This is a genomic window from Ilyobacter polytropus DSM 2926, from assembly GCF_000165505.1.
Classification (GTDB): domain Bacteria; phylum Fusobacteriota; class Fusobacteriia; order Fusobacteriales; family Fusobacteriaceae; genus Ilyobacter; species Ilyobacter polytropus.
Map to the genome: position 1 here is coordinate 230686 of NC_014632.1, position 57671 is coordinate 288356.

Below are 57671 nucleotides of genomic sequence, written 5' to 3' on the forward strand. Positions count from 1 at the left end.
ATAAGAAGTCCAATTATATATATTGGAATGTTTGGGGGATGTGTAATTTCCTGTATGGGTTTTTACAGTATCTGCCTAGAGGCAGAGGCAGCTGTGAGAAATAATAATCCATTTAAAGTAACAGTTACAGGATATCTAAAAAGATATTTGATATACGGTATTTATTTGGGTCTACTTATAAAATTTTTAGGTATTCCCACTTTTTTAGGCGGGGCTATAGGTCTACTGAACATAAAGTTTAACATTGCACTTATGGCTATTTTAACCGTTATAAAAAAAATACAAAGCAGGTTAAAAAAATTAAAATAATTTTAAAGAAAGGGGGTCAACGGAGAGTTATGAAAAAATTTGGACCTGTAATACTTGCAGCAATAATAGCAGTTTTTACCTTTGCCATGAAGATGCTTGGAATTGTTCAGTTTGAAACTCCACCACTGGTAGAAGGGCCAAAGATAATGTTTTATGTGCCACTTCCACAGTCGATGCATGATTTTCCTTTTGCTTTAAAAATGGCAGAAGGCAGTTATGGATTTCCTGTAACAATAACAATAATCAGTACATGGTGTGTTATGTTATTCCTTATATTAATTTTTAGATGGGCATCGCAAAATCTAGAAATTATGCCAGGAAAAAAGCAGGCATTTTTTGAAACTGTATATGCATTCTTTGATGCATTGATAGGACAAATGTTAGGTGCTTGGAAGAAAAAATATTTCACTTATATCTCTACATTATTTTTATTTATACTTATTTCAAATATTGTTTCATTTTTTCCAATTCCAGGATTTTCTTTTGAAGGCGGTCTCTTAAAAATTGCACCTGCACTAAGGACACCAACTGCAGATCTTAACACAACAGTGGGTCTGGCTTTAATAACCACCTATAGTTTTATGGCTGCTTCATTTAGAGTATCAGGATTTTTTGGATTTTTTAAAGGTTTGTTTGAACCTATGCCGCTCATGTTTCCCATTAACCTGGCTGGGGAATTTGCAAAGCCGACAAATATTTCAATCAGACTTTTTGGAAATATGTTTGCAGGAATGGTAATACTGGGACTACTTTATAAAGCAGCTCCAGCTTTGATACCGGCACCTATGCATCTATATTTCGACTTATTTAGTGGTATTGTACAGAGTTTCGTATTTATAATGTTAACAATGGTATATATTCAAGGTTCCATTGGAGACGCGGAGTATGTTGATTAAATTTTTTTATTAGAAATATATTTTTTAAGGAGGGAATTATAATATGGATATGTTATTAGCTAAAACTGTAGTATTAGCAGCATCTGCTGTAGGTGCTGGAACAGCAATGATCGCAGGTATAGGACCAGGGGTAGGGCAAGGATATGCAGCAGGTAAAGCTGTAGAATCTGTAGCTAGACAACCAGAAGCAAAAGGAGACATCATCTCTACAATGGTACTAGGACAAGCGGTAGCGGAATCTACAGGTATCTATTCACTTGTTATTGCTTTGATCCTACTTTATGCTAACCCATTTGTCGGACTATTAGGATAATTTTAGGAAGGTCGCTATCCTGAAAGGGATGCTGCCAAATTTTGACGAGAAAGCTTTGCGATTTATGCATAGAAATCGTTCCACAGAAAGGAGGTAGACGACTTGGCAACACAAAATATGCCTGCTGTGTCTATTGACATTAATATGTTTTGGCAGATCATAAACTTTTTGATTTTAATGTTTTTCTTTAAAAAATATTTTCAAAAGCCGATCTCCAAGATGTTAGATGCTAGGAAAGAAAAGATAGCTAACGAGTTGAAACAGGCTGAAACAGATAGAAAAATGGCAGCTGAGGCCAATGAGGAAACCCAAGGGATCCTGAAAGCGGCTAAGGCAGAAGCTAATGAAATTCTTTTGAGGGCTGAAAAGAAAGCTGATGAAAGAAAAGAGACTATTTTAAAAGAAGCCAATGCTCAAAGAGAAAAGACTATAAAGTCTGCTGAATTAGAAGTCGAAAAAATGAAAAAACAGGCTAGAAAAGAACTTCAATCAGAAGTTACTGCTTTAGCGGTTAGTCTTGCTGAAAAGATGATTAACGAAAGACTTGATTCTAAATTGGGAGAAAACCTACTCAATGACTTTATTGAAGAGGTAGGCGAAGACAGATGATAGAAGCGCAAGTAGGGAAAAGATATGCAGAAGCTATTTATGAAATGTCGGAATCTAATAAAAAAGTAAAAGAACTTTACGAGGAACTAAACCTTGTGATGGAGCTTTATAAAGGGGATAAGGAGTTTAAAAACCTTGTGGACCATCCTCTTATTAAAGTAGAAGAAAAAAAAGAATTCATAGGTAAAATCTTTTCTAAATTTGAGGATTTTAGTCTAAATGTTCTTTTCTATCTTGTAGAAAAGAAAAGACTGTCTTACATAAAATCAATTGTTGCAGAATACCTGAAAATCTATTATACAAAAAACCAGATAGTAGACGTAGAAGCTATTTTTGCAATTGAACCTAGTGAAGAACAGAAAACTAAGCTTATCAAAAAACTGGAAAAGAAAACAGAGAAAAAAGTTAACTTGGTAGTTAGCATAGATAAATCCATTATTGCCGGTGGAATCATAAAAATCGGTGATGAAATAATTGACGGAAGCGTTAGAAGACAGCTTGATACAGTTGCTAACAACTAGTATCTTGCCAGTTCGAAAGGTAGGAGGTGTAACCGCTTGAAGATCAGACCGGAAGAGATCAGCAGCATAATAAAGACTGAGATCGAAAATTATAAAAAATCTTTAGATATTAAAACTTCAGGTTCTGTCGTAGAAGTAGGAGACGGAATCGCAAGAATATACGGTCTTAGTAATGCAAAAGCCGGAGAACTATTAGAATTCCCTAATGGAATAAGAGGGATGGTATTAAATCTTGAGGAAAACAATGTAGGTGCCGTATTACTAGGAGACCCTACAGGGGTAAAAGAGGGAGACGAGGTAAGAGCCACTGGAGAAGTAGCAGCGGTTCCAGCAGGAGAAGGTCTCTTAGGAAGAGTAGTCAACGCTCTAGGAGAGCCAATTGACGGTAAAGGTGACATAAAAACAGAAAGAATGATGACACTAGAAAGAAAGGCTCATGGAATAATCGCCAGAAAGCCGGTACATGAACCACTTCAAACTGGTATCAAGTCAATAGACGGAATGGTACCAATCGGAAGAGGTCAAAGAGAACTTATCATCGGGGATAGACAGACTGGTAAAACAGCTGTAGCACTTGATGCAATCATAAACCAAAAAGGTACAGGGGTAAAATGTATCTATGTAGCTATAGGTCAGAGAAGATCAACAGTAGCTCAGATAGTAAAAAAACTTGAAAATGCAGGAGCGATGGAATACACAATCGTAGTAGCAGCAACTGCTTCAGAACCAGCTCCACTTCAATACATGGCACCTTACTGCGGTGTATCTATGGGAGAGTACTTCATGGATAAGGGAGAGCACGTATTAATAGTATATGATGACCTTTCTAAACATGCGGTTGCATACAGAGAGATGTCACTTCTACTGAAGAGACCTCCAGGAAGAGAAGCATATCCAGGAGACGTATTCTATCTTCACTCAAGACTTCTTGAGAGAGCGGCAAAACTATCTGATGATCTAGGTGCAGGTTCAATAACGGCACTTCCTATAATTGAAACACAGGCGGGAGACGTATCTGCTTTTATCCCTACCAATGTAATTTCAATTACAGACGGTCAGATATTCCTAGATTCTGAACTATTTAACTCTGGATTCAGACCGGCAATAAATGCAGGTATATCAGTATCAAGAGTTGGAGGATCAGCACAGATAAAGGCTATGAAACAAGTTGCTGCCAAAGTAAAACTAGAATTAGCACAGTACAGTGAACTTTTGACATTTGCACAATTTGGATCAGACCTAGACAAGGCTACAAAAGCTCAGCTTGAAAGAGGGCACAGAATTATGGAGGTCCTAAAGCAGGATCAATATAAGCCTTACAGAGTAGAAGAGCAAGTGGTTTCATTCTTTATGGTTTTAAATGGGTATGTTGATGACACTCCTATTGAAGAAGTAAGAAGATTTGAAGAAGAATTAATAACACATCTGAAAGACAATACAGAAGTACTAAAAGAAATACTAGAGAAAAAAGCTCTTAGTGATGAAATAGAAGCTAAATTAAGAAAAGCCATTGAAGATTTCAAAAAAAACTTTAGTTAAAGAGAGGTGAGACCATGGCTGGAGGAAAAGAATTAAAAGGTAGAATTAAAAGTGTTCAGTCTACTCACCAGATCACAAAGGCTATGGAGATAGTTTCTTCAACAAAGTTTAAAAGATTCTCTGCACTGGTAAATCAGTCAAAGCCATACTCTGAAAGTATGGATAATGTACTGAAAAATATCGCTGCAGGGATAAAATCTGAAAGGCATCCGCTTTTCGACGGAAAAAAGGATGTAAAAAAAATAGGGGTTATCGTGATGACTTCTGACAGAGGACTTTGTGGAGGCTTCAACAATGCCACCTTAAAAAAGATGGAAATTCTTATTGCCGAAAATCCAGACAAGGAAGTTTCAATTATCGGAGTGGGTAAAAAAGCCAGAGATTATTGTAATAAAAGAAATTACGATCTTAAAGCTGAGTATATCCAGCTGATTCCTGAAACTATGTTTGTAAAGGCTAAAGAGATAAGTGAAAATATTGTAGAATATTTTTATGAAGATATCTTTGATGAGGTATACATGATCTACAATGAATTCATATCTGCAATGCAGACTGAGCTAATTGTAAAAAAAGTGTTACCTATCGAGAGAGTAGAGGTTCAAGAGAATACTACGTATATTTTTGAGCCATCGGTAGAGGGTATATTATCAAGCCTGCTTCCAAAATATCTGAATATAAGAATATATCAGGCTATTTTGGAAAATACGGCAAGTGAGCATTCGGCTAGAAAGAATGCTATGAAAAATGCGACTGACAATGCTGAGGAAATGATAGCTGATCTGAACCTTCAATATAACAGGGAAAGACAGGCTGCAGTTACTCAGGAGATATCTGAAATTGTCAGTGGAGCATCTGCTCTCTAAATAAATTGAGCAGAATTTTTCAAAACCTTATTGAAGAGGAGGCAGTTTTAGTGGAGAACAAGGGAATTCTTACCCAAATAATTGGTCCAGTTGTAGACGTATCTTTCGATAGCGAATTGCCTAAGATTTACAATTCACTTAGAATTGATCGTGGAAACGGAGAAGTCCTAATAGCTGAAGTACAGCAACACTTAGGAAACAGTGTTGTAAGAGCTATTTGTATGGATGGATCTGAAGGTCTACAAAGAGGAATGGAAGTAATAGATACAGGTGCTCCAATAACAGTACCAGTAGGTAAGGCAGTACTAGGAAGAATACTAAACGTACTAGGAGAACCAATAGATCAAGCAGGAGAAGTGAAAGCAGAAGAATATTCGTCTATTCACAGGGAAGCTCCTGCATTTGAAGATCAAGGAACAGAAGTAGAGATATTCGAAACAGGAATCAAGGTAATCGATCTTCTGGCTCCGTATGTAAAAGGTGGAAAAATCGGTCTGTTTGGTGGAGCAGGAGTTGGTAAGACAGTTCTTATAATGGAGCTTATCAATAACATCGCCAAGGGGCACGGGGGATTATCAGTATTTGCAGGTGTAGGTGAAAGAACCAGAGAGGGTAGAGACCTTTTTGATGAGATGACTGAGTCTGGAGTACTGAGCAAAACTTCTCTTGTTTACGGACAGATGAATGAGCCGCCTGGAGCAAGACTAAGAGTGGCACTTACTGGTCTTACAATGGCTGAGAACTTTAGAGATAAAGAGGGACAGGACGTTCTTCTGTTCATAGATAATATCTTTAGATTTACTCAAGCAGGATCAGAAGTTTCGGCACTTCTAGGAAGAATGCCATCAGCGGTTGGATACCAGCCGACACTGGCAACAGACATGGGTGCTCTTCAAGAGAGAATAACATCTACAAAAACTGGATCGATTACGTCAGTACAAGCTGTATATGTACCAGCAGATGACCTTACTGACCCGGCTCCAGCGACTACATTTACTCATCTAGACGCTACGACAGTACTGTCTAGAAGAATAGCATCACTTGGAATCTATCCAGCAGTTGACCCTCTAGATTCTACATCTACAGCTCTTCAGCCTGGGATCACAGGTCATGAGCATTATACAGCAGCTAGAGAGGTACAGTCTGTACTTCAAAGATATAAAGAACTTCAGGATATCATCGCCATACTAGGTATGGACGAGTTATCTGACGAGGATAAAATAGCAGTAAACAGAGCAAGAAAAATCGAAAGATTCTTTTCACAGCCGTTCCACGTAGCAGAGCAGTTTACAGGAATGGAAGGAAAATATGTAACTGTAAAGGAAACCATAAGAGGATTTAAAGAGATCCTTGAAGGTAAGCATGATGACCTTCCTGAACAAGCTTTCCTTTATGTGGGGACAATTGACGAGGCTATAGCAAAAGCGAGGGAATTAATGAAGGGAGATGCATAATCATGGCTACCTTTAAGTTAGAAGTGATTACTCCAATTAAAAAGATTCTTGAAAAAGAAGTTGAAATGATTATCTTAAGAACCACTGAGGGGGATATGGGAGTTTTGGCAAACCATGCTCCCTTCGTGGCGGAACTTGCTATCGGAGAGATGAAAATAAAATCTTCAGATGAAGAAGTGGCATACTTTGTATCTGGAGGTTTCATAGACATATCGAGAGAGCGGACCACAATTCTTGCTGATGAAGCTCTAGATGCAAGAGAGATAGATGTGGCAAGAGCAAAAAAAGATGCTGAGGTTGCTCAGGCTAAGCTGACGAAGCTCAAAGAGGACAGAGATATTGCTGCAACTCAAAAAGCGCTTCAGGATGCACTTACTAAGGTAAGAATAGCTGAACAATATCGTTGACTAAAAAGGCTGTGCTTCAAGCACAGCCTTTTTCTATGGAGAGATGAAAATTACATCAGCTTGGGGATAAATTCTCTTTCCAGTGGAAACCTCTACTGAAATTCTATTGTCTAGAGATTTTTCCCTGAAATAAGTTATGATTTTTTCTTTTCTAGAGTTCATAAGTTCATTGACTTGGGATTCTAAATCTTTAGAATCCTTTGAGGACATAAGAATAATATCTTTTATGCTCTTTAGTCTAAGAAGCTCTGTCTCTCTGAAGAAGTCTGTATAGAGGATAAATTTGACATTTAATTCCTCCCTTTCTTTTAGCATCTTTGATATTTTTTCTAACTTTTGAATTTCAGTCAGAGCTAAATTATCTGAAAGAAAGATAAAGTTTATCTTTGATATTTCTTCAGACTCTATTGTTTTTGTAATAATATTTAGTGGAGATGTAACTGTTTTTATCAATATACTCTTTAAACTTTGTATAAAAATATCTCTAAGCTTAAATTGTGGATTATTTAAGTCTCCTGAAATAGGTATCTTTAAATTAAAGTTTCCACTTTTATCAGAAAGTATTCCCACAGCTGTTTTCAAGGGGATGGAGGTGTTGTTTCCAGTTGATTGTCCTAAAGATATATTTTTGAAGGTTATGTCATTCGTTCCATTGAGTTTACCCTTTTCTATTTTGTAGCTTGCTTTCCAATCTGTTTTTCCAGAGTTTAGGTAATTTGGGAAATACAGTTCTAAAATATTCTTGTAGGGTGTGAGATCTAAGTTATTTAGGGTAAATTCTCCGTTAATATCCATTGTTTTGGGTGAAAATTCCCAGTCTTTTCTCAGAGAATATGAACCTTTTGCAGAAAGTGTTCCACCGGTTTTGATAACAGAATCAAGTATAATATCTGTTTTCTTATTTTTAGAAGTTGAAAAATCATTTAATTTCAGCAGTAGTTTATCAATAGGATAAGAACTACTTTTGGTCAAAAGATCGAGATACCCATCAGAGATATTTAATTTTTTTATATCTATTCTCATCTTTGATTTTTCTGATTTTTTAGTTTTTTCAATATTTTCTGTTTTCTTATTAATAACTACGTCAGGGTTTGAAATTATAAGCTCATCGGCATTAAATTCATCTTTATTCAGTCGGTTTAAAATTAAACTGATATTATTTCCTGAAAAAGATAAGTATTTATTTTTTCCGAAGATTCCTTTGAACTCATCGAGATTAAATTTACCTTTTGTAATATTGTATTTTTTATCTTTAATTTGAATAAGAAAGGATGATATTATTTTTTTTGTTGAAAATTCATCTGTGGATTCACTGGCATAAAGGTTCAAATTATCAATAGACAAAGAGTTCTGTGAAGAGAGACTGCCTTTACTGTATGATATGTCTGAATCTAATGTTGCAACACCTTCAATTTTATAGGGAATCTCTTTTAAAAATGGCTCTAGATCCTCTATACCCAGTGAATCTAGGCTTACCTTTCCCCTATACCCTATATCTTTAACATCTTCAGTGAACTCTAAATCCTTATCTAACAGAATATCTCCTTTTATAGCCAAAGAAGTTTTATCATTTAATTTTCCAGCTAAGTTTACCTTTCCCTCTCCTTTTTTAGTAGATAAATTTTCAAATAAACCTTTGATCTCAGTCAGTGAAAAATTATCTGAAAGAATTTGGGAGTTTTGTATATCGAAGTTTGCGACTTTGATCCAGGGTATTTTATTTTTTTCTTTTTCTAAAATTTCTTTATTTTCTGTTTCTTTTGGTTTCGTGGTAAGGTCTAACTTTGCATTTTTCAGATTTATAGAATCTAAAATAAAAGATTCTTTTGATAATTCCTTTGAAAGAAAGGAAAAATCCCCCTCAAATAGATTTTTTTCTTTATCTGACTTGAAGAACATGTTTTTTATCTCTCCAGGGCCTGAAACATCCAATTTTTTATTCTCTATATGATAATGGATTTTATTTGACATTTCAATCTGATCCATGGAAAAACTAGATTCCTTATCATTAAATCCCTCTAAACTTTTCATAGATATATCTGCAGCGGCAGAAATATTAGGATACTTGAAAAGAAAGTCCCCACCTATTGAAAAATCTTTGGAACTCATTTTATAGGGAAGATTTTTAATATATTTAAGGAAATCAAGGTCACCTCCGTTGGCATTTAATTTTCCTTCAATAGTTATGAGCTGAAGTAAATCTTTTGGATTTTTTAATGTTTCTTTCAGCCTTAAAGTGGAATCTGTAGAAATGGATGTTTTTTCATCTAGGCTAAAGTATAACTGGATATCCGACTCACTATTTTTTTCATTTGAGATATTTTTTCCGCTGAGTCCGATCTTTGTTAACGAAGAATTGGAGGTCAAAATAACTGAGTCTGATAGATTGATTTCTCTGATTTTAAAGTCCGGGATTTCAAAAGATTTGTTGGATTTTGTTTTTTTATCTTCTGGAGATTGCTTATAGTCTGCCACAAAATTGTCCAAATTTATTTTGTCTATATTTATACTTAATTTTGGAAAAGAGATTTCGTTTATATTTATATCTCCTGATTTAAAAGAAATGCTTTGAGTCTTATTTTTTATGTTGAAATTTTCTGAATAAACGTCACCTTTCAAAAGATAAACTTTATTTTTAAAATTCCCACTGAAAGGAATTTCTGCCTTTATGTTACCTGTGAGAGAGTCATAACCCTTTATCTTCTTTATTATAAAAGAATTTTCGTCTAAAGTAATGTTTTCAGCATTAAAAACTCCTTTGAAATCTCCTGTGGAGGTGTCCGCCTCTAAAGAAAGAGCTATAGAATCTTTTTTTGAAAGTTCCAGTCCAGATGAAAAATTTACTGTATTATTTTCATACTGGAATTTTGGAGATTTGAATTTCACCATACTGTCACCTTTTATAGTTCTGTCTGAATAATATAAGGTGTATCTGTCTACAAGTATATTTCCTACACCTATTTTCTTGAAAAACATATCGTTTTCTTTTGATTCTATATTTTTACCGGAACTCATTTTTTTTAATATATCATCAAAGTTTTTACCCTTATCAGAAACTTCATATCTGAAAGTGGGGTTTATAAGAGAGATTTCCTTGAAATATAGGGTTTTTACTATGAATTTTGTAGGATCTATATTTATATTGAATGAATCAAAAGAGAGAAATATATCTTTTTCATCGGCTTCCATAATTTGGAAATCCTCTAAATATATGGTTGCCGTGAGATGATTATATTTAAATTTTCCTGAATTTATTTTTCGTCCAAGGGTTTCTTCGAGTTTTTTAATAGCTGTATTTTTTATGTAAACAGGGAATTTCACAAGAAAAAAGAAAAGCATGAGTGTCAAAACCACACTGGTAATTATTATTTTTTTATTTGGTTTCATAATTATACCTCCGAAAAGATTACTTACTATTATTATACAATAGTGAGATTAGCTCTCCTGTATTAGATGGACTTAAATAATATTAAGTTTATATTTTTAAAAATTATTGAATTTCTCCAAAGTTCTGTTACTTTTCCTTGATGAAAAGTACCCCAAGGGCATTTCCTCCCTCTGGTCAGGGCATAACCAAAAATCAAGGCCTGTGAAAAATAAGCTAAATGCCTTCGGAAATCTAAGTAAAGTAATGATACTCAGAAATTAAGTTTCTGAGAACCATAAAATATACTCGTATAACTCGTTATTTTTTGGCTACTCGCTTCGCTCAGACAGTTGATTTTTTCTAGAGATTTCTCTCAGTCATTCTTAACGCTTATTTTATCAATGGCCAAAAAAATTTCAAAAGATTTAAAGAAAATCATTTAAGATTTTGAATTTCCCCTTTAAAAAATGCCGTTAAGAAATCATCTTGTGAAATCCACTTTCATTGAAATAAGGAGGTTTACCGACTATATTTCAATAGAAAGTTAGTTCAGAAGGGATTTGACTTAGAAAATAATGAGTGGAACGAATATATTTTCTAGTTCTTGTAAAATTTATTTTTACAAGTTTCATTAATTTTAATTGGGTGCCTTTTCTTTGGTTACTTTCTTTGGGCAAGCAAAGAAAGTAACACAGGTTTTCAGATAAATTCAATAATTTATTTTAGACAGGAACTTGAGTAAAAAATGTGTGGGTGCTATAATGAGTATATAATTATCTTATGAGGAGGTATCTTATATGACAAAAGAGGAATTTTTAAAATCTATAAATATCACAGAAGAGACTCTGAGAGCAGAGGGAAAAGAGGTTGTGAAGTTTGATGACGGTGACCCAGAATGCCTAGGGTGGGAAGTGAGATACGTAGATAAGGAAAATATAGAGGTTATATTAGGATGTAAATGTAGTGACACAGGGAGTATTCATACTAAGATGTAAAAGAATCTGGATTTTTCCAGATTTTTTTATTGGTTACTTTTAGATGGGAAATTGTTTTTAATATATATATAAACTAGTAAACTATTGTAATTATTACAATAGTTATCGGTTACATCTTGTTATTGTTGCAATAATAAAATATAATTAAGTGTCTTAAAAAATTTTAATTTAATCGTGATTAATGAATATTTTTAATTATAGAGGGGTGTTCTTTTGAAAAAAGTAATTGTTATTTTGATTGTGGTCCTATCAGGACTTTTTTTATGTAAGGAGATAAGCAATAGAAATACTATAAGTATAGGGGTGATTACCACACTTTCTGGAGAGGAATCTAGCTTGGGAATATCAGTGTTAAATGGTATAGCAATGGCTGCAGAAGAGTTTAACAAAGACAAAAAGTTTTATGAAAAGAAAGTTATTTTGACAATAAAAGATGATAAAAATGACTTTGAAGAATCAAAAAAATCTGCGGAAGAACTCATAGATGCAGGGGTTGTAGCTATACTGGGACCTGCCTTATCTGAGGCTGGGATAGCAGTAAGTGAAGTGGGGAATAAAAGAGAAAAGCTCATAATAAGTCCTACAGTGGCAACCAAAAAACTTTCTGGTAAGGACGACTATTTTATAAGAGTGACGCCTTCTGTAGATAGAAATGCAGTATCTCTTGCAGAGGTATCTAGAGATTATATGGGTATGAAAAAAATATTACTTATTTATAATGAGAAGAATTTGGCTTATACAGAATCTTTTAAAGATAAGTATATAGAAAAATTCACAGAAAATTCTAATTACGAGAATTTTGTTTATATAAAAAAGTCTTCAGAAAAAATAGCTTCCTATTTTACCAAGATAAAAGATGAGATCGACGGAGTGGTAATAATAGCAAGTCCAATAGATACAGCAGAAATAACACAGAAGATAAAGAAAATAAAAAGAGATATAAAAATATTGGCTTCAGACTGGGCATATCATCAGAATTTTATAACCTATGGTGGGAAGTACGCAGAAGGGGTATATATCGCTGTTAATTATGATGATGCTTATTTTAAAAAAGAGAAAGGATATTTAGATGAAAGATTCAAAAATTTTAAGAAAAACTACATAAATAAGTTTAAAGAAGATCCCAATAACGGATCTCTTAATGGGTATGAAAGCTTTAATATTTTGGTTTATGCAATAAGAAGAAATAAAGGGAACAGCGAGAATCTAAAAAGAGAAGTGTTATCCACTGAATCAGAAAAATATTTTTTACAGCCTGGAAAATTTGATAAATATGGTGACTGTGAAAGAGATACCTTTGTATTTCAGGTAAAAAATAAAAAGTTCAAAAGGTGGAATTTTAGAAAAACTGAAATATCTGGGAAAATTTAAAATCTGAAACTAAGGATGGATTAAAATGAAGAAAAAAAGTTTAAAGGAGTTTTTATTTAAAAAAATAATTATCATGGTGATTCTTCCCATGTTTATATTAAGCTGTGCATCTATATTGATATCTGTGAACAGCATAAGAAAGAGAATAGAAAGAAAAAATATAGCAGTAATAAATATGGTAAATCATTTTGTGGATCATTATGAAGAGCTAATTATGCAGGTGGGGGAAGTTTTTTATGAAAAGCATGTAGTTGAATCTGAAAAAAATAACTATCTCAATACTTTGGTAAAGACTCATCATATTTTAGGTAAAATTGAGATTTTGAATTTAAAAGGGGTTATAAAGTATTCCTCTCAAGGTTCTGAAAAAATTGGATATGACATGTCTAACTTTGAATTCGTAGAAAAGGCTATAGAAAATGATGAATACCACTGGTCAGAGGTGATGCAGTCTTCATCAGATGGAACTCAAGAAATTATGCTTGCCAAAAGACTCGGGGAAAATATTCTTGTGGGATACGTAAATATTGAAAATCTTAATATCATTTTGAAAGAAAGTCTTAAAAATACAGGAAGTAAAATGGTTGTATTGGACAACATCGGAAATATAATTTTTTACGATATAGATGGAATGGATTCTGAGAGAAAAAGTGAAATCAAATACAAATATATATCGGCATTGGAAAATAATAATTCAAAAAACGAAAATTTTATAAAGGGAAGAGACACCATAATAGAAAACTATGGTAGAATTGGAAAAACAGGGTGGGATATACTATTAGTAGAAGATGTAAGCAAAGGTTTTATCTTTTTATGGGATTTTTATAGACAGATAGTTTTTGGTATCGGGCTGTTTACCTTGATTATAATTTATATTTCTTATTCTGGACTTGATAAACTTTTGAAAGATATGAATAAATTGAAACTTATCTCCGAAAAGGTATCTGCCGGAGAGTTGCCTGAGACATTGAATTATGAAATATCAGAAACAGAGGATTTGGCAGGCAAGTTCAGACTCATGGGAAAAGTGGTTTTAGAAAGAGAGAAAAATATAAAGGAAAAAGCTGCCTTTCTCCAAAATCTACTAGATACGATACCTAGCCCCGTTTTTTATAAGGATAAAAATCACGTTTACTTGGGTTGTAATAAGGCCTTTGCAGAGTACATAGGAGTAAAAAAAGGGGAACTTCCAGGTAAAGGTGTATATGATGTATCCCCGAAAGATAAGGCGGATATATACAAAGAGGCAGACGATAAACTCCTAGAATCTGGAGAGGAACAGGTTTATCATTCAAAGCTAATGGACAAAGATGGTAAAATAAAGGATGTGAAGTTTTATAAGTCTGTATTCAGAGATCTAAATGGACAAAAAAATGGAATTATAGGAGTCATACTAGATATAACGAATCTAAAGGAAGCTATAAGAACTGCAGAGAAGAAAGAAAGGATGATAGAGATTCTTTTAGATACTGTTCCTCTTCCTATCTATTACCAGGACAAGGACGGGAAATATATAAACTGCAACAAGGCATTTGAAGAGCTTGTGGGAATGAAAAAAGATAAAATTAAAGGTAACTTACAAGAGAGTGTTTGGGGAGAAAAGCTGGCAGGTTGTTCTGCCAAAAGAGATATGGATCTTCTCAAGAATAAAAAACATCTGAAGAGTGAAAACAATATAATAGATAAAAATAGCGAAGCCAGGATTGTAGTATTTGATAAGACTCTTTTTTATACTGAGGAAGGGGAGATCGGAGGAATAATAGGTGCAATATCAGATATTACAGATATAAGGCACATGCAAGAAGAACTAAAAGTTTTATCGATAAAAGACAGTCTGACAGGGATATACAACAGGCGTGGATTTGAAGAGATGTCTGAAAGGATTTTCAAGGAATCTTTAAGAAATAAAAAAAATGTTTCAATTATTATGCTGGATATAGATAAGTTTAAATTGTACAATGACCATTATGGTCATCAGGCTGGAGATGAGTGTCTGAAAAAGATAGCTGAAAAACTTGAGAAATCCTGTAAAAGACCTTCGGATATTGTAGGTCGTTATGGGGGAGAGGAGTTTATAATTTTTCTTCCGGATACGACTTTAGAGGGGGCTAGAACTGTGGCAGAAAAAATAAGGAAAAATATAGAAAATATGGAAATAGAGCATGTAAAGTCAAGACACGGAGGTGTAGTTACAGTCAGCCTAGGGATATCAGCCACTGTACCAAATAATGAATATGAAATGGAAAAACTAATCGGTAAGGCAGATAAAATGCTTTACCAGGCAAAAGAGCTAGGAAGAAACAGAGTTGAGGGATAGTAAAAAATCTAGAATCCAGAGTGGATTATTTTTATCCAGTCTTTAAAAAATAATCTGGAAATTATAAAAAAATTAAAAGACAGAGGTAAAATATAGATAAATTTAGGAGGAAGCAGATGATCATCGGTCTGACTGGAGGGATAGCCTCTGGAAAAAGTACAGTATCTAAAATATTGAGTAAGATGGGAATAATAGTTGTAGATGCTGATATAGTAGCTAGGGAAGTAATGGAGTCAAAAGAAGTGATAAAGAGAATTTCAGATGAGTTCGGGGAAAATATATTAGATAAAAAAGGTAAATTGGACAGATCAAAGCTGAGAGAGGTTGTTTTTTCATCTAAAAAAAGTGTGGGGAAACTAAATTCTATAGTTCATCCCACTGTGATAGAAAGATTTGAAAATGAGAGAAAAAAATCTATTATAACAGGGGAGATGCTTGTTTTTGACATACCTCTTCTTTTTGAAGCAAAGATGGAAGATCTGTGTGATAAAGTAATAGTGGTCTATGTGGACATCGAAACTCAAATAAAAAGAGTGATGGAAAGAGACGGAAGTAAAAGAGAAACTGCCATAAATATAATAAAAAACCAGATGCCTTTGTCTGAAAAATTAGAAAGAGCAGATATAAAAATAAAAAATGACGGAACAATTGAAGAGCTTGAGAAAAAGATAAAAGATGTTTTTTCAAAAGTTTAAAAGATATATTATGAAATATATTAAAAAAAACCTAAGAAAATATTTATAAAAATCAAGGTTAATTGTAATACAGAAATAGAATAATATTTAGTTAAGTATAGGTTACCAAAGTTTTGCAAAATCAAATCCCCTGTGATATAATTAGGGATAATGTTATGTTTCGATACAGAGGAGAGAGAAGTTATGAACATAGTGGCTCCAGCAGGAAATATGGAGAGATTTTACGCCGCTGTAAAGGCAGGGGCCGATGAAATATATATGGGTATCAAGGGGTTTGGAGCCAGGAGAAATGCTGAAAACTTTACTCTAAGTGAATATATGGAAGCCCTTGATTATGCTCATGAAAGAGGGGTAAGGATTTTTCTTACCTTGAATACTGTGATGAGAGATAAGGAGATTGAAGCCCTTTATGAAAATATAAAGGTTTTATATGAGCAAGGGTTAGACGCAGTTATAGTACAGGATTTAGGACTATTTAGATTTATTAAGGATAATTTTCCAGATATTTGTATACACGGAAGTACTCAAATGACTGTGGCTAATCATATAGAGGCAAATTATCTAAAAAAAATAGGGTTTTCAAGAGTTGTTTTATCAAGAGAGCTCTCTTTCAAAGAGATAAAGTCAGTAAAGGAAAATACTGAGATAGAGCTTGAAATATTTGTTTCAGGTGCTCTTTGTATATCTTATTCTGGAAACTGTTATCTGAGCAGCTTTATAGGTGGTCGAAGCGGAAACAGAGGACTTTGTGCCCAGCCTTGCAGAAAGGAATATACAAATTCTCAAGGAGAAAAAGGGTATTTCCTGAGTCCTAAGGATCAGCTTATGGGACAGGAAGAGATAAAAAAATTGAAAGAGATAGGAATAGAATCCATTAAATTAGAAGGAAGAATGAAGAGTCCCCATTATGTTTTTGAAACTGTGAGCTACTATAGAGGACTAATAAAAGAGATAGGTGTAACTGAAAGAACCTCCCATCTATTTAACAGAGGATATTCAAAGGGATATTTTTACGATGAAAAAAATAAGATAATAAATTCAAAATTTTCCTCTGATTTCGGAAAGTTTATAGGGAGTATAGAGGGGAAAGAGTTAAAAATAGCTGAAGATCTAATGCTTGGAGACGGGATTTCCTATGTATCAAAAGACTACGAGAAACTGGGCGGAGAGAATGTCAGTAAAATAAAAATAAAGGGTAAAACAGAAAATCAAAAGTCTGCACAAGCTAGAGACAGAGTTTTGTTAGATAAAGTCCCTAGAGAAGCCAAGTATGTATATAAAAATTATTCTAAAAGTCTTAATGATGAGATATCAAGAGGGATAAAACAAAATAAAAAAACAATAGACATAGACGGTGTGTTTTACGGTAAAATAGGGGAAAGAGCCACATTAGAGCTAATATGTAAAAATAATAAGGGAGAAAATATTTCAGTTATAGAAAATTCAGAAATATTTTTGGAAGAAGCTTCAAAAAGAGTAATAAGTTCTGAATATATAAAAATAAAACTCAGCGAGACCGGAGAAACTACTTTTTCTATAAATAATCTAAAGGTGAATTTTGACGGAAAGGCATTTATTCCACTTAGTCTCATAAAAAAAATGAGACGAAATGCTACAGAAGTTCTCAGAGAAAAACTAATATTAAGCCACCGTAGACAAGCTAAAAAAGATATAAAAAAAATAGATTACAGCAGATCAAATAATAAAAATATGAAATTTTCAGTAATTGTCTCAAACTCCTCTCAAAGAGATACAGCTGTGAGGTACGGGATAGAAAAAATATATGAAAAAGGTCTGGATGTGGCAAAAGAATCACAGCTAGGAAGAATCGATTTAGAAAGCAAGTTGGCATGGAATTTATATCAGCTTCTTGAAAATAAAAATAATGCCGTAACTGTCAATTGGAATCTAAATATAACCAATACTTATGCTTTAGAGGAAATAAGTAAGATACCAGGTGCAGACACTGTGATAATATCACCTGAACTGAATCTAGACAGAATAAAAGAGATAGGTGAAACAGGGATTAGAAAAGGACTCATGATATACGGTAAATTAAAGGGAATGTTTATAGAGGTACCGATTTTTCAGGAAAATAAAGTTACAATTACAAATGATCAGGGAGATCAATTTGATGTAATTAAAAATTCTATAGGGAACAGTGAATTGTACCTTGAAACCCCTATGAATCTTATACCAAATTTAGAGAAACTTCTAGATGCCGGAATAGATGAACTGGTACTTTTATTTACTGATGAGTCAGAAGAAGAAACAGAAAAGATTTTGAACTCACTAAAAACTAAAACAGGAGAGTACAACCCTTATAATTTTCAAAAAGGGGTTTACTAAGGAGTGGAATAGATGAAGAAAAAAACAGTAAAAAATCTGGCTACATGCTTTGGACTTGGAGATCTTCCAAAGGCTCCTGGAACCTTTGGAACCTTAGGAGGGATACCGATATTTATAGGGCTCACCTTTATCAGAAGGTTTTTTCCAAACAATATGGTATACAATTCCTTTTATTTTATGTTTCTTATAACTCTTTTTGCAGTGGCTGTATATGTGTCAGACATATGTGAAAGGGAGATATATAGAGAGAAGGACCCTCAAAATGTTGTAATAGACGAGGTGTTAGGATTTCTGACGACACTATTTCTTGTCAATCCAGTAGGCGTGGTACAGAATATAGGGGCAATATTTTTAGGGTTTGTCATATTTAGAATACTTGATATAACAAAGATAGGGCCTATATATAAATCACAGATGTTTGGACACGGTGTAGGTGTGGTCTTAGACGACTTTTTGGCGGGAATAATCGGAAACTTTATCATGGTGTGTATCTGGAGTTTTTTCTTTTAATAAAGGTGGAGTAATGGCATGAAAGCATTTATTATTTTGGTAGGAACAGAACTTCTAAGTGGTATGACAGTGGATACAAATAGTTTATTTATGGCAGAGGAACTGAATAAATACGGTATTGAAATATCTTCTAAAATAACTGTTGGGGATAATATAAAAGAGATAATAAAGGCCATAGAATTTGGCAAAAGTCAAAGTGACCTCATAATAATGTCAGGTGGACTAGGCCCTACAATGGATGATTTGACCAAGGAGGCCATCGCCAAATATCTTGGAAAAGAACTGGTGGTAGACCCAGAAGAATACAGAGAGCTTAAAAAAAAGTTTGATAAACTGGGAATAGAGTTTCTAGACAACAATGTAAAAGAAGTGGAAAAACCAGAGGGAGCAGTAAGTTTTGGAAACGGCGCCGGAATGGCTCCAGGAATATATATAGACAGGATAGCGGCTTTTCCAGGAATACCAAGAGAGCTATATAATCTGTTTCCGAAATTCATGGATTACTACGCAAAAGAAAATAAGCTAGAGGATGAGATTTATATAAAGGATATTCTAGTCTGGGGAATCCCGGAATCACATCTAGAAAAAAGAATAAAGAACTTCTTTGATGAAAAAGATATTTTTTATGAGTTCCTGGCCAAGGACTACGGAATAGTTGTCAGGCTTCAGGGGAAAGAAAGTTCAAAAAATCTAGTAGAAAAAATAGTAGAAAAAATATATAATGAAATAGGTCATTATGTAATAGGTGAGGATGGAAAAAGAGTTCAAGACAGTGTAGTGTCTCATCTAAAAACACTAGGTTATAATATTTCTCTGGCAGAATCTTGTACTGGAGGTCAGATAGCTTCGATGCTTGTGGAAGTTTCTGGAGTTTCCAAGGTGTTTTTTGAAGGGATAGTATGCTACAGCAATGATTCTAAGATCAATAGGCTAAAAGTAAGTCCGGAAACACTAAAAGTTTACGGCGCTGTAAGCGAGGAGACAGCCAGAGAGATGCTGGCGGGATTAAAAGGAGATGTGGCCATAGCCACTACGGGAATAGCAGGACCCCAAGGTGGAACCAAGGAGAAGCCGGTGGGAACTGTTTATATAGGGGTCCGTATTTTGGATGAATACTATATAAAAAAATATGAATTTAAGGGTGATAGAAAAAGAATAAGAAGATATTCGTCTATGACTGCTTTGTTTAAATTACTTAAAATGCTTGAAAAGAGGGTGGAATACTAATGTCGTTAGGAGAAAGAATAAAGAAGAATAGAAATGAAAAAGGATTATCACTAAGAGATTTAGCAGGTAGGGTAGATTTGTCTGCAAGTTTTTTGTCTCAGATAGAGCAGGGGAAAGCTTCTCCATCTATAGAGAATCTAAAAAAAATAGCTAACTGCCTTGATGTAAGGGTCAGCTACCTTATAGAAGATGATGAAGTTAAGAAAAATACTGATATAATCAGAAAAGGTGAAAGACACTTTATAGAAAGTATAGACTCTAATACGAAGATCTCACTTTTAACATCATCAGATATAGAAAAAAATATGGAGCCTATTCTTTATGAGATTTATCCAGGGGGAGAAAGTGGAAGAGATTATTATACTCATCCAGGTGAAGAGTTCATCTTTATTTTAGAAGGAACTTTGGAAATATATATAAATGATATGGTTCATTCACTAAATGAAGGAGATAGTCTTTATTTTAAATCTAGCCAAAAACATAGATTTGTAAATAATGGAGATAAAGTGGCTAGGGCTCTATGGGTGGTAACACCTCCGAGTTTTTAGTTATAGACTGAACAGACAAGGAGAAAAAATGCGTGAAAAAGCGAGAAAAGTAAAAATTATAGTCCTCGATGTAGATGGAACCCTTACAGATGGCAAGTTATATACAGACAATAACGGGGTAGAAACCAAGGCCTTTAATGCAAAGGATGGAATGGCCATAGCTCAGGGAATAAAATACGGAATGAAGTTTGCTATTGTAACAGGTAAAAACTCACAGATAGTAAAAGCAAGAGCCCAGGAACTAGGGATAGAAGAGGTATATCAAAAGGTATCCAATAAAATAAAGGTTTTAGATGAAATACTGGAAAAATATAAACTTACCTATGAGGAAACGGCCTATATGGGAGATGACATAAATGATATTCCGGCAATAATGAGAGTTGGAATGTCAGGTGCACCGTTTGATTCTTCTAATGATATACTTCAAATGGTTGACTTTAAGTCCTCTTCTAAGGGAGGAAAGGGTGCTGTAAGAGAGTTTGTCGAGTATATTCTGAGAGAGAAAGGAATCTGGAATAAGGTTCTAGAGGACTATAGAAATAAAAGATAAAGAGGCTGTGGAGGAGATACTATGAAAATTGAAGTAAAAGTTCTTAACGTACAGAGGCTGACAAAACTATTTATTGCATCTAGCAGATGGCTGTCAAAATATGCCGATGTATTGAATGACCTCAATGTGTATCCTGTACCAGATGGTGATACAGGAACCAATATGTCAATGACCCTCCAATCTGTAGAAAACGAACTTGTAAAACTGAATCACGAACCGGATATGGAAGAGTTTTGTGAAATCGTGTCAGAGGCGATACTTTTGGGAGCAAGAGGAAATTCAGGTACTATTTTATCTCAAATAATACAGGGATTTTTATCTGGGATATCCCATACAGAAAATGTAACTGTAGATGATGCAGTGGTGGCCTTTAAAAAGGCAAAAGAAAAGGCGTATCAATCGGTGACTGAACCAGTAGAAGGGACTATACTTACAGTAATAAGAGTAGTCTCTGAAGAAGCTGAAAAGTACCAGGGCCCTAAAGATGATTTTATACTTTTTCTAGCTCATCTTAAAAATGTTGCAGGTAAGGCTGTTGAAGAGACCCCGAATCTACTTCCAAAACTAAAAGAAGCCGGTGTGGTAGATGCTGGTGGTAAAGGGATGTTTTATATTTTAGAGGGGTTTGAAAAATCGGTAACAGACCCGGAAATGCTAAAAGATTTAGAAAGGATAGTGCAATCTCAGTCTAACAGACGTGAAAGGTTAGAACACAGTGTAACTTCTCTTGAAAAAATCAATTTCAAATACTGTACGGAGTTTATTATAGAATCTGGAGATTTTGATCTGGAGAAGTATAAATCTGATATTATAAATTTAGGAGACTCTGTAATATGTGCTCAGACTTCTAAAAAAACAAAGACTCATATACATACCAATAACCCTGGTAAAGTAATAGAAATAGCAGGGAGTTTAGGGGATCTTAATCATATAAAAATTGAAAACATGAAGATACAGCACAGAAATGTACTAACAAAGGATGCAAGATATCAATCAGAAAAATCAATGAAATCAAAGACAGTGTTTAAAAATGAGAATAGTCGTCCAATTGCTTATTTTGCAGTGGCAGATAATCTTCAGATGGGAGAACTCTTTATAAACAGCGGAGCTTCTGCCGTTTTGATAGGAGGACAGACCCAAAATCCAAGTGTTTCAGATTTGGAGAAGACGCTAGATCATATAAAGGCTGAGAAAATAATAATACTTCCAAACAACAAAAATATAATTTCAGCGGCTAAAATAGTTGCTGAAAGATCTATAAAGGAGATTACTGTTATAGAAACAAAATCCATGTTAGAGGGACACTATATTCTGAAAAATAAGATGGAGACTCTGAACTATCTTGTAAAAGGTGTGAAGAGAAATATATCAGTTGAGATCACAAAAGCTGTCAGAGAGACTAAATCTGAGGATATGATGATAAAAAAAGGTGATCATATAGCCCTTGTAAATGGAAAAATCATGAAAAAATCTGATAAAATAGAAACTCTTATAGAGGATGTATACGGATCATATATTTCTGAGGATACTTTGAGTGTTTTTGCAGTAATGGGAAAAGAATCCACAGAAGAAGGTAACAAGGTATTAAAGCCTGGTTTGGATGTAAGGTATTCAGACTATCCTGGAATGCAGGATAATTATTCCTATTATATCTATATAGAAAACAGAGACCCTGAACTTCCAGAGATAGCAGTTGTTACTGATTCAACCTCAGACCTAAGTGAGGAATTTGTTGCAGATATGAATATAGATATAATTCCTCTCAAGCTTAAATTTGAAAGTGATAAATATTATAAAGACGGTATAGATATTTCTAAGGAGGACTTTTGGAGAACAGTATTAAGTAAAAATGTGATTCCAAAAACCTCACAGCCATCCCCAGGAGAGTTTAAAGATCTTTATGAAAGACTATTTAATAAGGGATATAAAAAAATTATCTCTATTCATATTTCAAGTAAGTTAAGCGGTACCCAACAGGCTGCTAAGGTAGCTAGAGGAATGCTTGGCAGGGAAAAAGATGTAGCTATTGTAGACTCTAAATCTGTTACTTTAGGTCTAGGACACCTCGCCTTAGAATCAGCAAGACTTGTAAAAGAGGGACATAGTTTTAATGAAATCTTGGAATGGATAGATGAGGCTCAAAATAAAATAAAGGTATATTTTGTTGTAAAAGAACTTTCTTTCTTAGAAAAAGGTGGCAGAATAGGAAAAGCTTCATCTGTAATAGGAGACGTTTTCCAGATAAAACCGGTTCTGACAATTGAAAACGGAGAGGTTTGCACGGAGAAAAAGCCTATTGGAGAGATAGGAGCCATGAGGTATATGGAAAAAATAATAAAGAATGAATCTAAAAACGGATCAATAATTTTATACACAGGTTGGGGAGGAACTCAGGATGAACTTGATAGTGCTGATCAACTGAGGTCTATAGGAGACAAACAGAAGAAAGCTGACTATAGGGGAAGATTTGAAATTGGTGCCGCTATAGGCTCTCACAGTGGACCTGTTTATGGTATGGTTATTTTTCCAAAAATAAGATAGAAAAAAGCCGGATATTTTTTCCGGCTTTTTTTAAAAGTTGAGATGATAAGTTTAATCAAACATCGATATAAATAAGGCCATTTTTTAAAACTCATTATTCCTTGACAATATCATATATTAGTAGTATAAATAAGTTTGTCATAAAAAATAGTAGTTTTTTTTAAAAAAACTGTTAAATTTAATTTAACACACATACAATGTTTTATCTTTTATATAAATTGACTTGAGGCTAGGAAAATATTAAATAAAGAGTATACTTAGATAGAAGATAACAAACTCTTGCGAGAAATTAATAATAAATTAGGGGGTAAATTTTATGAAGCTTTCCAGTTATTTAGATCCAAAACTTATTTTTACAGACCTAGAGGTAGAAACAAAGGAAGAGGCTATAAAGTTATTGATAGAAAAATCTGCACAAGAGGATAAAAAAATAGCCTCGATGAAAAAAGATATAATAAAAAGTGTTTTAGAAAGAGAAAATGAAATCTCAACTGCCATGGGTCAGGGGATAGCTATACCTCATGCTAGAATTGAAGGTTTGGATGATTTTATAATTATAATAGGTCTCCTTAAAAATCCAATTAAATGTCAAGTTGCTGCACTTCATAAAGAAGATGATGTGAAAATGGTAATACTTTTAGTTTCTGAAGTTCTTAGAAATAAAAGAATGTTAAAAGTAATGTCTGGAATCATGAAGATAGCAGTAAAACACCCGAAGGTTTTAGAAGAGATAAAAAGTAGTTCTAATTCAAATATATTATTTGACTTTATAAAAAATGCCGAAGTTGAAATTGATGGAAAAATAGTAGCAGAAGATGTACAGAGTCCAGAGTTAATGCCTGTACATCCAAACGATACTCTAGACAAAGTGGCCAAAAGACTTATAATAGAGGACAGAACTGGACTTCCAGTGGTTAAAGATGGATATTTTTTAGGAGAGATAACAGAAAGAGAACTTATAGAGTTTGGAATGCCAAAATATACATCTGTTATGCAGGATTTAAACTTCCTTACTGTAGGAGAGCCCTTTGAGGAATATCTAGTAAATGAAAAAATAGCTACAATAGAGGAATTATATAGAAAAATAGACGTCATCACGGTAGACAAAAAAACTCCGATTATGGAGATATGTTTTTTAATGGTAAACAAAGGAAAAACAAGAATTTACGTTGTGGAAAATGGCAAATATTATGGAATGATCCAAAGATCAGACATAATTAAGAAAGTTCTTCACATTTAATGGAGGTATTTAATGTTACAACTGATTGTCGGGTTACTTATTTTTATATTTGTGTTTTTTTTGATAATCACAGAGAAAGTTCCAAGTGTTTTAGCAACAATGGGTGGCGGATTAGCAATGGCTCTTGTGGGCCTTTTAAATGAAGAGCAAGCTCTAGAAGCTGTAGCTTCAAGACTTGAGATAATATTTTTATTGATAGGTATGATGATAGTAGTTCATCTTATATCTGAAACAGGTGTATTTCAGTGGTTTGCAATCAGGGTCGCTCAGATTGTAAGGGGAGAACCCTTTGCCCTTATAGTGTTGCTGTCTGTAGTAACTGCTATATGTTCGGCATTTTTAGATAATGTGACTACAATATTATTGATGGCTCCCGTGTCTATACTTCTAGCGGAACAGCTGAAACAGAAACCCTTTCCATTTATCATGACGGAAATAATGGCTGCTAATATAGGGGGATCTGCCACACTGATAGGAGATCCAACTCAACTAATCATAGGAAATGAGGGAAAGCTTGGGTTCAATGATTTTATAATAAACACCGCTCCGGTATCTATACTAGCTTTTATTTCCCTTATGGTTACAGTTTACATTCTGTACGGAAGAAAGATGATAGTCTCCAGAGATTTGAAAGCTAGAATAATGGATTTAGACGCCTCTAGATCACTTAGAAACATGAGTCTTTTAAAGCAATCGGGAACGATATTTGTGCTTATAATTACCGGTTTCATAATGAATAATTTTATAGATAAGGGTCTGGCTATTATTGCCTTAAGTGGTGCAACAGCACTTATTATTCTTGCTAAGAAAAAACCTGAAGATATATTTAAACATGTAGAATGGGATACACTGTTTTTCTTTATAGGTCTGTTTATTATGATAAAAGGTGTAGAAGAAACTCACCTGATAGATCTGCTAGGGGAAAAAATAGTAAATATTACAGAGGGCAATTTTAATTTTGCGGTAATGCTTATAACCTGGGTTTCTGCATTATTCACATCTGTCATTGGAAATGTAGCCAATGCAGCCACTGTGTCAAAGATAATCCACGTAATGACTCCTTCATTCCAGTCCTTAGGAGATGTAAAGGTATTTTGGTGGGGACTTTCACTGGGATCGTGTCTAGGTGGAAATGCAACAATTCTAGCCTCAGCAACTAATGTGGTTGCCGTAGCTGCAGCAGCAAAGGCGGGATGTAAAATATCTTTTGTAGAATTCGTAAAATTTGGAGCTATAATATCTATTCAAACTCTGGTTATCGCCAGTGCTTATATTTGGCTCAGATATTTATAAAAAGATGGGAATCTATAGATTCCCATCTTTTTATATGACGTGATAGAATATTATGTGTTGTACTAAACCTTTTGAAATTACGTGTAATAGATAAAAAATTCTCTTTATGATATAATTTTATCAAATAAAGGGAGGTATTTAAATGAGAGTTTTTAGGTTTGGTGAGATAGATTCTACCAATAGTTTTTTGAAAAGAGAAAACAAGCTTGAAAATTATGACCTGGCAATGGCTAAAAATCAGACTGAAGGAAGAGGAAGAAGAGGAAACTCTTGGGTCTCAAAGGAAGGAGCCGCACTTTTTAGTTTTGTGCTGAAAGAAAATTCTAAACTTCCTATGGAGGAGTACAGAAAACTTCCTTTGGTGGTAGGAGTTGCTGTTCTTCGGGCACTAAAAAAATTTCAAAGTTTGGATTATAAGTTTAAGTGGACAAATGACATATATGTAAATGAGAAAAAAATATCTGGAATTTTAGTTGAAAAAATAAATGAAAATTTTATAATTGGAATAGGAATAAATGTTAACAATGAAGATTTCGGAGATCTAAAAAATTCTGCAACTTCCCTGAAAATTGAAAGCAATAAAGAATTTAATATAGAAGAGCTAATATTAACAGTTGTAGAGGAGTTTAAAAATTGTTTTGAAGAATTTTTAAATGGAGGCTGGGAACTTATATTAAAGGAGATAAACGAAAAAAATTACTTACTTGATAAACCTGTAACAATAAAGATAATAGATAAGATAACAAGAGGTATAGGGGGAAAAGTTCTAGATGACGGGACTCTAGAAGTAGACGTAGAGGGAATTAAAAAGAGCTTTGATATTGGTGAGGTGCATATTTCTTTTAAGGACAAGGCGGTAAAATGAAAAGCAAAGAGTATAGAGGGAGGTAAGAGTTGAAAAAAAAGGTAGTGGTAGGAATGAGCGGAGGGGTTGATTCTTCTGTGGCGGCATACCTTTTGAAGGAAGAGGGATACGAGGTTATAGGGGTAACATTAAAGCACTTAAGTGATGAAGATTCTGAAAATACCAATACAAAAACCTGTTGTTCACTAGACGATATATATGATGCAAAGATGGCATGTTTTAAGCTAGGGATACCTCATTATGTTGTAGATGCAGTAGAACCCTTTAAGAAGGACGTAATCGATTACTTTATAGGGGAATACTCTAAAGGTATAACTCCTTCTCCCTGTGTAGTCTGCGATGAGAAGATTAAGATAAAAAAGTTGGCAGAAACAGCAGATAAGCTGGGAGCAGATTATATATCTACAGGGCACTACTGTGATGTGAGTTATAGTCAGGAGTTGGGGTCGCATCTCTTGAAACTATCTAAAAATTCTGCTAAAGATCAGACTTATATGCTTTATAGGATCGGAGAAAATATACTGAAAAGAATGCTCTTTCCTTTGAAAAATTTTGAGAAAAAAAAGGTTAGAGGGATAGCAAAAGAAGCGGGAATATCGGTTCATGATAAAAAGGACAGCCAGGGAATCTGTTTTGCACCTGAAGGATATAAAGAACTTCTTAAAAGAATCCTTGGAGAGAAGATTAAACCTGGAAATTTCATCACAAGAGACGGTCATATCTTAGGGCAACACGAGGGGTATCAGCTATACACCATAGGTCAACGAAGAGGGCTAGGAATAAATCTTTCCAAAGTTTATTTTATAACTGGCATAGATTCAGATAAAAACGAGATAATCTTAGGTGATTTTGAAGAGCTTATGAAAAAAGAGGTAGAGTTGACTGACACTGTTTTCCTAGCAGATATTGAAAAACTTGAAAAAATAAAATTATTTGGAAGACCAAGATTTTCTAGTATAGGACTTCCTGGAAGATTGAAAAAAATAGATAATAGAATATTTTTCATTTATGACGAGGAAAACGCAAAAAATTCTCCAGGACAGCATATGGTAATATACTATAAAGACCTTGTTGTAGGTGGAGGAAAAATAATTTTTTAAAAAAATGGATCCAGAATATTATTCTGGATCCATTTAAATTATGATTTTTTATAATAGTTGATAAGGCATCCTTCTATGATAGTTTCTCTTTCTTCATCAGTGAGGTCAGTGAGTGTCAGATCAAATTCCTTGATTTCATCCCCTATAACATAGGCCTTGATAGTGTCCTTTTTCTCGGCTATAGAGTTTTTTATATCTCTGATTAAGATAAAGTCCTCATTTTCAAATGGAACCTCTCCCTCTATAGTAAAAGGAACCATCCCCCAGTTAATAAGGTTTGAACGATACCGCTTGGTAGCGTACTCCTTGGAGATATTGGCCCATCCTCCCAATACCTTTTGGCAGGAAGCCGCCTGTTCACGGGCTGAACCGTCTCCAGGTTTATTTGCATAAATTGTACTTCCGATTCCAGTAGCTTTTGGGTCTATATTTTCCAGTCCAGGAATGGTTTTGATTTTATCAAAAACTTTTTTCAAGTTTATATCTAAGGCTACAGGATCCTTTCCATCTTCTCTTTCTTTTTCAAATATCTGAACGGCCTTTGATTTTTCAACGTACTCAGGAACCCTACGGGACAAAGTAAACTCAGCCAATTTCAGAGGATTGGAACGGAATGACGAGGCCTCTCCAGAAGGAATAAGCTCATCTGTAGTTGTCACAGGATCTTTTATAAAGGCGGTTACCTTTAGCAAAAGATTATCTGTGAGTTTTGGCATTGCAGGCCAGTCCACTATGTTTGGACCAAAAGTCAGTTCTGAGTCCAATGGGTGTTCGTATCCATAATAAACCCTGTTTTTATACACAGTGCTGTCAAATTTATATTCAGGTTTTGTATACTCTATATCTAAGTCTGTTGCAGGAGTAAGGATCCCTCCATTTATGGCAGTTGCTGCTATTGATCTTGCATCCATAAGAGCAACAGATGAGATCTGTCCCTCTCCAGGTTTAGAACCTTCCCTGCTTGGAAAGTTCCTAGTGGTATGACGCAGACTCAATTGATTGTTGGCAGGAGTGTCTCCGGCTCCAAAACATGGGCCGCAAAATGCTGTACGAACTATGGCACCTGCAGCCATAAATTTTGCTGTAGAACCATTTTTTACAAGGCTTAGTGCTGTAGGTTGACTAGAAGGATAAACACTCAGTGAAAAATCATGACTGCTTACTGCTTTGTTGTCTAAAATGTCGGCAACATCCATAAGATTATCATATGTACCTCCTGCACATCCGGCAATGATTCCCTGTTCTGCATGAAGCTTCCCATCAATAATCTTACTTTTCAGATCTATTTTTAGTCCCTGCTCTGCAGCTTCTTTTTCCACCTTTGTGAGAATCTCCTCTAGATTGGCATTGAGCTCTTTTATAGTATAGACATTACTCGGATGGAATGGCAGAGCGATCATAGACTCTACCTCTGATAGATCAACTTGAATCATTCTATCGTAATAGGCTATATTACCGGGCTTAAGCTCTTTGTAGTCTTTAATACGTGAGTGAGTATCTAGATAGTTTTTCACCTTGTCATCTGTAACCCATATAGATGAGAGGCAAGTGGTCTCAGTGGTCATAACGTCTATACCATTTCTAAACTCTACATCTAGATCAGAAATTCCATCACCAACAAATTCCATAACTCTATTTTTGACATATCCATTTTTAAATACAGCTCCGATTATAGCTAGAGCTATATCCTGAGGTCCTATTCCTTTTTTCGGCTTTCCTGTTAGGTATACACCTACAACCTCTGGGCAATTGATATCGTAGGTTTTATTTAAAAGCTGCTTTGCCAGCTCACCTCCACCTTCCCCTATAGCCATAGTTCCAAGGGCTCCGTATCTGGTGTGAGAGTCAGATCCTAAGATCATTTTTCCGCAGCCAGCCATCTCCTCCCTCATATACTGGTGAATAACAGCTTGGTGTGCAGGGACATAGATACCTCCGTATTTTTTTGCAGCGGAAAGTCCAAACATATGGTCATCTTCATTTATGGTACCCCCTACAGCACAAAGACTGTTGTGACAGTTTGTTAGAACATAGGGAATTGGAAATTTTTTAAGACCGCTGGCTCTCGCTGTCTGAATAATACCCACATAGGTTATGTCATGGGAGGCCATACAGTCAAATTTTATATTGAGTTTTTCCATATTATCAGATTTATTGTGAGATTTAAGTATGGAATAGGCTATGGTATTTTTTCTTGCCTCCTCTGGAGTAGTTCCTAAGTTTTTTCCAGAATCAGCAGGGATTATTTCCTTTCCATTTACAAGGTATACTCCAGCCTCACTAAGTTTTATCATTAAAATCCTCCTTAGATATATTTCTCTTTATCAAAAAAATCAGATGTTTCCATCTATAAATAGCGCTGTCAGATATGACAGGCTTATTTAACGATTCTAGAAGAAAATGATTTTATGTGATTTATTTTATCAATGATAGCCTGGGTAATTTCTGTAGTAGTGGCATTTCCTCCCATATCCCTTGTAAGGTGTTTTCCGTCTTCCATTACTTCGATGATAGCTCTAAATACTAACTCAGCTCTGTCAAAATCTCCTAGGAATTTCATCATATGAACTGCACATAAGAGAACAGCAATTGGGTTAGCAAGGTCTTTTCCTGCGATATCAGGAGCACTTCCGTGAACTGCCTCAAAAATAGCGATATCATTACCAATATTTGCACCTGGGACAAGACCTAGTCCTCCTACAAGACCTGCAGCAAGATCAGATAAAAGGTCTCCGTAAAGGTTTGGAGCTACAATGACCTCAAATTGAGAAGGGTTCATAACCATCTGCATACACATATTGTCAACGATAACTTCTGAAAGCTCTATGTTAGGGTAATCTTTTGCCACCTCTCTCACACAGTCTAAGAAGAGACCGTCTGCAAGCTTTAGGATATTTGCCTTGTGGACAGCGGCAACCTTTGTTTTTCCCTGCTGAACAGCGTACTCAAAGGCTGACTTTGCAATTCTCATAGATCCTTTTCTTGTAACTACCTTTTTTGCCACAGCAGTATCTTCATCTTGCATCTCCTCTATACCGATGTAAAGACCCTCGGTATTTTCCCTGAAAATAACAAGGTCGACATTTTCATATTTGGATTTAACTCCTGGTATATTTTTAACTTCTCTTATATTTGAGTATAGATCATATTTTTTTCTAAGCTGGACATTTATGCTTCTAAAACCCTTTCCTATAGGAGTAGCGATAGGTCCTTTGAGGGCAATTTTATTTCTTTCTATACTTTGAAATACCTCATCTGGTACAAGAACTCCAGTTTTTTCAAATACTTCTGAACCGGCGTTGACTACCTCCCACTCTACTTTAAAACCGGCGGCTTCCAATATTTTTACCGTACTTCCTGTAACTTCAGGTCCGATTCCATCTCCAGGGATAAGTGTAATTTTATGCATAACATCTCTCCTTTCTAACATAGTTAGATTTATTATTGATTTTTTTGTTGTTAAAATAGTTTTTACTAAACACTGCTTTTAAATTATACAAAAGATAAGAAGAAAAACCTTTTCATAAACCACATTAATTAAAGTTTGCAAATACATTAACCTCGTATATGATAACATCGGACACTGTATACAGCAAGTTTATTTTTTATATCAAAACAATATATTTGATATATGATGATTATATTGAGGTCTAGTTTTTATAAGAAATTAAATTTATAGTTGATTAGTTCTGGCATAGATGTATAATTAACTTAGGATGCTAGTTAATTCAAGTAAAGTTAAATTATTGAGTTTCTCCAAAGTTCCGTTACTTTTCCTTGATGAAAAGTAACCAAAAATCAAGGCCTGTGAAAAATAAGCTAAATGCCTTCGGAAATCTAAGTAAAAATCAAAACTCGCTTTGCTCAAACAGTTGATTTTTTCTAGAGATTTCTCTCAGCCATTCTTAACGCTTATTTTATCAATGGCCAAAAACTTAAAAAACCTTTTGTGTGCATAAACCTTGGTAAACAATTGCGCTTGCTTTTTAAGTGAGAACATATGGTTTTAAATTTTTTTGAATTTCAAGTCGCAGGGCTTATACAGGAAAGAGCCCGCACTTAGCCGTCCTACAGAATAAGTTCCGCAGGGAACCGAGGACTGTAGCTTACAAAGGCGATAAAAGAAATATATACTTCCTAGACATTTGAAAATTCTTGATTTTCTTTGGTTACTTTCTTTTATCAAGAAAAGAAAGTAACACAGGTTTTCAGATAAAGTCAGTAATTTATTAATAAGTTAGTAATTTAGATTAATTATAAAAGAGATTGAGAGGAGAAAACATGATACTTAATAAAATAATGAAAGAGCTAGATGCTCAGGGAATATTGATCACTAATATGATAAATGTGAGGTATTTTACCGGATTTACAGGTACTACAGGAGTTGCTCTTATTTTGGGAGATAAAAGATATTTTTTAACAGATTTCAGATATGAAGAGCAGGGAAAAAAAGAGGTAGTTCCTAAGGGCTTTCAGCTTGTGAGAGAGGATAAAGATCCTGTTGGAAAGGCTGGGGAGCTCATAAAAGAATCTAAAATAAAGAAGCTGGCTATAGAGGACGGAAGTGTGACCCTGTCACAATATAGAAGTTTTGAAAAAAACTTTGGTAATCTTGAATACACAGGTATAGAGGATAAATTTCTAAAGGCTAGAATGGTAAAGACAGAGGAAGAGATAAAACTCATAAAGGAAGCTACCAAAATAGCAGACAAGGCCTTTGAAAATATAAAAAGTCTTATAAAAGAAGGAATATCTGAAGAGAGACTGGCCACAGAGCTAGAGTATGAGATGAAAAAACTAGGGGCAGAAGGGCCTTCCTTTGATACAATAATAGCTTCTAACTATAGATCTGCAATGCCTCACGGTGTTGCCAGTGAAAAAAAACTTCAGAAAGAAGGCTTTGTTAAGTTTGATTTCGGATGTTTTTATAAGGGGTATGTATCTGATATGACAAGAACAGTGTATCTTGGGATAAATCCTACAGAAAGACATTATGAAATATATAATACGGTTAAAGAAGCTCAGAAGAAGGCTATAGATGCAGTGAAGGCCGGAATTACAACTAGAGAGTTAGACAAGATAGCTAGAGACTACATAACTGAAAAAGGGTACGGAGACTGTTTTGGCCATGGACTAGGTCACGGGATTGGGTTAGAGATTCATGAATATCCGTATTTATCTTATAAGGCAGAGGACTTGGTACTTGAGGAGAATATGGTAGTCACTATAGAACCTGGGATATATATAGAGGGCTTCGGAGGAGTCAGGATAGAAGATGATGTAGTTGTAAAAAAAGACGGGTGTGAAGTTTTGAATAAAACAACTAAAGAGTTTGTAAAACTTTAGAATATTGAAATTTTGAATTTCAGTAAAGAATTCTGATCTGATATTTAACAGGGAATTATAATTCCAGTGATATTCTTAAAAATTAATTTTGTATTTTTTTAAATATGAGCCTGGGTTTTTTCTTTTGATTTTATTTAAATTGACAAAATATTCTCTATAAATTACAATAACTTGTTGTAATTTATAAAAAAAGTTTGTTTTTAAAGAGAGGAGAGACCCATGATCATACAGAAAAATAAGCCTATGAGAGAGCGTGTATATGAAATTTTGAAAAAAATGATAATAGACGGGGAGATATCTCCTGAAGAAAAAATAGTTGAAACAGAATATGCTGAAAAATTTCAGATAAGCAGGACTCCCTTGAGGGAAGCTATAAGGATGTTAGAATTAGAAGGATATGTAGAGGCACACAGTAGGGGCGGTGTGATAGTAAAAAACTGCACCAAGGAAGATGTAGAGGAGATATACAAGATCAGAATAGCTCTAGAAGGGATAATTCTAGAGGAGGTTATAAAAAAATCCTCTCAGTCAGATATAAAAAAATTGGAAAAGATAATAAAAGAAACAAAAGAAATTATGGTTGAAAATAAAAATAATGGTGATATATTTAAACTCTTTTCTAAATTTAATAATACTCTTTATAGTATTGCAAAGATGTCAAGAGTAGAGGATCTTATAAAGAATATGAATCTTTATTTAAAAAGGTTCAGAAAAATGGCAGTTGAAGATTTTGAAAGAAAAAAACAGGCTTCTGATGACCATGTTGAGCTTGTAAATGCAATAAAAGAAAAAGATATAAATAAGGCTTTGGAAATAAATAAAATCCATCTAGAGAGATCGAAAAACTTTATAATTTCTGAAATTTAAATTCAAAACCAAGCCAGGATAGTTGGTGACAATTTTTTCTGATCTAATTCTTGTTTAGATAACTATAAAAACAAATATAATAGGAAGCAGTGATTTGTATAAGAGTTACTGCTTCTTATTTTTTATTATGTGCTTTTCTCTGATATGATTATTTATGGGAAGATACGAAATTTTGAATTTATTTTTGGAGAGCAAAAATAATATATTTATGTTATAATTTCCTTGTGAGCAGATAAACTTTTTAGGAGGCATAAATGAATATAAGAGACTTTATTGATAGAGAAATAACCAAAGAGGAGGCTTTAGAACTTTGTAAAATAAAGGGTTCAAAGATGATGGAGCTTTTTTCTGTTGCAAATGAGGTAAGAGAAAAATATTGTGGAAATACACTTCATACATGTACCATATCCAACGCAAAGTCCGGTGAATGTGAAGAAGATTGTAAGTTTTGTGCCCAGTCGGCTCACTATAAAACCAGTCTCTCAACTTATGATTTAAAAGAAAAAGATACCTTAATGTCTGAATACAAAAGAGCAGAAAAACTGGGAAGTACTAAGTTTGGTGTTGTTACAAGTGGAAGAAGTATAAAAAAAGGATCAGAAGAATATGATAATATAAAAGATTTTGTAAAGGATGCCAAGAAAGAAGATATAACTACCAATATCTGCTGTTCTATAGGACTTTTAGATGAAGAGGAATTAAAGGAGCTAAAAGATATCGGTGTGACTAGATTTCACAGCAATATGCAGACCTCTATAAATGCATACAACAAAATAGTGGCCACTACTCACAAGATAGATGACAGGCTGGCTACGATAAAAGCGGCCAAGAAAATAGGGATGGAAGTGTGCAGCGGAGGAATAATAGGTATGGGGGAAACCTGGGAGGACAGGATAGACATGGCCTTTACTCTAAAGGACCTCAATGTAGATGGTATACCTGTGAATATACTGAACCCTATAGAGGGGACACCTTTAGGAGACAGAGAACACCTTTCTATGGATGAAATAATTAAAACAATAGCTATTTACAGGATAATATTTAAGGATAAGGTAATAAAAATAGGAGCTGGAAGAGAGGGAATCTTAAAGGATTTCATGGGGATGGCTTTTATGAGTGGAGCCAACGGAATGCTAGTAGGAGGATATCTTACAGTTAAGGGCAGAACCTCTGAGGAAGATTTTGTATTTATGGAAAATGTGAAGAAAATGTGGGAGAGGGATTAATAAATGGCTATTATTGATAAAAAAAGGGTGAATCAAAATTTTTCAAGAGGAGCTAAAACCTACGACAATTATGCACAAGTACAGAAGCATATGGCAGATAAATTGGAAATTTTTGTACATGGGTCTAAAAAACAATATAATATATTAGAAGTGGGTTGTGGTACAGGTATCTTTTCCCAAAAAATACTGAAAAGATTTCCCAATTCAAAAATAGATCTTTTGGATATTTCCCCTGCTATGGTAGAAACGGCAAAAGAAAAGCTTGGTGATTCTCCAAATCTTAATTTTATAGTTGAAGATGTCGAAAATTATAATCCTGAAAAAAAGTATGATTTAATTTTTTCCAATGCTACATTTCAGTGGATAGACGATCAAATGAGACTTTTTAACCATCTGTATTCTTTACTAGATTATGGAGGTAAAATAGCATTTTCAACATTCGGTAATAAAACATATTTTGAGTTAAGAGAAAGTTTGAGCACCTTAGACCCAGAATTAAAATATTCTCAAAAATTTGTAAAGCTTGATGAAATGACTGAAATAACAAATAAGAATTTTAGAATTCTTGCTGCTGATGAAGATTTTTTTATAGAAAAATTTGAAAATGTAATGGCTTTTTTAAAAGCAATAAAGGGAATAGGATCAAACAGTGCCCTTTCCAATAAACGTAACTTTACAAGAGAAAAATTTAAGGCTCTTGATAAGATATATAGGGATAAATTCGGAGACAAGAACATTATAAATGTTACCAATCACCTGTTATATATGGTTTTAGAAAAGGTAAAAATGCGTGATGAAAATCTAAAGTAAGGATAATCAAAAGTTTAAATTATGGATAAAATAAAAGGACCCAAGATCGTAGCGATTCTGGGTCCTTATTTTATATTAGCTTTCACCTTTTTTTTGTAAAATAATATCAATAGGTGAACCTTCAAATCCAAAGGCATCTCTAAATTTATTTTCAAGATATCTCAGGTAAGAGAAGTGTATAAGGTCTGGGTAATTACAGAATAAAACAAATCTCGGAGGAGCAGTTGAGATCTGAGTAGCATAGTTTATTTTAACCAGTCTACCTTTTCTTGTAGGTGGAGCATTAAGAATAAGTGCCTCTTTAAGAACAGTATTCAAAATACCTGTTGAGATTCTCTTTGTATATTCGTCGTAAACAGTGTCTGCAAGATCCAATAATTTAAGTGTTCTTTGTCCTGTAAGTGCAGAGACAAATTCCACAGGAGCATAATTAAGGAAAGGCAGTTCTGAAAGAATAAGCGCCTTCATATCTTTCATTGTATTGGTTTCTTTTTTTAAAGCATCCCACTTGTTCATTACCACAATTATAGGTTTTTTCTCATCATATGCGATACCTGCTATTTTTTTGTCCTGCTCTGTGATTCCCTCTTGAGCATCTAACATAAGCATACATACATCTGATCTTTTTATCGTTTTAATAGCTCTCAAAACGGAATAATATTCAAGGCTTTCTTCAACCTTTGATTTTCTCCTGATACCTGCAGTGTCAATAAGAATGTATTTATTATAGTTGTATTCAAAAGTTGTATCAATTGCATCTCTGGTAGTTCCAGCGATGTCACTTACGATTGCTCTTTCTTTTCCAGATAATCTATTTACCAGGGATGATTTTCCTGCGTTTGGTTTTCCTATTATGGCAAGTTTGAGACCTTCTTCTTCCTCTTCAGGTAACTCTAACTGATTTATATTTTGTACTATTGTATCTAACATATCACCAAGATTCAGTTTATGTTCTGCCGAGATCGGTAATAGGAATTCAAATCCAAGGGACCAGAAGTCATAGACATCATCACTTTGTCTTTGAAAGTTATCCACCTTATTTACACATAAGATCACAGGTTTATTTTTCTTTCTCAGAATATAGGCTACCTCTTCATCTAAAGCCGTAACTCCTGCCTTACCATCTACAACAAAAAGAATAACATCAGCTTCATTTATAGCTACTTCAGCCTGTTGTTTTATCTTTGTCATCATAAAATCTTTGTTTCTAGGCTCTAGACCTCCTGTATCAACTATTACGAATTCAGTTCCTAGCCAGTCGGTTTCTCTGTAAAGTCTATCTCTTGTAACGCCAGGTTGGTCATCTACGATTGCTATTCTGTCTCCCACCAGTTTATTAAAAAGTGTTGATTTTCCTACATTTGGTCTTCCTACTATTGCAACTATTGGTTTCAAAATATTCCCTCCTTAATTATCTTACATAGGGGATTGTAAAATTGGTCTGTAAAATTAATCATTATTATTTAACGATTTTTCCATCTGTTATTTTTATTTTTTTTAGTTTTATTTTCAGAAAAGGTTGATCTTCTGAAAGATTTTTTATGACTTTCCTTTGAAACTAGGATGTCTTTTTGTTTTTGTTTTTTACCAGTGTCTTTCTCTACAAAAAGTTTTTTACCAGTATAGGGATCCATCTCGGTGTAGTACATGAGAGTAGAGTATGTAGAGGGTGTAGGAGTGAAAATCTGTACCTGTTCTGGATTTGTGTTTAGTTCTCTACTGGCAAATTTCTTCAAATTTTCCATATCTTTTTCATTACATCCTGGATGAGCCGCTATGAGGTAGTAAGTTAGGAACTGTTTCATTCCCAAACTATTATTTATAGAATAAAATTTTTCTTTAAATTCTTTAAGGATACTTTTTTCCTGTTTACCCATTAGAGAAAGGATTTTATCCTCTGTATGTTCAGGAGCAATCTTAAGTTGTCCTGAGACATGATTTTTTATAAGATCTTTAAGATAAAGATTACCGCATTTTTCATCACTTAAGATAAGATCATACCTGAGACCTGAGGCGATAAAGACTTTCTTTACTCCGTCCAATCTCTCTAACTTTTTCAAGAGTGAAACCTGCTTAGAGTGGTCTGGTTTTAAAACAGGGCATGTTTTAGGATACATACATTTTTTATCTTTACATGCACCAGATTTAAGTTTTTTTTCACATTCTATTCCATACATATTTGCAGTAGGACCACCTACATCAGAGATATAACCTTTAAATTTAGGTGAAGATAATATTGTGTTAGCTTCAGAAATTATTGATTCTTCACTTCTGCATGTAACGGTACGACCCTGGTGAACAGCTATAGCACAGAAGTTACACTCTCCATAGCAGCCTCTATGAGTTGTTATGGAGTTCCTTATGGTTTCAAGGGCTTTAACTTCACCTAAGGATCTGTAATAAGGATGCACTTCCCTTTCAAAATCCATTCCGTAAATACTATCCATCTCTTCTGAGGAGAAAGGCATAGATGGAGGATTTTGTACAAAGTATCTTGTGTCCTGCTTTTGAAATATACCCTTTGCAGTCAAAGGGTCACAGTTCAGATAAAAAGTTTCAAAAGCCTTGATAAAGAGTTTTTTATCCCCTATACATTCTTCAAATGAAGGCAACTCGAGGTACCCTTTTCTAGGTTCTTTTGAGATATAAGCTATCCCTCTTATATTCTCCCAGGGCTCTCCTCTTTTCATGGCCAGAGCCAGTTCAAGCATTGATTTTTCTCCCATACCGTATGAGAGTATATCAGCTTTGGCATTAAATAAAATAGATTTCCTGAGTTTATCAGACCAGAAGTCATAATGCACTATCCTACGAAGGCTAGCCTCTATACCGCCTAAAACAACCGGCACTTTATTATTCTTAAAGTATCTTTTTATCAGATTTGTATATACGATACTGGCCCTGTCAGGCCTTTTATTATTTATTCCTCCAGGTGTAAAGTCATCACTTTTTCTTCTTTTTTTGGTGGCAGTGTAGTTTGCTACCATAGAATCTACACATCCTGCAGATACTCCCCAAAAAAGTTCCGGAGGACCTAATCTTGTGATATCATCAGGAGACGATATGTCAGGCTGGGCTATAACCCCCACCTTGAATCCATATCTCAAAAGCCATTTACCTATAACCGCAGTGCCGTTATAAGATGAATCTATATATGTGTCTCCAGAGACTAAAATTATATCTAGGGAATCCCACCCTAGTTTATCCATCTCTTCTTTTGTTGTAACCAAAAACATAATATCACCTTATTTTTCGAAATTCTACATATTATATCATAAATACTAAAAAAAATGAAGACAGCAAAAGTCAGGAAGAGGTGTTCAAATAAAAAACCAGCCTAAGCTGGTTTTTTATTTTATGAGAAGAGTGATCTTTTAATCAACTTTTATCTCGGCAATTATGTCTGCAGCAGATTCCTGACTTTCTTGTTTTGGGAGTCTAATAAAAAGTACACCGTCATTGTAGCAGCTAGAAATAGAATTTTGATCTACATCTGAAGGGAGATTAAAACTTCTTTCCAAGGCAGAATGACCAAATTCCTGAGAATAGTAATTTTTTTCTTTGTTTTCCGTATCATCTATTTCAGCTAAAACAACAAGTCTGTTAGATTCAATTGTAACTTTGAAAAACTCTTTTTTCAAACCAGGAGCTGCGACTTCGATCTCATAAGCATCAGCCTTATCTAAGATATTTGAAGCTGGTACCTTACCACCGTGTTTGAATAACGGATCATCCTCTTCCATAAAATCATCCATAAAATCACTGCTCAAAATACCTCTTTTTTTCTCTGTCATAAAATCCCTCCTTTACTATACTTACTTACCTAAAATGTACCGAATAATTTTCAGTATCCTTTTGAAACAGAAAATAAAAATTTTAATTATAAATTGTTATTTTAATCTAGTATATACCTTTTTTTTCAAGGGAAAGATTCATTTGTTATAGCTTCAAGCTATAGGTGGAGGTCTTAAATACAGACATTATTTTGAAAGAATTTTATATTATTTTGTAAAAAAAAAATATAAAAAAACCGGGAAATTTCCCGGTTTTAAAGACTTATATAGACTGACTGGCAGCCATTAGGAAAGGGACTAGCTGTTTCTTTCTTGAAACAACGCCCTCTAACCAAGCAGAATTATTTTCAAGTTCTGTATTGAATCCGTTTTCTACAAGAGATGCCCACTGACCAAGTGCGATCACCTGTGAACCGGCATTTATAATATCTGTGATGGCTAGTATAAATGCATCATAACCTTTTTCTGATATCATCTTGTCCATTACACTTTCAAGCTCTTTCTGCTTATTTAGTGTACCTTTGACATCTACTGTATTTACCTGAGCAACGGCTACAGACAGTCCGGACATTCTAAATTCTTTCATATCCATGGTTATTATTTCCATAGGACTTTTATCTCCAAGAGAAGTCCCTGCTATCAGCATCTCCATTCCGTATTTTTCATAATCAAAGCCTAAAAATTCAGCAAGTTCTTTAGCGGCCTTTATATCCTTTTCAGTACACGTAGGAGATTTGAAAAGAAGTGTGTCTGAAAGTATGGCACTGAGCATAACCCCTGCAACCTCTTTAGAAGGAGATAAACCTGCTTCTTTGTAGAGGTTAAAGATAATGGTAGAAGAACATCCTACGGTCTCAGCTCTGATTTGAAGAGGTTCGTTTGTTTCAAAATTTCCAAATTTATGGTGATCTACAACCTCTAATATTTTAGCATCATCAATTCCGTCAACAGACTGACTTTTCTCATTGTGGTCTACAAGTATTACTTTTTTTCTTGTAAAATTAATCAGGTTTTTTGATCTGATTGTACCGTAAATTTTTCCTTCTTTGTCAACTACTGGGAAGTTTGTCTGATCGGCTTCTTTCATAATATCTTTTATCTCGTGGAGAAAATCCTCCTCTTTAAATTGATAAAACTTTTTAGAGTGCGACATGATAGAAGATATAGATACTGACTGAGTTATTAGTCTGAAAGTTTTAAACAAACCTTTTTCTACCTTCATAACCGGGGTCTTTGTGCTAGTAGGTTTAGGGATTTCGTCACCTTCGTTAACACATAAAATTACAAGTCCGGCTCCTGCATCAATGGCATTTTCAACTGCATTTTCAACAAGAGTAGTAGTTACAACGATGTCTCCTTGTTTTACAGAGTCCATCTCAGAAGCAGCTTTGAGACTTCCCTGTATTATACCGGTAGGGTATTCTCCGCTTATTATCTCTCCTTTGAGCATAGATTTTAAATTCTTGTAAAGGGTGGAATAATTGTTGAAAAGTTTTGTATGATCCATTTCAAGATAGGTATTAGCAATGTCAGATACATGTATCATTCCTACAAGTCTTCTTTCCTCGTCAACAACAGGAAGGCTTGAGAAGTTTTCTTTTATCATGAGGTCTAGTGCAGATTTTAAAGAGTCATCTACATAGATTACCTCTTTTTCTAAATGTGTAAGATCTGAAATTTGAGGTCTTACAGTATTTATAAGCTCAGGGGCCACGAGATTAAAGTGATTTAAGACAAATTCAGTCTCTCTGCTGAGTTGTCCAAGCCTTACGGCTTTAGATTGTTGACCAAGTTTATTTTTAAGTTCGGCGTAAGCAATGGCCGAACATATAGAATCGGTGTCGGGATTTTTATGTCCTAAAACTAAAACAGAATCCATTTTTTAAAGTCCTCCTTTGATTTTTAACATTCTGTATGAGATTTTATCATTAAATGATGAAATCAACAAGTCGAAATATGTATAATTTTAGAACTTTCAAAGTTATGAAAAATCAAATTCTTATTTAATAAAAAATAAAAAGTCCCTTTTAGATAAAAATCTACAGGGACCAGAAAAAGAGTAAAATAAATTAAAATAAAAGATTTGTATTTTGAATTTTAAGTTAGTAATTCAGAGTCTTTTAAAAAAGACTCTGAGTCCCAAAAGAAAAAGGAGAAACTTTGCGAGAGATTCTTTTTTTCTTTCTTATATAATATCCTGTTTACTTTATAATTAAAATGACAGGTGTCGTAAAAATGGATTCTTTTGTAGAAATTTTATAATAATATCTTTATCCATATTTTTTTAGTGACAATTAAAATTACAATATGTGTATTTCAAAATTTCTTTTAAAAATAAAGCCTCAAAAGGACAGTGATAGCTAAAAAAAATACGTCTAATGCCATGGCAACAGACGTATTTAAAAAATTTTATATTATTAATTATTCTCTCTGGTTTAAGAATCAAATTTCACTTATGCAGAGTAGATTACCTCAGGAATTCTAGAACTTTGCGAGAGTTTGAAATCATAGGGAGGTTTCTGTTTAAAAAAATTATTTAAATTATATAATAGTTTGGTTAAACATATCTGCATAAAAAGAAATTTAAATTTTAAAATTTAATTAAAATGTTGCTTTAAGCCCTGCTACAACTTGAAATTCGTTATCACTATACCAGTCGCCGCCTTCTTTGTAGTTAACTGAAAGAACTTCATAAGAAGTATAAACCCATGCAGTAACACCATCATCTAATTTTGTAGAATATCCAATTCTTGGTCCGATGTGTGAATCCATCCATTCTTCAGCTTTGTCTCCAGCCTCTCCATCGAAATAGTATTCAATCCCAGCATATACTCCAGAATCATGAGTATATACAGTAGTGAAAGCTTCAGCCTCTAACTCAGCAGATGTAGACTCGTTACTTCCGCTTCCTCCTGAAGTGTTATGATATAAATATAACCATGTTCCGGTATAGTCAAAGAAAGCTACCTTACCAGTATCGAGTAGGATATCTAACTCATAGTCGTCTCCATGTACTTTTCCTGTTTTGTTTCCATCGTCATCATATTGGTTTGCATTTCCATCGTTGTAGTACATAGCACCCCAAAAAGTAAGTTTTGTGTTGTCTGTAAGAGCTGTACTAGCTTCAAACCAAGGTGAATATTGTGACTTTGTTACATCATCGCTACCATTTGTATCATAGTAGTAGTCAATCCCTGTAGAAAGGTCCCAGTCTCCTGATTTTCCCAGGTCATAAGAGAATCCGAATCTGTTATCCCAGTAAGTTTCTAAATCTTTTCCATTTGTAATGTTGTCGTAATTTTTTTCCACATCAAATGTAACTGCAAGTTTATCTGTGATACCAATAGACCCCTCTGCAAGAGTCCATTCAACTCCTTGAGAATTACTTCCAGTATCATTATTAGTTGGACGCTCTTCAGTTAGTTCTGCCCAGTTTCTTATCCATCCTGTTGCTGCAGGAGCCATTACACCTAGTGTAAGTAACCCTGCTAAAGTAACTATTAATCTTTTTTTCATTACACTCTCCCCTTTGTAATATTTATTGTAAAGCAAAATAATTATACTCTTCTAAATTTATTTTTCAACGACAAGTGACGTTTACAGATGAATTTTATCTTTTTATAATATTACAAGTATTTAGTATTTGAAATAAATAATGAAGAAAGTAAATATCAAAAAAGAATCAGCCCAAAGGGTTCGAAATCCAAGATTTTTAACCCATTGAAATATTTTTTAAAAACTGTTGACATTTCATTCGGAAACGAATATAATCATGTTGTAGCTAGATAGTTGATTGGTGGTGATTTCATGGATATAAAAGATTCTGTAATAGGAGAAGCTTGTGCACTGGGAATTATCAGGCATATAAGTGAAGAATTTGGAGATTATCTGGGAAAAGAACTCAGAAGAAGAAAAATGCCTATACAGGTAAAACATGCGGGACTTTTTATGATTCTTTTTTCTAAAGGTGAAAAAATTGAATTTAAAGAGTTGGCTCGTATATGGAGAAAATCAAAATCTACTCTTTGTGACATTACATCTAAGTATGCAGATGAAAAACTTATTAAAAAAACAAACTGCTGCTCTGATAAAAGGAATGTTTATGTAGAAATTACTGAAGAAGGTCTAAAATATAAGAAAGATTTTAATGAGATAAGTGAAGCTTTTTTAAAAAAGGCAACTTCAAATCTATCTGATCAACAAGTTGAAGATTTAAAATTTATTTTAGATAAAATGATTAAAGCCTTTATATAATTTGTTTATTTATGGGAAAAAAGTTGTTGTTAAGATTTCATTTTATGAAGTAAAACTCAAATATCTTAACAATAACTAACCGTTATTTTTTAAACTATATGATGAACAGAATAGTCTAATTTAGTGAAGTTAGAAAAGTTAGTTTTTTAGATTTGAATATAGAAAAACCCCTTAAAACTTCCAAACTCTCGCAAAGTTAAATAAGAAAATTAAGGGTAGATGTTAGGATGATGTCGTTATTTCTTTTTCATTTTTATTTTTTCAAAGAATGGTTCGAAAATGGATGAGATTCAGATTTATTTCAGTTTTTGGTTGTTATTTTTTTACCCATATCATTCGTTATCGAATAATTTGGGTTTGAAATAAACTTTCTAAATAATATTCTAGAATTTAATTTAAATAAAAATAAAAAATTAAAATACAGGAGATGAGAATTATGAAAAAAACAATATTAGGATTGATGTTAATAGTAGGATCTTTATCATTAGCCAATGACAGGCTAGACAGAGGAGAGCAAAAGTTTTTTGAATGGCAGAACAGTAACCTTGCTAAGCAGGAAAGAGTCGCAGATGAAAACTTAAGTAGAAAGGTAAAGGAATTAAAAGTCGAAACTAATGAAATTATGAATGAAAGAGGTTCTAACAGATAAATTTTTTTCAAGTCAACATTCGGAAGCGAACAATAGATGCATTTGAGCATAATTTAAATAAAATAAAAAATTAAAATACAGGAGATGAGAATTATGAAAAAAACAATACTAGGATTGATGTTGATAGTGGGATCATTATCATTAGCCAATGATAGGCTAGATAGAGGAGAGCAAAAGTTTTTTGAATGGCAGAACAGCAACCTTGCTAAGCAGGAAAGAGTCTCAGATGAAAACTTAAGTAGAAAGGTAAAGGAATTAAAAATCGAAACTAATGAAATTATAAATGAAAGAGGCTCTAACAGATAAATTTTTTTCAAGTCAATATTCGGAAACGAACAATGGATGCATTTGAGCATAATTTAAATAAAATAAAAAATTAAAACTTTAAAAAAGTACAGGAGATGAGAATTATGAAAAAAACAATACTAGGATTGATGTTGATAGTGGGATCATTATCATTAGCCAATGACAGGCTAGACAGAGGAGAGCAAAAGTTTTTTGAATGGCAGAACAGCAACCTTGCTAAGCAGGAAAGAGTTTCAGATGAAAACTTAAGTAGAAAGGTAAAGGAATTAAAAATCGAAACTAATGACATCATAAATGAAAGAGGAAGTTCTAATTAGTTAGATATAATAGGTGACTTAAACGCCTAATTTTTACTTTGTTAAGAGCCTTCATAAAAATGTATAATTAACTTACATTTTTATGAAGGCTCTTTGTGAGTTTATTTTGGTATTATTCTTATATTTCTCTCAATTTATAGTAAAATTAATTAGTAACTTAAATTATTTATGGTAAAATATTTTAAGGATTTATAGCTAAATTTTGAATAAACTAAAGATTTATTTGTAATTGGAGGAAAGATGGAAAATATTTTGGAAAAGGCCACTAAAATAAAAGAGAAGATAGACAAATATAATTACTATTATTATGTTAAAAATGAAAGTCTAGTGTCAGATATAGAGTATGACAAGCTCTTGAAAGAGTTAGAAGAGATAGAAAAAAAACACCCAGAGATCAAAGATGAACTTTCTCCCACTAGACAGGTAGGTTCTAGCCTGAGTGATACAAAATTTCAGAAGGTAGAGCATAAAAAGCCCATGCTTAGCCTGTCTAACACCTATAATATAAAGGATGTGGAAGATTTTCATCAGAGAATTGATAAAATTCTGGGGAAGTTAAAAGAAGATGAATCTAAAAAAATTACAGATTATGCTCTGGAACTAAAGCTTGACGGAGTGTCAATAAGTGTCCACTATAAAAACGGTAAACTTGTAAAGGGCGTAACTAGAGGAGACGGGACAGTAGGGGAAGATGTAACTGAAAATATCATGGAGATAAAATCCATTCCCAAGTACCTGAAAGAAAATATAGATATAGAGGCAAGGGGAGAGATAGTCCTTCCGTTAAGTGAGTTTAAAAAATTGAACCAAATAAGATATGACAAAGGTGAAGATCTTTTTGCCAATCCAAGAAATGCCGCGAGCGGTACCCTGAGACAGTTAGATTCTAAAATAGTCGCTGAAAGAAATCTGGACTGTTATTTTTACTTTTTGGCCGACTGCGATAAACTCGGAATAGAAAAACACTCTGAGAGCATGGAATTTTTGGAAAAAGTAGGACTTAAAACAACCGGAGTCTGTGATCTGTGCAGCAGTATAGAGGAATTAGAAGACAGGATAAGATACTGGGAAAATAACAGAGGAGTTTTAGACTATGAGACTGACGGTCTTGTGATAAAGGTTAATATGGTAGAATTGTGGGATAAATTAGGTGCTACAACGAAAAGTCCTAGATGGGCCATCTCATATAAATTTCCAGCAAAACAGGTAACTACTACCCTAAAAAATATTACCTGGCAGGTGGGAAGAACAGGGAAGGTAACTCCTGTAGCTGAACTAGAAGAAGTTGAAGTTTCTGGAAGTAAAGTAAAACGAGCCAGCCTGCATAATTTTGATGAGATAATAAGAAAAGATGTAAAAATAGGCGACAGGGTATTTATTGAAAAGGCAGCAGAAATTATTCCTCAGGTTGTAAAGGTAGTAAAAGAAGCCAGAACTGGAGAAGAAAAAGAGATAATGCCTCCTTCGGTGTGTCCTGAATGTGGTACAGAACTAGGTAGGGAAGAGGGGCTTATAGATCTGAGGTGTCCCAATGAAAAGTGCCCTGCTAAGGTAAGGGGACAGATAGAATATTTTGTTTCAAGAGACGCGATGAATATAAATGGACTTGGAAAGAAGATTGTGGAAAAATTCATAGAGATAGGAAAAATAAAAGATGTTTCTGATATATATGATCTGCACTTATACAAGGATGAACTTAAATCCCTAGAAAAAATGGGAGCTAAAAGTGTGGAAAACTTATTGAAATCAATAGAGGACAGTAAGAAAAGAGAATATCCTAAGAGCCTTTATTCTTTGGGGATACCTCATGTGGGGAAATTCCTGGCTTCACTCCTTGCTAAGGAAAGTAAGAATATAGACAAGCTGGCTCAGATGAGTATAGAGGATTTGCTGGAAATTGACGGTGTAGGAAAAAAGGTTGCAGAAAGTGTTTACGGTGTTTTTAGAAATAAAAAGTTCTTAGAAAGATTGGAAAAGCTAAAAAATTATGGTGTAAATTTTAAAATAAAAGAGGTAGAAGATACAGCTGAATTTTTTAATGAAGAATTTAAAGATAAAACTTTTCTTGCAACTGGTAAATTAAAGCATTTTACTAGAGAAGGAATTAAGGAATATATAGAATCTCTCGGGGGTAAAAATCTTTCAGGTGTGAGTAAAAAGTTAGATTACCTTATAGTAGGGGAAAAGGCCGGTAGTAAGCTTAAAAAAGCAGAGGAATTAAAAACAGTAAAAATATTAACTGAGTCCGAATTTTTAGAAATGACAGAGAAGTAAAAATCTTTTATAAAATAATTTTCTATTTGGAAATCTATTTTTTTTATAAATTTCTGAATCTATAAAATACAGAAAAATTAACACAAATAATAAAAATTTTTTTGTCACATTTGTCACAGATGAAACAGAGAAAAATAAAGTTTCCCAGAGTTGAAGTAGAAATTATAAATATTTTATTTTGTCAGAGTTTTTATATCCTTTTTTCATATCCATAGACAAAATCAGAATTCAGATTATTTTTCATAGGGTTTGCTTTTATTATGCCCTGACCAAAATGAAGAAATGCCATTTGGTTTATTTTAGTTGATGAAAATAAAAGAATTTTAGATAAATATATGTTGAAGTGTTGGTCTGGAGGAGACTAAATGGAAAGAATTCAATCGCTATTAAAGAAACTAGGAATAGAAAATCTTGTAGATGATAAACTTATGAAAGAGTTTAAAATAAATAAGTTTAAAAAGCACAGCTTAGTTCTTGGTTCTGGAGATTCTTCTGAAAAAGTGATGGTTATACTTCAGGGGGAAGTGAAGGTACACGTATATTCAGATGAGGGAGGAGTTTTTTATGGAATGCTGAAAAAGGGAGAATTTTTCGGGCTTATATCAACCATTCTCAACCGTCCTGTTTTACCGGATTTTATAACCACAAAAGATTCAGAGATACTTATTTTTCCTTTAAAAAAGATTATGACTACTAGAAAGGACATTATGAATCTAATATGGGATAAAATTGCAATAAAAACAGCTGAAGAATCTGTTAGTATTATTTCGAAAACTTTATCGAGAGCAACCTCTTCCAATGAGCTTTTTTTTATTAAATATATTGAGAAAAATAAAGGGGAACTATCATATTCAAGTACATCTGAACTTTCTGAAAATCTCAATATAAATATCAGAACACTTCAAAGAATAATTAAAAAACTTTCTGAAAAAGAGATAATAGAAAAGTCAAAAGGGCTTATTAGAATAAAAAAATATGATCTTTTTAAAAAACATAAACAATCATTATTAGGTTAAAAGAAACTGCAGGATCTATATCAGTTAAAATATATAACTTTTTATATAGAACTATAGTCTAAAAATTTGAGTAGGTACATTTAAAAGCGAAATAAGAGGAAAGAGTTGGAGTTTATTGACTTGAGTATATCTTTATGATAACATGATAATGGGTTATATTATACTACTTATGGAGAGAGGTAAGCTATAATGATTGGTTCTTTAATGAAAAAAGTATTTGGAACGAAAAATGACAGAGAGATAAAAAGAATAATGAAAATAGTCGATGAAATCAACAAGTTAGAACCACAGTTTGAAGGTTTTTCCGACGAAGAGTTAAAAGGCAAGACTGTAGAATTCAGAGAAAGGATATCAAATGGAGAAACTCTTGATGATATTCTTGTAGAAGCTTTTGCAGTGGTCAGAGAGACATCCAAGAGAGTTCTTGGTATGAGACATTATGATGTACAGCTCGTAGGTGGAGTTGTTCTTCACGAAGGTAAAATAACAGAGATGAAAACTGGAGAGGGTAAGACACTAGTTGCAACTTGTCCTGTTTATCTGAATGCCCTTGTGGATAATGTACATCTGGTAACGGTAAATGATTATTTGGCAAAAAGAGATAGGGAACTAATGGGTAGGATCTATGAATTTTTAGGACTTACTTCAGGGGTTATACTAAATGCTATGCCTGTCCCAGAGAGGAAAAAAGCTTATGAATGTGATATTGTCTATGGTACAAATTCAGAGTTTGGATTTGACTATCTAAGAGATAATATGGTCAGCAAGATAGAGGAAAAAGTACAAAGAAATCTCCACTTCTGTATAGTGGATGAGGTGGATTCGATACTTATAGATGAGGCGAGGACTCCACTTATAATATCTGGACCGGCAGAAGATACTGCAAAATGGTACAAAATATTCTACCAAGTTTCTCAGATGCTTGTAAGAAGCTATGAAACAGAGGATATAAAGGATCCTAAAAAAAAGAAAGAGATGAACATTCCAGATGAAAAATGGAGAGATTATGAAGTAGATGAAAAATCTCATAATATAACCCTAACGGAAAAGGGAATAAAAAGAATAGAAGAGATAATGAAGATAGACAATTTATATTCTCCTGAAAACGTTGAGCTGACACATTATATGAATCAGGCTCTGAGAAGTAAGGAATTGTTTAAAAGAGATAGAGACTACCTCGTAAGAGAAGGAGAGGTAATAATAATAGATGAGTTTACAGGAAGAGCAATGGAGGGGCGAAGGTATTCAGATGGTCTTCACCAGGCTCTAGAAGCAAAAGAGGGTGTAACAATAGCAGGAGAAAACCAAACTCTTGCAAGTATAACTCTTCAAAATTATTTCAGAATGTATGATAAACTTTCTGGAATGACAGGTACTGCAGAAACTGAGGCGTCTGAATTCATGCATACATACGGATTGGAAGTAGTTGTAATCCCTACTAACCAACCTGTTATCAGAAAAGACAGTCCAGATCTTGTATACAAAACTCATGCAGAAAAAGTAAATGCTATTTTTGAAAAAATAGAGGAACTTCATAAAAATGGACAGCCTGTGCTCGTAGGTACAATTTCAATATCAAGCTCAGAGATGCTTTCTAGCCATCTTCAGAAAAGAGGTATACCTCACAATGTACTAAATGCAAAATTCCATGCAAAAGAGGCTGAAATAGTAGCTCAGGCAGGAAGGTACGGTGCAGTTACAATAGCCACCAATATGGCAGGTAGAGGTACAGATATCATGTTAGGTGGTAATCCTGAATTTATGGCCCTTGAGGATATACCTTCAAGAGAAGATGAAGGATATGAAGAACTGCTTAAAAAATATAAAATCCAGTGTGAAGAGGAAAAACATGAGGTGCTAGAAGCAGGCGGACTATTTATACTAGGAACTGAAAGACATGAATCTAGAAGAATAGATAACCAGCTTAGAGGTAGATCTGGAAGACAGGGAGACCCTGGAGCTTCTGAATTTTACCTGTCTTTGGAAGACGACTTGATGAGACTATTTGGTTCTGACAGAGTAAAAAATATGATGGAAAAATTGGGACTTCCAGAGGGAGAGCCTATAACTCACAACATGATAAGTAAGGCTATAGCCAATGCACAGAAGAAAGTTGAATCTAGAAACTTTGGTATCAGAAAATCTCTTCTTGAGTTTGATGATGTTATGAACAAACAAAGAGAAGCAATATATAAGAGTAGAAATGATGCTTTGGCTAAAGATGATCTGAAATCTAATATTGCTGAAATGATTAGAAGGACTATAGAAAGCATAGCAATAGAAAAACTTGTAGGAGAATATAAGGAAGACTGGGATATAAATGGATTTGCAGAAAAAATAAATGACTTATATGAATACAAAATCGAGGATTTAGAAGAATATAAGGCTTTGACTGTAGAAAGTTACAGTGAAAAAATATACAATGAAGTTATGGAAAAGTATAAAGAAAGAGAAACTATTTTTGGAAGCGACATGATGAGAAAGCTTGAAAAATATATGCTTTTTGAAGTTGTAGATTCAAGATGGAGAGAAAATTTAAAAACTTTAGATTCGCTTAGAGAGGGTATATACCTTAGATCTTACGGACAAAAGGACCCTATTGTAGAGTATAAGTTACTTTCGGGAGAACTTTATCATCAAATGTTAAATACGATCGATGAGGAAACTACTTCATTCTTGTTTAAGATAAGAATAAGAGATGAAGAAGAGGAACTTGAGATGAAGAGAAAAGAGACTCCTAAAAATGTAAAATACAATGCAGGAGAGACTCCTGAAAAAGAAACAGAGAATCAGAGACACTCAAGTAAAGTAGGGAGAAATGATCTTTGTCCTTGTGGGAGTGGAAAAAAATATAAAAAATGTTGCGGAAGATTATAATAACTACTATGGAGGATAAAAAGGTATGAAAAAACTATTATTTTTACCGATATTGCTTATAATGGTATCTTGCAGTTCTCTTTTTGCACCTAAAACTGATCTTGCAGAAAAATACAGTGTGGATAAAGAGGCTGTTAAAAATTGGGATAAAACCATAAGTGAGACAGTAAAAGGTGAGGCTCTTATAGAGGACTGGTATGGAAATGATGAACCAATATTTTATTTGAGAAAATCAGGGATAATGAAGGAGAAAGAGTATAATTTCCTTACTTCCCTTAAAAAGAAAGAGGCTATAACTCAAGAGGACACAGAAGAATTTAACACTCTTTTAAACAAATACAACAAAAAACTTAAAAGAGAATTTTGGCTGAAAGATGAAAATCTAAAAGACCCTAAGGGGCTTGCAGAAAAAATAGTTAAAGAGGCCAATTTAAGAATGAAAAATCCTTCAAATTATATTTTAAATAATGTAGCTACAGGAAAAGAAAAAGATCTTTTATCCTCTTATGCAAAGAAAAAAGACCTTACAGAAAAAGAGACCAAGAAACTAAAAAAAATGCTTAATTCTTTCTTGAAAAGAGAAGAGTTTTTCTTAGCAGAAAACTGGTATAACAGAGAGATATCTTCTAGACTTATAGAGATAGTTGAAATTTCTAAAAAAGATAAGGTTTCTAAATTTGAAAGAAACAATATAAATGCCAAGGCACTTTATATTGCTTATCCAGAGTATTTCTCAGAACTAGAAAAATGGAAAGATTAATGTATAGGCCGGGCTTTTACTGCCCGGTCTTTTCATATGTTTAAATAGTTGGAAATCTTTATAATTTAGATGTCAAAGATACTGATTAAAATTGAAATTTTCTAAGAGCTGAATTATAATAAAGAGACAGATTTAAATTACCGGAGGTAATTGTGAAAAATAAAAATGGAATATGTCCACTTTGCGGCAAAGAAAACCATTGTGCCACAGTTGCAGGTTCTGATCCTTACAGCTGCTGGTGCATGACGACAAAAGTTCCTGAGGAACTTTTAGAAAGAATACCAAAAGATATAAGGGGAAAGGCCTGTGTCTGTAAAGAATGTGTGGAAAAATATTTGAAAGAAAAATAGGAGGACTGACATGGTAGATATGCATCTGCATACAACAGTCTCAGACGGGGCTTTGTCTCCAACAGAACTTGTAGAAAAAGCCTATGAAAAGGGTATTAAAGTTTTGGCTATAACAGACCATGATACTGTGGATGGGTTGGAAGAGGGAAGAAAAAAAGCCCTTGAGCTAGGTATTGAATTCATAAACGGAATCGAAATATCATGTGACTGGCTGGGGAAAGAGGTTCATATTTTAGGTTATTTTATAAATTGTGAAGATGAAAAATTTCAGAGCGAGATCATGGCACTGAGAGAAATAAGGGAAAATAGAAATAAAAAAATGCTGGAAAAACTGGAGAAAAATGGTATATACATAACATTAGAGGAACTTCAGGAAGAGGCAAAGGGAGATATACTGAGCAGATCTCATATGGCCAATATAATAATGAAAAAAGGCTATGCTTATTCAAAAAAAGAGGCCTTTTCAAGATATCTAGGTCAGCATGGAATAGCCTATGTACCTAAAAGCAACCTCAGCCCTGACAGAGCCGTGAGAATAATAAAAGAGAATGGAGGCTTGGTCTCTCTGGCACATCCAAAACTCATAACAAGAGACAGAGGTCAGATACTTAAAATAATAAATGGGCTTAAAAAAGTGGGGCTAGATGCACTAGAGGCATACCACGGTAAATTTCAAATAAATGATGTGAAATATTATATGGATCTTGCTAAAGAAACCGCGCTTCTGTGGACAGGGGGTTCTGATTTTCATGGCAATGAAAGAGATATAATAGAGATAGGTGACGGAGAAGTTCCTATGTATGTATATGAGGCTCTTTTGATTTATTATGAGGGGAGGAAAATATGAAAAAAATATATTTTGCAGGTTCCATAAGAGGTGGCAGAGAAAATATGGAAATTTATGCTGAGTTAATCGAATTTTTAAGTAATTATGGAACGGTTCTTACTGAGCATGTGGGATATAAAGATTTAGAGGAGACAATGGAGAGTGAAAAATCAGACTTTGCAATATATGATCAGGACATAGCCTGGCTCAGAGAGTGTGACCTGGTAGTGGCAGAGGTATCACAGCCTTCTATAGGAGTGGGGTATGAAATAGGTATTGCTGAATCTCTGGGGAAAAAAATACTGTGTCTTTATAATGAGGAGGCACCCAAAAGACTATCAGCTATGCTTGCAGGTAACGAAAAAATATCAACATGTTTTTATAACTCTATAGAGCACGCAAAAAGGTGTATAGAGGGAGCCCTAAAAAACCTTTAAAAATTGAAATATAAGGTGAAAAGTGATAAAATAAAAATGACGATCTGGAAATAAAAAACACAGGAGGATATATATGATTCTAGTTACTGGAGCTGCTGGATTTATAGGGAGTGCCCTTGTCTGGAAGCTCAATGAAGATGGGATAAATGACATAGTCGTATCTGATAAATTAAGAACAGAAGATAAATGGTTGAATCTAAGAAAAAGAGATTATGCTGACTGGGTAGACAGAGATGAACTTTTTGAATGGCTGTCTGTTTATGAAAATGCTCGTAAACTAACTGCAGTAGTACATATGGGTGCCTGTTCTGCAACAACAGAACAAAACGGGGACTTTCTTATGAAGAATAACTATGAGTTTTCAAAAAAATTGTGGGAATTCTGTACAAACAGAAACATAAAATATATCTATGCATCATCTGCTGCTACTTACGGGATAGGAGAACAGGGATATAATGATGATGTATCTTCTGAAGAATTAAAGAAACTCATGCCTTTAAATAAATACGGATATTCTAAAAAATACTTTGATGACTGGGCCTTTAAACAAGAGGAAAGCCCTAAAGAGTGGATAGGTCTTAAGTTCTTTAATGTATATGGTCCTCAGGAATATCATAAAGGAAGAATGGCATCCCTGGTATTTCATGCCTTTAATCAGTATAAAGAAAACGATATAGTAAAACTTTTTAAATCTCACAAAGAGGGATATGAAGACGGATGGCAGCTTAGAGACTTTGTATATATAAAAGACGTTGTAAATGTAATAAAATTCTTTTTGGATAATGATACAAAATCCGGAGTATACAACCTAGGAACTGGAAAAGCTAGAAGTTTTTATGAACTGGCCTTGAATACAGTTAGGGCAGCAGAAGATAATTATGATATAAAAGGTGAAGATGTAATAGAATTTATACCTATGCCTGAAGACTTGAGAGGTAGATATCAGTATTTTACCCAGGCAGAGATGAATAAACTAAAAAAAATAGGTTATACTGAAGAATTTCATACCCTTGAAGAGGGAGTCAAAGATTACGTACAAAATTATCTGGTGAAAGAAGACTCGTATCTATAGGGGGATAAAATAACTTGAATTCATTATTGATAGTAATTATACTTGGAATAGTAGAGGGACTGACAGAATTCATACCTGTTAGCAGCACCGGTCATATGATTCTTGTGGAACAGTTTGTAAATAATCCACAGTTATCTAAAGAGTTTATGGATACTTTTCTCATAGTTGTGCAACTAGGAGCTATACTGGCAGTTGTTATTATTTTCTGGAAGGATATCAGCCCATTTGTAAAAGACAGGAAAAAGGTAGAAGAGAAACTTACTCTCTGGAGTAAGATAGCAGTAGGGGTTCTTCCTGCAGCAGTTTTAGGCCTTCTTTTAGATGATTATATATCGGAATATTTTTTTGGAAATGTGATAATAGTATCGGTAATGCTCATTCTATATGGGTTTATCTTTATGAAGGAAAAGAACTTTGAAAAGGAAAACTGTATTGAGGATATAAAACAACTTACTTATAAAACAGCATTCCTTGTAGGCTGGTTTCAGTGTTTGGCCATGATACCAGGAACCTCGAGATCAGGGGTAACTATAATTGGTGGTATACTTTTGGGGCTTTCTAGAGGAGTAGCCGCAGAGTACTCTTTTTTTCTTGCTATTCCAATAATGGCAGGTGCTACTCTGCTCAAGGTTTTAAAAAACGGCCTTGATTTTTCTCCCGAAGAGTGGAAGCTCACACTTGTAGGAACTGCTGTCTCTTTTTTTGTAGCTTACATTGTTATAAAATGGTTTATGTCTTATATAAAAAGCAGGGATTTTAAGGTATTTGGTGTATACAGAATTGTACTGGGAATCCTGGTATTGATCAGTATTTTTTAAACAAGGAATAAAATTCCTTGTTTAATTTTTATAAGGGGGGATAAATTATGAATATTACAGACATTCTAGTTGCAGCAAAGGACGCAGAGGCATCTGATATCCATCTTGTGGCAGGAAAACCGCCTACATTCAGAATCCATGGTGTTTTGGAAGATATGCCCGGCTGCGAGGAAAAATTAATGCCTTTGGCTGTAAAAGAACTTGCCTACTCAATATTAAATGAGGATCAGGAAAAAAGTTTTGAAAAAAATAAAGAGTTGGATTTTTCCTTTGGTATATCAGGAGTTGGTAGATACAGGGTAAATGTCCATGTACAGAGAGGTACAATAGGAGTTTCGATAAGATCACTGAGTACAGAGATACCTGATTTTTCAAAATTAGGTCTACCTGAAGTGGTAAGAAGTTTCACAGAATATGAAAACGGTCTGATACTGGTAACAGGTCCTACTGGAAGTGGTAAATCTACTACACTGGCCTCTTTGATTGATAAAATAAACAAAGAAAAAGCACATCATATAATAACTGTAGAGGACCCCATAGAATATCTTCATACTCATAAAAGGGCTTTGGTGGAGCAAAGGGAATTAAAGGCCGATACAGAAAGTTTTTCTACGGCTCTTAAATATGCTCTGAGACAGGATCCAGATGTAATTCTTATAGGTGAGATGAGGGACCTTGAAACTATAACAGCTGCCCTTACAGCAGCAGAAACCGGTCACTTGGTATTTGGGACACTGCATACAAACAGTGCAGCAAAGACAATAGATAGAATAATAGATGTATTTCCTATGGATCAGCAGTCTCAGATAAGAATACAGCTGTCAACTTCATTAAGAGCGGTATTGGCTCAGCAACTTGTTCCTTCTACTGACCGCAAGAGAAAAGTTGCCTGTGAAATAATGGTAGGAACCCCGGCAATAGGAAACTTAATAAGAGAAAATAAGACATATCAGATACCTTCAATGATAGAAACTGGTATGAGACACGGAATGATAAGTATGGACGCTTTTTTGGAAAAGCTTCTTAAACAAGGTAAAATAACCACACAGGAATTTGAAAAAAGATCCAGTGTTAAGAAAAATAAAATTGATCTATAGGTGATGAATTGTGCCAAAATATAAATACAGAGCCAGAGATAAAAATGGACACCTAATTGACGGAGAAATGGAAGCAGCTAATGAATCGGAGCTGAATGTAGAGTTAGATAATCTCGGACACTTTCTGATAAGTGTAGAAAAACCAGATGCAATTCTAGGGGGGGATATACTCGCTCCTTTCAAAAAAGTAAAGATAAAAGAGATGACACAATTTACAACAGAACTGTCTACCCTTATAGAAGCCGGAATATCTATAGTCTCAGCTCTTGAGATTGAGGCGAAGCAACTAAAGGATGGGGTCTTGAAAACAGCTATATCAAAGGCTATAGAGGACATCAAGGGAGGGGAAAGTTTCTCTGATGCCCTGTCAAAACACCCTAAGGTCTTTAAAAAAATATATACGGGACTTGTAAAATCAGGAGAGGTTTCAGGACAGTTGGACAATATATTGTTAGATCTTGCAAAGTATCTGGATGTGAGCTACAAGAACAGATCAAAGGTAAAATCTGCAATTATTTATCCCTGTGTAATGTTTATAGTGGCACTGGCAGTATCTGTGTTTCTATTGGTAGTTGTACTGCCTAGTTTTGTTTCTGTATTTGAAAATGCAGGTGTGGACCTTCCTCTTCCTACAAGAATACTTTTAAATCTTTCTCTTTTTATGAAAACCAAGTGGTATTTGATGCTTGGGGGAAT

General features: G+C 34.0%; 50 protein-coding genes (2 of these 50 only partly in view). 42 read left to right on the forward strand and 8 right to left on the reverse strand.

All coding sequences use genetic code 11. The features are described from left to right. The 9 genes from ILYOP_RS01100 to atpC all read left to right on the forward strand — a co-directional run. On the forward strand, window positions 1-309 hold the 3' portion of the coding sequence (locus tag ILYOP_RS01100) for an ATP synthase subunit I (protein ID WP_013386660.1). Its footprint begins 75 nt before the window's first position; 309 of the gene's 384 nt are visible here — the last part of the coding sequence; its start codon lies off the left edge, out of view; the stop codon is at window positions 307-309. Between the two features lie 86 nt (window positions 310-395). Continuing rightward, entirely contained in the window at window positions 396-1205 is an 810-nt protein-coding gene (atpB, locus tag ILYOP_RS01105) for a F0F1 ATP synthase subunit A (protein WP_049774869.1), read from the forward strand. Between the two features lie 43 nt (window positions 1206-1248). Next, a complete protein-coding gene (atpE, locus tag ILYOP_RS01110) occupies window positions 1249-1518 on the forward strand; it encodes an ATP synthase F0 subunit C (protein ID WP_013386662.1) in 270 nt (89 codons plus the stop codon). 102 nt (window positions 1519-1620) lie between these two features. Continuing rightward, window positions 1621-2127, forward strand: a complete 507-nt coding sequence (gene atpF / locus ILYOP_RS01115; protein WP_013386663.1) for a F0F1 ATP synthase subunit B — start codon at window positions 1621-1623, stop codon at window positions 2125-2127. Continuing rightward, a complete protein-coding gene (atpH, locus tag ILYOP_RS01120; protein ID WP_013386664.1) occupies window positions 2124-2648 on the forward strand; it encodes an ATP synthase F1 subunit delta in 525 nt (174 codons plus the stop codon). The genes atpF and atpH overlap by 4 nt, the downstream gene beginning before the upstream one ends. Before the next feature lie 36 nt (window positions 2649-2684). Continuing rightward, window positions 2685-4187: a F0F1 ATP synthase subunit alpha gene (gene atpA, locus ILYOP_RS01125; protein ID WP_013386665.1), complete on the forward strand. Its 1503-nt coding sequence runs from the start codon at window positions 2685-2687 to the stop codon at window positions 4185-4187. A 14-nt stretch (window positions 4188-4201) separates the two neighbouring features. After that, window positions 4202-5050, forward strand: a complete 849-nt coding sequence (gene atpG / locus ILYOP_RS01130; RefSeq protein ID WP_013386666.1) for an ATP synthase F1 subunit gamma — start codon at window positions 4202-4204, stop codon at window positions 5048-5050. Window positions 5051-5100: 50 nt separating this feature from the next. Further along, complete coding sequence (gene atpD, locus ILYOP_RS01135; protein ID WP_013386667.1) at window positions 5101-6504, forward strand: F0F1 ATP synthase subunit beta; 1404 nt, start codon at window positions 5101-5103, stop codon at window positions 6502-6504. A 2-nt stretch (window positions 6505-6506) separates the two neighbouring features. Further along, window positions 6507-6911 carry an ATP synthase F1 subunit epsilon gene (gene atpC, locus ILYOP_RS01140; RefSeq protein WP_013386668.1) on the forward strand — a complete coding sequence of 135 codons (405 nt, stop codon included), beginning with the start codon at window positions 6507-6509 and terminating at the stop codon, window positions 6909-6911. Between the two features lie 33 nt (window positions 6912-6944). Here atpC and ILYOP_RS01145 read toward each other — a convergent pair whose 3' ends face one another. Further along, window positions 6945-10298, reverse strand: coding sequence for a DUF748 domain-containing protein (locus tag ILYOP_RS01145; RefSeq protein ID WP_013386669.1), 3354 nt, complete (start codon window positions 10296-10298; stop codon window positions 6945-6947). 777 nt (window positions 10299-11075) lie between these two features. On the opposite strand from ILYOP_RS01145, the gene ILYOP_RS01150 reads away from it, so the two are divergent. From ILYOP_RS01150 to mnmA, 14 genes are all read left to right on the forward strand, one after another. Beyond that, complete coding sequence (locus tag ILYOP_RS01150; protein ID WP_013386670.1) at window positions 11076-11273, forward strand: hypothetical protein; 198 nt, start codon at window positions 11076-11078, stop codon at window positions 11271-11273. A 213-nt stretch (window positions 11274-11486) separates the two neighbouring features. Further along, window positions 11487-12644: an ABC transporter substrate-binding protein gene (locus ILYOP_RS01155; protein WP_013386671.1), complete on the forward strand. Its 1158-nt coding sequence runs from the start codon at window positions 11487-11489 to the stop codon at window positions 12642-12644. Window positions 12645-12669: 25 nt separating this feature from the next. Then, entirely contained in the window at window positions 12670-14961 is a 2292-nt protein-coding gene (locus ILYOP_RS15030) for a sensor domain-containing diguanylate cyclase (protein WP_013386672.1), read from the forward strand. 116 nt (window positions 14962-15077) lie between these two features. Further along, window positions 15078-15656, forward strand: coding sequence for a dephospho-CoA kinase (gene coaE, locus ILYOP_RS01165; protein WP_013386673.1), 579 nt, complete (start codon window positions 15078-15080; stop codon window positions 15654-15656). A gap of 183 nt (window positions 15657-15839) precedes the next feature. Next, a complete protein-coding gene (locus ILYOP_RS01170) occupies window positions 15840-18005 on the forward strand; it encodes a peptidase U32 family protein (protein WP_013386674.1) in 2166 nt (721 codons plus the stop codon). A gap of 12 nt (window positions 18006-18017) precedes the next feature. Next, complete coding sequence (locus tag ILYOP_RS01175) at window positions 18018-18515, forward strand: phosphatidylglycerophosphatase A family protein (protein ID WP_013386675.1); 498 nt, start codon at window positions 18018-18020, stop codon at window positions 18513-18515. An 18-nt stretch (window positions 18516-18533) separates the two neighbouring features. Continuing rightward, on the forward strand, window positions 18534-19742 hold the full coding sequence (locus ILYOP_RS01180; RefSeq protein WP_013386676.1) for a CinA family nicotinamide mononucleotide deamidase-related protein: 1209 nt from the start codon (window positions 18534-18536) through the stop codon (window positions 19740-19742). Next, on the forward strand, window positions 19742-20290 hold the full coding sequence (locus ILYOP_RS01185; protein ID WP_013386677.1) for a helix-turn-helix domain-containing protein: 549 nt from the start codon (window positions 19742-19744) through the stop codon (window positions 20288-20290). The genes ILYOP_RS01180 and ILYOP_RS01185 overlap by 1 nt, the downstream gene beginning before the upstream one ends. A gap of 28 nt (window positions 20291-20318) precedes the next feature. After that, window positions 20319-20840 carry a KdsC family phosphatase gene (locus ILYOP_RS01190; RefSeq protein WP_013386678.1) on the forward strand — a complete coding sequence of 174 codons (522 nt, stop codon included), beginning with the start codon at window positions 20319-20321 and terminating at the stop codon, window positions 20838-20840. A gap of 21 nt (window positions 20841-20861) precedes the next feature. Further along, window positions 20862-23381, forward strand: coding sequence for a DegV family EDD domain-containing protein (locus ILYOP_RS01195; RefSeq protein WP_013386679.1), 2520 nt, complete (start codon window positions 20862-20864; stop codon window positions 23379-23381). Window positions 23382-23697: 316 nt separating this feature from the next. After that, on the forward strand, window positions 23698-24621 hold the full coding sequence (locus ILYOP_RS01200; protein WP_013386680.1) for a PTS sugar transporter subunit IIA: 924 nt from the start codon (window positions 23698-23700) through the stop codon (window positions 24619-24621). Between the two features lie 12 nt (window positions 24622-24633). Continuing rightward, on the forward strand, window positions 24634-25914 hold the full coding sequence (locus tag ILYOP_RS01205) for an ArsB/NhaD family transporter (protein WP_013386681.1): 1281 nt from the start codon (window positions 24634-24636) through the stop codon (window positions 25912-25914). Between the two features lie 142 nt (window positions 25915-26056). Beyond that, the gene (locus tag ILYOP_RS01210) at window positions 26057-26779 is read left to right on the forward strand and encodes a biotin--[acetyl-CoA-carboxylase] ligase (RefSeq protein ID WP_013386682.1); all 723 of its coding nucleotides are present in this window, start codon (window positions 26057-26059) and stop codon (window positions 26777-26779) included. Between the two features lie 29 nt (window positions 26780-26808). Continuing rightward, window positions 26809-27879, forward strand: coding sequence for a tRNA 2-thiouridine(34) synthase MnmA (mnmA, locus tag ILYOP_RS01215; RefSeq protein ID WP_013386683.1), 1071 nt, complete (start codon window positions 26809-26811; stop codon window positions 27877-27879). 38 nt (window positions 27880-27917) lie between these two features. On the opposite strand, the gene ILYOP_RS01220 is transcribed toward mnmA, so the two are convergent. Together ILYOP_RS01220 and ILYOP_RS01225 are read right to left on the reverse strand one after the other, a co-directional pair. Next, window positions 27918-30173, reverse strand: coding sequence for a hydratase (locus ILYOP_RS01220; RefSeq protein WP_013386684.1), 2256 nt, complete (start codon window positions 30171-30173; stop codon window positions 27918-27920). A gap of 83 nt (window positions 30174-30256) precedes the next feature. Further along, window positions 30257-31288, reverse strand: coding sequence for an isocitrate/isopropylmalate dehydrogenase family protein (locus tag ILYOP_RS01225; RefSeq protein WP_013386685.1), 1032 nt, complete (start codon window positions 31286-31288; stop codon window positions 30257-30259). Window positions 31289-32160: 872 nt separating this feature from the next. Between ILYOP_RS01225 and ILYOP_RS01230 the strand changes: the two genes are divergently transcribed. From ILYOP_RS01230 to bioC, 4 genes are all read left to right on the forward strand, one after another. Then, window positions 32161-33225 carry a M24 family metallopeptidase gene (locus ILYOP_RS01230; protein ID WP_013386686.1) on the forward strand — a complete coding sequence of 355 codons (1065 nt, stop codon included), beginning with the start codon at window positions 32161-32163 and terminating at the stop codon, window positions 33223-33225. 219 nt (window positions 33226-33444) lie between these two features. Further along, window positions 33445-34092, forward strand: a complete 648-nt coding sequence (locus ILYOP_RS01235; protein ID WP_013386687.1) for a GntR family transcriptional regulator — start codon at window positions 33445-33447, stop codon at window positions 34090-34092. A 254-nt stretch (window positions 34093-34346) separates the two neighbouring features. After that, window positions 34347-35318, forward strand: coding sequence for a biotin synthase BioB (gene bioB, locus ILYOP_RS01240; protein WP_013386688.1), 972 nt, complete (start codon window positions 34347-34349; stop codon window positions 35316-35318). A 3-nt stretch (window positions 35319-35321) separates the two neighbouring features. Beyond that, window positions 35322-36128, forward strand: a complete 807-nt coding sequence (gene bioC / locus ILYOP_RS01245) for a malonyl-ACP O-methyltransferase BioC (protein ID WP_013386689.1) — start codon at window positions 35322-35324, stop codon at window positions 36126-36128. A 75-nt stretch (window positions 36129-36203) separates the two neighbouring features. Here bioC and der read toward each other — a convergent pair whose 3' ends face one another. The 5 genes from der to ILYOP_RS01270 all read right to left on the reverse strand — a co-directional run bounded on the left by der (window position 36204) and on the right by ILYOP_RS01270 (window position 43438). Beyond that, complete coding sequence (gene der / locus ILYOP_RS01250; protein WP_013386690.1) at window positions 36204-37523, reverse strand: ribosome biogenesis GTPase Der; 1320 nt, start codon at window positions 37521-37523, stop codon at window positions 36204-36206. A gap of 68 nt (window positions 37524-37591) precedes the next feature. Continuing rightward, entirely contained in the window at window positions 37592-39367 is a 1776-nt protein-coding gene (locus tag ILYOP_RS01255) for a YgiQ family radical SAM protein (RefSeq protein WP_187288108.1), read from the reverse strand. A 135-nt stretch (window positions 39368-39502) separates the two neighbouring features. Further along, window positions 39503-39922 (reverse strand): Hsp20/alpha crystallin family protein, encoded by a 420-nt coding sequence (locus ILYOP_RS01260; protein ID WP_013386692.1) that lies wholly within the window; start codon window positions 39920-39922, stop codon window positions 39503-39505. 262 nt (window positions 39923-40184) lie between these two features. Then, window positions 40185-41801, reverse strand: a complete 1617-nt coding sequence (locus ILYOP_RS01265; protein ID WP_013386693.1) for a putative manganese-dependent inorganic diphosphatase — start codon at window positions 41799-41801, stop codon at window positions 40185-40187. Between the two features lie 722 nt (window positions 41802-42523). Continuing rightward, window positions 42524-43438, reverse strand: coding sequence for a hypothetical protein (locus ILYOP_RS01270; protein ID WP_013386694.1), 915 nt, complete (start codon window positions 43436-43438; stop codon window positions 42524-42526). Between the two features lie 291 nt (window positions 43439-43729). Between ILYOP_RS01270 and ILYOP_RS01275 the strand changes: the two genes are divergently transcribed. From ILYOP_RS01275 to ILYOP_RS01345, 15 genes are all read left to right on the forward strand, one after another. Continuing rightward, window positions 43730-44176, forward strand: a complete 447-nt coding sequence (locus ILYOP_RS01275; RefSeq protein WP_013386695.1) for a MarR family winged helix-turn-helix transcriptional regulator — start codon at window positions 43730-43732, stop codon at window positions 44174-44176. 436 nt (window positions 44177-44612) lie between these two features. Then, a complete protein-coding gene (locus ILYOP_RS01280; RefSeq protein ID WP_013386696.1) occupies window positions 44613-44825 on the forward strand; it encodes a hypothetical protein in 213 nt (70 codons plus the stop codon). Between the two features lie 93 nt (window positions 44826-44918). Continuing rightward, window positions 44919-45131 carry a hypothetical protein gene (locus tag ILYOP_RS01285; protein WP_013386697.1) on the forward strand — a complete coding sequence of 71 codons (213 nt, stop codon included), beginning with the start codon at window positions 44919-44921 and terminating at the stop codon, window positions 45129-45131. A gap of 104 nt (window positions 45132-45235) precedes the next feature. Beyond that, the gene (locus ILYOP_RS01290) at window positions 45236-45448 is read left to right on the forward strand and encodes a hypothetical protein (RefSeq protein ID WP_013386698.1); all 213 of its coding nucleotides are present in this window, start codon (window positions 45236-45238) and stop codon (window positions 45446-45448) included. A gap of 240 nt (window positions 45449-45688) precedes the next feature. Next, the gene (gene ligA / locus ILYOP_RS01295; protein WP_013386699.1) at window positions 45689-47722 is read left to right on the forward strand and encodes an NAD-dependent DNA ligase LigA; all 2034 of its coding nucleotides are present in this window, start codon (window positions 45689-45691) and stop codon (window positions 47720-47722) included. A 365-nt stretch (window positions 47723-48087) separates the two neighbouring features. After that, the gene (locus tag ILYOP_RS01300; protein ID WP_013386700.1) at window positions 48088-48738 is read left to right on the forward strand and encodes a Crp/Fnr family transcriptional regulator; all 651 of its coding nucleotides are present in this window, start codon (window positions 48088-48090) and stop codon (window positions 48736-48738) included. A 189-nt stretch (window positions 48739-48927) separates the two neighbouring features. Then, on the forward strand, window positions 48928-51615 hold the full coding sequence (secA, locus tag ILYOP_RS01305; RefSeq protein ID WP_013386701.1) for a preprotein translocase subunit SecA: 2688 nt from the start codon (window positions 48928-48930) through the stop codon (window positions 51613-51615). 25 nt (window positions 51616-51640) lie between these two features. Beyond that, the gene (locus tag ILYOP_RS01310) at window positions 51641-52375 is read left to right on the forward strand and encodes a hypothetical protein (RefSeq protein ID WP_013386702.1); all 735 of its coding nucleotides are present in this window, start codon (window positions 51641-51643) and stop codon (window positions 52373-52375) included. A 152-nt stretch (window positions 52376-52527) separates the two neighbouring features. Then, a complete protein-coding gene (locus tag ILYOP_RS01315) occupies window positions 52528-52725 on the forward strand; it encodes a cysteine-rich CWC family protein (RefSeq protein ID WP_013386703.1) in 198 nt (65 codons plus the stop codon). A 10-nt stretch (window positions 52726-52735) separates the two neighbouring features. Then, window positions 52736-53572: a PHP domain-containing protein gene (locus ILYOP_RS01320; RefSeq protein WP_013386704.1), complete on the forward strand. Its 837-nt coding sequence runs from the start codon at window positions 52736-52738 to the stop codon at window positions 53570-53572. After that, window positions 53569-53988, forward strand: coding sequence for a nucleoside 2-deoxyribosyltransferase (locus ILYOP_RS01325; protein ID WP_013386705.1), 420 nt, complete (start codon window positions 53569-53571; stop codon window positions 53986-53988). The genes ILYOP_RS01320 and ILYOP_RS01325 overlap by 4 nt, the downstream gene beginning before the upstream one ends. Before the next feature lie 73 nt (window positions 53989-54061). Continuing rightward, a complete protein-coding gene (gene rfaD, locus ILYOP_RS01330; protein ID WP_013386706.1) occupies window positions 54062-55060 on the forward strand; it encodes an ADP-glyceromanno-heptose 6-epimerase in 999 nt (332 codons plus the stop codon). A 14-nt stretch (window positions 55061-55074) separates the two neighbouring features. Then, window positions 55075-55878, forward strand: a complete 804-nt coding sequence (locus tag ILYOP_RS01335) for an undecaprenyl-diphosphate phosphatase (RefSeq protein ID WP_013386707.1) — start codon at window positions 55075-55077, stop codon at window positions 55876-55878. A 47-nt stretch (window positions 55879-55925) separates the two neighbouring features. Then, complete coding sequence (locus ILYOP_RS01340; protein WP_013386708.1) at window positions 55926-56975, forward strand: type IV pilus twitching motility protein PilT; 1050 nt, start codon at window positions 55926-55928, stop codon at window positions 56973-56975. A 10-nt stretch (window positions 56976-56985) separates the two neighbouring features. Beyond that, window positions 56986-57671, forward strand: partial view of a type II secretion system F family protein gene (locus tag ILYOP_RS01345; RefSeq protein ID WP_013386709.1) — the 5' portion only. Its footprint extends 523 nt past the window's final position; the window shows 686 of its 1209 coding nt (coding positions 1-686); its start codon is at window positions 56986-56988; its stop codon lies off the right edge, out of view.

What these genes read in the sequence shown, in the direction of transcription:
- atpB (WP_049774869.1), top strand. Translation starts at nt 396, where the DNA reads ATGAAGATGCTTGGAATTGTTCAGTTTGAAACTCCACCACTGGTAGAA.
- atpE (WP_013386662.1), top strand. Translation starts at nt 1,249, where the DNA reads ATGGATATGTTATTAGCTAAAACTGTAGTATTAGCAGCATCTGCTGTA.
- atpH (WP_013386664.1), top strand. Translation starts at nt 2,124, where the DNA reads ATGATAGAAGCGCAAGTAGGGAAAAGATATGCAGAAGCTATTTATGAA.
- atpG (WP_013386666.1), top strand. Translation starts at nt 4,202, where the DNA reads ATGGCTGGAGGAAAAGAATTAAAAGGTAGAATTAAAAGTGTTCAGTCT.
- atpC (WP_013386668.1), top strand. Translation starts at nt 6,507, where the DNA reads ATGGCTACCTTTAAGTTAGAAGTGATTACTCCAATTAAAAAGATTCTT.
- ILYOP_RS01145 (WP_013386669.1), bottom strand. Translation starts at nt 10,298, where the DNA reads ATGAAACCAAATAAAAAAATAATAATTACCAGTGTGGTTTTGACACTC.
- ILYOP_RS01150 (WP_013386670.1), top strand. Translation starts at nt 11,076, where the DNA reads ATGACAAAAGAGGAATTTTTAAAATCTATAAATATCACAGAAGAGACT.
- ILYOP_RS15030 (WP_013386672.1), top strand. Translation starts at nt 12,670, where the DNA reads ATGAAGAAAAAAAGTTTAAAGGAGTTTTTATTTAAAAAAATAATTATC.
- coaE (WP_013386673.1), top strand. Translation starts at nt 15,078, where the DNA reads ATGATCATCGGTCTGACTGGAGGGATAGCCTCTGGAAAAAGTACAGTA.
- ILYOP_RS01170 (WP_013386674.1), top strand. Translation starts at nt 15,840, where the DNA reads ATGAACATAGTGGCTCCAGCAGGAAATATGGAGAGATTTTACGCCGCT.
- ILYOP_RS01175 (WP_013386675.1), top strand. Translation starts at nt 18,018, where the DNA reads ATGAAGAAAAAAACAGTAAAAAATCTGGCTACATGCTTTGGACTTGGA.
- ILYOP_RS01180 (WP_013386676.1), top strand. Translation starts at nt 18,534, where the DNA reads ATGAAAGCATTTATTATTTTGGTAGGAACAGAACTTCTAAGTGGTATG.
- ILYOP_RS01185 (WP_013386677.1), top strand. Translation starts at nt 19,742, where the DNA reads ATGTCGTTAGGAGAAAGAATAAAGAAGAATAGAAATGAAAAAGGATTA.
- ILYOP_RS01190 (WP_013386678.1), top strand. Translation starts at nt 20,319, where the DNA reads ATGCGTGAAAAAGCGAGAAAAGTAAAAATTATAGTCCTCGATGTAGAT.
- ILYOP_RS01195 (WP_013386679.1), top strand. Translation starts at nt 20,862, where the DNA reads ATGAAAATTGAAGTAAAAGTTCTTAACGTACAGAGGCTGACAAAACTA.
- ILYOP_RS01200 (WP_013386680.1), top strand. Translation starts at nt 23,698, where the DNA reads ATGAAGCTTTCCAGTTATTTAGATCCAAAACTTATTTTTACAGACCTA.
- ILYOP_RS01205 (WP_013386681.1), top strand. Translation starts at nt 24,634, where the DNA reads ATGTTACAACTGATTGTCGGGTTACTTATTTTTATATTTGTGTTTTTT.
- ILYOP_RS01210 (WP_013386682.1), top strand. Translation starts at nt 26,057, where the DNA reads ATGAGAGTTTTTAGGTTTGGTGAGATAGATTCTACCAATAGTTTTTTG.
- ILYOP_RS01220 (WP_013386684.1), bottom strand. Translation starts at nt 30,173, where the DNA reads ATGATAAAACTTAGTGAGGCTGGAGTATACCTTGTAAATGGAAAGGAA.
- ILYOP_RS01225 (WP_013386685.1), bottom strand. Translation starts at nt 31,288, where the DNA reads ATGCATAAAATTACACTTATCCCTGGAGATGGAATCGGACCTGAAGTT.
- ILYOP_RS01230 (WP_013386686.1), top strand. Translation starts at nt 32,161, where the DNA reads ATGATACTTAATAAAATAATGAAAGAGCTAGATGCTCAGGGAATATTG.
- ILYOP_RS01235 (WP_013386687.1), top strand. Translation starts at nt 33,445, where the DNA reads ATGATCATACAGAAAAATAAGCCTATGAGAGAGCGTGTATATGAAATT.
- bioB (WP_013386688.1), top strand. Translation starts at nt 34,347, where the DNA reads ATGAATATAAGAGACTTTATTGATAGAGAAATAACCAAAGAGGAGGCT.
- bioC (WP_013386689.1), top strand. Translation starts at nt 35,322, where the DNA reads ATGGCTATTATTGATAAAAAAAGGGTGAATCAAAATTTTTCAAGAGGA.
- ILYOP_RS01260 (WP_013386692.1), bottom strand. Translation starts at nt 39,922, where the DNA reads ATGACAGAGAAAAAAAGAGGTATTTTGAGCAGTGATTTTATGGATGAT.
- ILYOP_RS01265 (WP_013386693.1), bottom strand. Translation starts at nt 41,801, where the DNA reads ATGGATTCTGTTTTAGTTTTAGGACATAAAAATCCCGACACCGATTCT.
- ILYOP_RS01270 (WP_013386694.1), bottom strand. Translation starts at nt 43,438, where the DNA reads ATGAAAAAAAGATTAATAGTTACTTTAGCAGGGTTACTTACACTAGGT.
- ILYOP_RS01275 (WP_013386695.1), top strand. Translation starts at nt 43,730, where the DNA reads ATGGATATAAAAGATTCTGTAATAGGAGAAGCTTGTGCACTGGGAATT.
- ILYOP_RS01280 (WP_013386696.1), top strand. Translation starts at nt 44,613, where the DNA reads ATGAAAAAAACAATATTAGGATTGATGTTAATAGTAGGATCTTTATCA.
- ILYOP_RS01285 (WP_013386697.1), top strand. Translation starts at nt 44,919, where the DNA reads ATGAAAAAAACAATACTAGGATTGATGTTGATAGTGGGATCATTATCA.
- ILYOP_RS01290 (WP_013386698.1), top strand. Translation starts at nt 45,236, where the DNA reads ATGAAAAAAACAATACTAGGATTGATGTTGATAGTGGGATCATTATCA.
- ligA (WP_013386699.1), top strand. Translation starts at nt 45,689, where the DNA reads ATGGAAAATATTTTGGAAAAGGCCACTAAAATAAAAGAGAAGATAGAC.
- ILYOP_RS01300 (WP_013386700.1), top strand. Translation starts at nt 48,088, where the DNA reads ATGGAAAGAATTCAATCGCTATTAAAGAAACTAGGAATAGAAAATCTT.
- secA (WP_013386701.1), top strand. Translation starts at nt 48,928, where the DNA reads ATGATTGGTTCTTTAATGAAAAAAGTATTTGGAACGAAAAATGACAGA.
- ILYOP_RS01310 (WP_013386702.1), top strand. Translation starts at nt 51,641, where the DNA reads ATGAAAAAACTATTATTTTTACCGATATTGCTTATAATGGTATCTTGC.
- ILYOP_RS01320 (WP_013386704.1), top strand. Translation starts at nt 52,736, where the DNA reads ATGGTAGATATGCATCTGCATACAACAGTCTCAGACGGGGCTTTGTCT.
- ILYOP_RS01325 (WP_013386705.1), top strand. Translation starts at nt 53,569, where the DNA reads ATGAAAAAAATATATTTTGCAGGTTCCATAAGAGGTGGCAGAGAAAAT.
- rfaD (WP_013386706.1), top strand. Translation starts at nt 54,062, where the DNA reads ATGATTCTAGTTACTGGAGCTGCTGGATTTATAGGGAGTGCCCTTGTC.
- ILYOP_RS01340 (WP_013386708.1), top strand. Translation starts at nt 55,926, where the DNA reads ATGAATATTACAGACATTCTAGTTGCAGCAAAGGACGCAGAGGCATCT.